Genomic DNA, 56922 nt, shown 5'->3' with positions numbered 1-56922 from the left:
CCGGTGAGCACGCCGACCCCGGCTCCGGCCGGCGAGTCGTCGACGGTGGACAGCAGCGGCCCTTCGGCGTTCACCGACCATCCCGACAGGCCGTGGTCCCGCCAGAACGGCGCCGGATACACCAGGTGCACCTTGACCGCGCAGCCCCGCGCCGTGCGGTCGCTCGCCCGGCGCACCGGCAGCCCGGGCCGGTAGTCCACGGCTTCGGCCGGCAGGGGCGGCAGCGCCATCACCGCGACATCGGCGCGGTACTCCCCGCGCACACTGCGCACCGTGACGCCCTCGTCGTCCTGGTGCACGGCGAGCACCGGCTCACCGAGCCGTACCCTGGAGCCCAGCCGAGCGGCAAGCCGCTCGCACACCTGGTGGGCGCCTCCGTCGATCCGGTCCTGCTGGGCGCCGCCCTCGAAGGCGTTGAGATAGCGCAGGCCACCGCCCGACCGCAGGTAGAAAGCGACGTGCAGCATGGACACCCGCGCCGGGTCGGCCGCCATCATCTCGCCCAGGAAGAGCGGGAAGAAGAGCCGGGCGTCCGGGTGCGCGAGATGCCGCTCGGCCCATTCCCGGGCGGTCAGGACGTCCAGCTCCTCGGCGCCCGGGGTGAGCCACGGCGCGTCGGGCCGCACGGTCGCCGTGAGTTCGTCGAGCCTCTCGAAGAGGTCGCCGAGTGCCACGGCGCTGAGCGGAGGGAACCGGCCGTCCCGCGTGGTCTCCTCGCTCCCAAGCGCGAAGCGGCTGGCTCCGTCCATGGTGGTGGGCGTCGCCTTGAGATCCAGCTCGGCCATGAGGGAACGCAGTCCGGTGTGCCGGTCCCCTAGGTACGCGGCGCCCGCGTCCACCCAGCCCTCGGCTGAGACCTGGAGCCCATGGGCCCGGCCGCCGACCCGGCCGCGCGCCTCCAGGACGGTCACGTCGACCCCGCCGGCGGCCAGCTCGGTCGCGGCCGTCAGCCCGGCGTACCCGGCTCCGACCACCACCGCGCTGGTGACGCCACCGGAGAGCCCCGGGGCGCCCGTGGCGAGAGGCGTGTCGAGGCCCGTCACCGGGCGGCCGCGATCTTCGCCGCGAGCCGCTCAGGGGTGGGCGCGTCGAGGAAGTCCTCGAAGGTCAACTCCACCCCGTAGGAGCGGGCGACGGCGCTGAGCACGCGGGTCGCGACGAGCGAGTCGCCACCGAGGAGGAAGAAATCGGACTCGGCTAAGACCTCGTCGACCTCCAGCACGCGCCGGAACATCGCCGCCACGCCTTCGGTGTCGGCAGGGGCAGGCGATCTCCCGGCGGCTGAGGCAGTGGTGTCAACGCTCATCAACGGTCTCCTTTGACCTGTGCACGGTGGCGTAACGCTGGTGTGAGGCTCTTCTGTCGACCTTGCCGCTCGTGGTCAGCACGAGCTGCGGGACGACGGTGATCCGGCTCGGCACGAGATGGGCGGGCACCCGCTCGCGCAGATAGGACCGCAGGTCGACGTCGAGTTCCCCGGTGCCGACGTGCGGCCGGGGCACCACGTAGGCGACCAGCGCGGTGCGGCCGGCGGCGGTCGCACCGGTGACGGCCACCGTGTTCACCGCGGGGTGGCCGGCGAGGTGTGCCTCCACCTCGGCCGGATCGACACGGATGCCCCGGATCTTGATCTCGTCGTTGAGCCGGCCCTCGTGGGTGAGGAGGCCGTCCGGTGTCCTGCTGACCCGGTCGCCGGTACGGAACCGGCGCTCGCCGTCCACCACCGCGTACGCCTTCTCGGTAACCTGCGGCATCCCGAGGTAGCCGAGGGCCACGGCCGGGCCGCCGATCAGCAGCTCGTCGTCTTCGCCGATGTGCTCGACGACATGGGCCAGGGCCCGGCCGATCGGTGCCCTCGTGCCCCCGTCCCAGTCCCAGCCCGCTACCGGGGCCCGAGGGCCGTGGAGATCGACGGCGTGGGTGATCAGGGTGGTCTCGGTGCACCCGTAGGTGTTGACCAGGCGAACCCGGCCGGTGTCGAGACGGCTCCAGTCGGCCAGCCGGGCAGGGCTGACCGCCTCCCCGCCGATCACCATCAGCCGGACGCAGTTCGGAAGGGCCGTCCCTTCCTCCGCGAGGTGGAGGACGAGCTCGTGCCAGAAGGCCGTGGGCAGGTCGAGGACGCTGACGCGCTCGCGCTCGACCATCCGCAGGAACCGCGGGAAGGACCCCGAGTGTGCCTCGCGGTCGAAGACGAGGGTGGCTCCCGCGGTCAGGGTCGGGAGGATCTCTTCCAGCGAGGTGTCCCAGTTGAGCGAGGCGAACTGGAGCACCCTGTCCTCTTCGGTGAGGCCGAAGAGTCCGCGGAGCGAGCGCACGGACGCCGAGATCGCCCGGCGGGGGGTCACGACCGGCTTCGGCCGGCCGGTGGAGCCCGAGGTGAAGAGGATGTACGCGGCGGCTTCGGGGTCCTGGTCCCTGTCGGGCCCGGAGCCACCGCTGGTCGCCCCTCCCTCTTCCCAGCCGCAGTACGTTGTCGGCAGCCCGAGTTGGAGATCCGGTGCCGCGTCGGTGGCGACGGCCGCGCGACATTCGGCCGCGGACACCATCTCCTGCTGCCGCGCCGGCGGAAAGGCCGGGTCTACGGGACAGTAGGCGCCACCGGCCGCCAGCACGCCGAGCATCGCCACCACGGTTTCCGGGCTGTGCGTCGCCGGCACGGCCACCGCTCCGGGCCGGGGCCCGAGCCGCTCCCCGAGGGCGTACACGAGCTCGTACAGCCGACCGTACGCCAGGACCCGCCCCTCGTGCACGAGCGCCGCACGCTCCGGGGCGCGGAGAGCGGCTTCCGTGAAGGCCTGGACGAGGTCCGGGGTGTTTCCAAGGGTCTCGCACTGCATCGACTTGTTCGCCCCAAATAAGCTTGAAAGCGCCTGTCCGTGCCCGACGAACGGGGACTCTACCTCCGAACATGTGTTGCCACAACGGAAGTTGAGGAGAATCGGGCGATCCTTGTGAACGTGCGGTCACCGCGCACGCTCCAGCAGGTCAGAACCCCTGCGAAGGCTCCGCTTCCACTTCTGCGGAGCCCTCGCTTCCGATCCGTGAGGCGCCCGGAAGGCGGTCGGTGGAGGCATGCCTCCCGGAGGCGGCGCTACCGGGGTCGCGTGCCTCGTGCGGCTGAAAGCGGAGGGCGCGTTCGCAGGATCGTAGGGGGCGTTGTCGCCCGCAAAGTTCTCTGGTTCCCCACGCACCGGATCCGCCTACGGGCCCGCGCCTGTCCAGCCGCACCGGAGGAGTCCTCCGCAACGGCGGAGCTCCTCACCGATGTGCGCGACCGTGTCACCGACTCCCCTCTCGACGACCCGGACTTCGTTCACCACATCCAGCAGCTGATCAGGGCTCCAGTTGACGTCTCAACCGATGCGGTTCACGAGGACGACTTCTGGGCTCTTGGTGGGTGTGGGCGCGGACGACCAGGTCGCGGTAGTCGCTCCAGGCGAAGGTGGCGCGTCCCTTTCCCTTGTGCTTGCGGTGGCGTCGCGGCCGGTAGATCAGCCGGGTCGTCTCGCCCGATTTGTAGCAGCACATCGCCGCGATCGACCAGCGGCGCCAGAGCGGCCCCGCACCCGCACCACCGGCGTGTGTCCACGCCGGCCCCAGGTGCGGGCGCGTGGCGGTGTCATCGAGAACCCGGCCTCGTCCTCGAAGACGATGTACGCCCCCAGCGCCGCCGCAGTCGTTACGCCTGCGGCCACACATCCTCCTTCCACAGACCCACCGCCTGCTCGTCGCCCTCCAGCACCCGGCGGGCCGGTGACTGCCAGGTTTCTTGACAACTCCCCGGATCGGCGGCGGGTGGGGGGCTTTGGCGGAAGGTCACGCGCCGGACGGCAGATTCTGGAGGTTCGCGCGAATCCCCTTGCGTAATGGTCAAGAATCGTTGACCATTACTTGCGTGCCTACCGATGATCTTCCCGAGACGTTTCACGTCACCACGGACGAGCAGCTGCGCGCTGTCTCCAATCTCACGCGCCACCGGATCATGGCCGTGCTCCGCTTCGAGCCGGCGACGATTACGCAGATCGCCGAGCGGGTGGGCCTTGCGAAGGGGAGTTCCAGCTATCACGTGCGGCTGCTGGAGCGGGCCGGCTTGGTGAAGGTGGTGCGGACGCGGAAGGTGCGGGGTGTCACCGAGCGGTACTACGCGATGGCCGCGCGGTCGATCGTGCTGCCGGACCCGGGCGAGGGAGGGCCGGATGTGCTGATGCGGCATGCGGTGGCGGACCTGGAGGCGTCGCCGGCGGACGGCGAGCGGCACGTGCGGATGGCTCATCTGCGCCTCACCGAGGAGCAGTTCGCGCAGCTGGGGGCGCGGCTGCAGGCACTGGCGGACGAGTACCTGGAGCTGTCCGATCCGTCGCTGCCGGACGCGTCACTTGTCTTCGCACTGTTCCACCCGGCACCGCCGGAGCAGGCCGAGGGGGGCGCCAAGTGACCTCAGGTATTAGAAAGTTGCCGACCGGATTCGGACGGCTGTGGGCTGCGCAGACGGTGTCCTCGCTCGGCGACGGGGTGTCGCATGCCGCGCTGCCGCTGCTCGCGTTGACGTTGACGCGGGATCCGATGGCGCTCGCCGTCGTCACGGCCGCCGGAACGCTGCCGTGGCTGCTCTTCGGGGTGCTCGGCGGTGCGCTGGTGGACCGCTGGGACCGTCGGCGCACGATGTGGGTTGCGGACGCGGCGCGTGCGGTGCTGCTCGCGATACCGGCGGCGGCGGCCGCGCTCGATGTGCTGAGCATTCCACTGCTCGCGGCCGTCGCCTTCCTGCTCGGCCTCGGCGGGCTCTTCTTCGATACGGCCGCCACGGCCTTCCTGCCGGATCTGCTCCGCCGCGACCCCGCGCTGCTGGAGCGCGCCAACTCCCGCCTGCGCGGCGCCCAGACCGCCATGTCCGGTTTCGCGGGGCCGCCTGCGGGCAGTGCGCTGCTCGCGCTCGGGCGGGCGGTTCCGCTGCTGGCCGACGCGGTGTCGTTCCTGCTCTCCGCGCTGCTCGTACGGTCGCTGCCCGCCATGCCCCGGCCCGTGCCGGAGGTCCGCGAGTCGCTGCTTCGGCAGGCGCGGGCCGGCGCCTCGTACGTCTTTCGGGACCGGTTGCTGCTCGGGCTCGCGCTCCGCCCGGCGGTCGGGAATGTCGCCTTCCTCGCTGTGGAGACCGTCCTCGCCCTCTTCGCGCACGACCGCCTCGGCATCGACACCTACGGCTTCGGCCTGCTCCTCACGGCGGAGGCCACCGGCGGTCTGCTCGGTGCGGGCATCGCCTCCTACCTTGGCCGACGACTCGGCACCGGCACCGCGCTGACCTGCACGGCCGCCGTCGAAGGGCTTGCCATCCTGGGCCTGGCCGCTGCCCCGAACCCGTACGTGGCGGGGCTGGCGCTCTCCGTCTGCGGGGCGGGCATGGGCGCCACGATGGTGCTCGGGCCCTCCCTCCGGCAGGCGATCGTCCCGGCCCACCTGATGGGCCGGGTCGCCTCCACCTCCCGCATGCTGGCCATGTGCGCCGCCCCCATCGGGGCCTTCCTCGGCGGCTGGCTGGCCACCACCTACGACATCCGCACCCCGCTCTACGCCGCCGCCGTCCTCCTCCTGGCGATGACGGCCGTCACGGCATCCATGACCAGCAACCGCCGGGTCGAAGCGGCGCTGCGTGCCGCCGCCCCGGGCGGCGGTCCAGATCACACGGCATCCAAGGATCCCGCCCAGGAGAGTGCACCCGACTTGTTGTGACGCCTGCCGCGAAGGCGTCACAACAAGTCGGATGCCGGGCCCCCGCGGGGCGCGACGAGTGGCTGGGTCGGTCGGGTGCGCTGGCCGTCAATCCTCGTCGTCCTCGGCGGCATCCGGGTCCCGGAAGGGGCGCAGGCCCTGGCCCGGGCCGCTGGCTTTGATGTTGAACAGGTAGCGGCCCAGGAAGTGGCTGGCGGATCAACGAATGCTGTGTCGGAAAGCGGCTGCACGAGCCGAGCATAGGCGGATGCCTCGGCCAGGTAGCTGGCATCAATGGCCCCACACGCTCAACCCGGCGAAGGTATGCGGTCAGAGCACTAGCCGTATCTCAACCGAACGCAATCCGTTGATTTCTGCTGGTCAGGCAGGGTTTCGTCGCCGGGTGAGGGAGGCATGCGGCGTCTTGTGTCTGCTTCATGACCGAGGGCGCGCGGTGGCGTCGGTGCTGGGAATGCTGGAGGAGCAGGCGGCTGCCCGGGTGCGGGTGGAGGGCCTGCGGGACGAAGCCGCGCGTTGGCTGAGGTGTTGGAGGCCGCAGAGATCGAGCCGAATCGGCGGGTGATCGCGCGGGTGGAGCTGCGATCGACGGCCTGAGGGCGAGGAGTCGCGAGCGGGGACATCATTGAGGTGCGGATCGGCGATGGTGCAGTTCTGTGGGCCGGAGGCGCGGTCCGTCGCGGAACCGCACCTTTCTGCTGATCGTGCGGATATCCCGCCGGTGGCGGCAGCCGGAGCGTGAGTGACGCTGGGTGTGAGCGGCCCTGCTGCACCTGCCAGTAGCGTCAGCCCGGTCCACAGGACAAGGTGTGGCGCGGGGAGCAGACTGAAATGACACGGAGGTGATCGGCCTAGGGGCGGCGATATCCAGGTTCGATGACGACCCACCCTACGGGCTTGCAGTCCGAGCTGGGTTGTTGGTGGTGAGAAGACAGCAGGCGGGTTTGACGCCGCTTCGCGGATGTCGGCCTGCCATTCCCAGCGGAGGGAGAGAAGGCTATGCCCGGGATCTGTGGGGCTTGGACGTGGGCGAGCGGCGCTGTCGGATTCAAGAAGGGCAACCAGGTACACACCACCGACTGGGGACACGGTGTTACCAGGTCGATCAGAGACACCTTCGTGGGACTGCCTGAGGACTGGGATGATGTAGACGCCATCTATACGTGGGCAGACGTCAGCAACAGCTGGGTAGCCATCAAAGGCACCCTCATGCGTGTCGGTTCCTCGCAGAAGACCGAGCCCCTCAGCTTCTGGGATTCACTGCCTGACGAGTGGCTGATGAACGGAGGGATCAGCGGGGCCTGGACATGGGCGAGCGGCGCTGTCGGATTCAAGAAGGGCAACCAGGTACACACCACCGACTGGAATCACGGCACCACCAGGACGGTCAGAGAATGCTTCGTAGGACTTCCTGAAGGCTGGGGTGATGTCGACGCCATCTATACATGGGCGGAGGGGGACAACAGCTGGGTAGCCATTAGAGGCTCGCAGATGTATTTTAGTGCGTCGGAAAAGACCGAACCCCTCAGCTACTGGGATTCACTTCCCTCCCTGTGGAAGTGAGTCGTGGTAGCGACCGTGCGCTGCCGCCCATGAGATCCTGCCACGGAGGGGGTATCAGTGCTCCCTGGTGTCTGTTCGTACCTGCGGGGATGGCTCCCTCGGGTCGCTGTTCCATTCCCTGCTCGGACCCGCTCGCTGCGCCGTTGCGTGGTCGCCGCCTCACGCTCGGGACTTGCGACGCCGTCAGATGCACATGTCCCCTCAGGCACAGGACGCCCTGCTCCATGCGCTGCGGCAGCTCCGGGCAGAGCTGAAGGCCCCTACGGAGTTTCCCGTGCACGTGCTCGAAGCGGCAGAGGCCGCCAAGGACGCGGTCCGGCTGCTGTGGCAGCACGACCTCGATGCCGACGGCAACGTGACCGACTCGACCGTGAGCCGGGCCAAGGTCCGGAGCCGGGCCAAGCTCAACTACCTGGGGGCCCAACAGGACATCGATGTAGGCACGGCGGAAGAGTCCGTCGCTCTGCTGCGCGAGATCGGCAAGCTGCGGGAAGCCGTCGAGGCCGCGCGCGACAAGGCTCGGTGAACCTGCCGGACCAGGAGGTCACCCTGGAGGACGGATCGTTCCGGCTGAGCCATGTGGCGGCACGCGCCATGCTCGGCATCGCACGGATGCACAACCTCGCCCTCGCCGGAAAGGACTGCTCGAATTGCTCGGGCTGGGCACCGCGCGCGGGCACATCGCGCCCGCGGCCGGGGCCTGTCCCGGTTCGTCGGCCAGACCCCTAGCTGCGTTCTTCCAGATTGAATGAGACGACAACGCGGCACAGGCAGTCTGAGGTAACAGCTGTCCCGATTACTGCTGCTTGCCACAGGCGCTGAGCCTTTCCCCGTGCTGGGTTCCAATGAGCACGGGACGTTGTCAGTGGGCAAGGGCACACTGACTGCATGATCACCTCTTCATCCATCGCAGACGTTGCCCCCGGGCCCTCCCCTGTCTGGGTGGAGTCGATGGGCGGCCCTCTGATCGTCGCCCCCGTCTCCGCCCTGGCCTCCTGGGGCGGGTGCACGGAGAGTGGTCTTATGGTGGGAGACGCCATTGCCCCAGACGACTACGACCGGGCCTGCGCGGTGGACGATCTGGCCGGTGTGATCCCCATCGACGAGAACGGTAGGCAGGCACTGGTGCTGGCGGACGAGCCGGCCACCAGCTGCTATCTGCCCGGGCACCGAGCGTTCCTGCGATGGCTCGCCGCCGAAACCGAGGCCGGACTGAGAGCCGCAGCAGACGCTGTCCTCGCAGACCCGGCCACGGTGTGGGATGAGTGCGGCACCTGGGTCTCGGACGGTCCGGCGGTGCTCATGGACTCCGCCGAAGCGGGTTCCGACTTGGGCATCGAGTACCCCGACCGTGGGATGCCCGCCGAGGCACCGGTCTCGCCGCCCGCCGGCCGCTGGAGGGTCCGCGCCACGCAGACCAAGGTGGACGAGGAGAACTGGGTCGGCCTGGTCCAGCTCCTGCCCGCCGAATCCTGAACGGACAGTGCTTCGGGCCGGGTGCGGTCAGTCGTGGCGCGCAAGGTTGTGCGGACGGGCGATGCCAAGCATCGCGTGGTGCACGCCATCGGCCTTGAGACGGCAGTCGCGCAGGATCTTCCAGGTCTTCATCCGGGCGAAGGCATGCTCAACCCGAGCGCGGACCTTGCGGTGAGAGGCGTTGTGCTCTTCCTTCCAGGCAGGCAGTTCGCTCTGTCCAAGGTCGCGGCGGTGTGGAATGACGAGCCCGGTACCTGGATGGCCTCCGTCGGCGATCAGTGCGGTGTTCCCGACGGCGGCCTTCGCCCCGGATACCTCCCATGCCTTGCAGTCGTCGCGGTTGCCCGGCAACGGTCGGCCGACCACGACCACCAGTCGGGTGTCGGCGTCGGCGACGATTCGTCGAGTACCGGTAGTTCTTGGACCGCTCCGCCACCGCGTGGTCGCGGGTGGGAACGTCGTGAACGAGATACCCCCCGCAACCCTGGAACCGTCCCAGGCGTATCGGCGTGCAGATATGGGGGAGCGCGTGGGATGCCGTGCCCCATCGGGACAGGCCTGCACGGGCCGACAAACGGATACGAGTACGGACCACATGGATTCGACCCACGACGATGTAGCGGAGTTCGCGTTACTGCTGACGCGTCTGAAGGAGCGCACCGACCGCAGCTACGCGGCACTGGCCCGCCGACTGGGTCTTCACGCCTCCACCCTGCACCGCTACTGCGCCGGAGAGACAGTCCCGCAGGACTTCGCTGGGATAGAGCGGTTCGCCGCACTCTGCGGCGCCTCCGCCGACGAACGCACAGAGCTGCACCGCCGGTGGATCCTGGCCGCAGCCGCGCGGAAACGACAACGCCCATCCGATACCCGGCAGGCACCAGCGCCCCGCACCACCACGAGCGCAACGGCATCAGCAGCCCCCGCAAGCGATGCCGCATCGGCCGTCTTCGCGAGCGGCAGCAGCCCGGCCGTGGAGGCGCCCGGGCCGATCTCACCGGCCAACCAGCGCCCTGAGCCGGCCTCACCACCCCGGCCGCGGCTCCCCTGCGGGCGCGCCCGACGACGACCCGTGCAATCGATGGCACTGGCGGCCTCGCTCGTCGCCGCGCTCCTCGGCCTCACCGCATCCGCCGCCGGTCCCCCCTCCGCGTCGGCCGCACACAACGGCAGCCCCAAGCCGAACCGGGCAAGCGCTGCCACGGTCCCACCGGTGGCCCCGCTCACCTGGACCGCCAACTCGCACACCCTCGCGCTCAACGGTTGCGGCGAGACCTACGTCGTCGACAAGCCACCGCAGCAGGTCCCGCCGCCCCCACACTCGGAGGACATCGCGGCGTGGGTCGCCTCTCAGCGGGCGGTCCACGGGGACACCACCGACGTGCGGATCACGGTGCAGGGACGCGGCTCCGCCGCCGTCGTCCTGGAGGCCCTGCACGTGCGCGTGACCAACCACGCCGCCCCCGCCGCCGGCCGGGGCATCGCATACTCCTTGAGCGACAGCTGCGGTGCCGGCCTCGTCCCCCGCTTCTTCTCCGTGGACCTCGACGCGCACCAGCCCCTGGCCCGTTCGAGGCCCGGCGACAACGGGGAGGGGACACCGATCCCCGCCATCGACTTCCCCTACCGGGTGTCCCTGCAGGAGCCCGAAGTCCTGGTGGTCTCCGCGCTCACCGAGTCCTGCACCTGCGACTGGTACCTCGACCTCGACTGGTCCTCACAGGGCCGCACCGGTACGGTGCGGATCGACGACCACGGCCGCCCCTTCCACACCACCAGCACCAAAGGACTGCCGGGCTACCGGTACGACCGCATCTATCACCACCCCGGCCGCTGGGTCCCGATCCCGGCCGCCAACATGGCGGCAACCGGCGACTGACGAAGCATCAGGCCACGCGGCCCGTCCGGCAGCACAACCGGCGGGAGCGGGGCCTTGTCCGGGCCGCCGCCGATGGGGTCCGGCCGAGGCCCGGGGAGGGTCCGCGCACCTCGCGCGTCTGTCCGGCTTCGAATCCCCCCAGCGCAGGCACCACCGTTGTTCCGCCGCTCGAGCCGATCCGGCCAGCTGCCAGACGCGCTCCACCGCGGGCCACCTCAGCGCCCCGGGCACCACCGACATGTCACATCGAAGCCGGCCCATACCGCCACCCGGGAGCAGACCACTACGCGCACGACAACCATCCTGCGCCTGCGCGGCCAGCCCAGGTACCCGCCGTGGACGCTGTCGGCGGTGGCCTCGGCGGTATCCGACTGCTGCTCCACTCCGCCTCCCCCTGCCGGGCGACCGCCCTCGGCCCACGGCACCCTGCCGGCGGGCCACACTCCGCAGCCGCCGCCACGTCGCACCCGCCACCACCGGCCCGGCTCCACTCCCAATCAGGGGAGGGGCACAAGGCGGTTGCCGGGGTTTCGGGTTCCTCGACGCCCGGGTCCGGCCCCCGCCGTCTCGGTGCACCGCGGAGTGCTCCGCCGGCGCGGGTCATCAGCGCTGCCGGTCCCACCCCCGGCCGAAGCCGGAAGCGGACCGGGCGTCGCGGCTGCGTCGTCAGCGGGCGCTCGCGGTGCGGATGTCGGTGACGTCGCCGAACACCGGCTCCAGCTCCACCACGAGGTTGGTCCACACCGTCGGTGTCTCCCCGCCGCCGAAGGCGTGAGTGACGGCGATCTCACGGCTGTTGCGACCCTCGCTCACCGTCCAGTCCACCGGAACGCTCTGGGCACGCAGGACACCGTCCGCCTTGTTCTTCTTCTCCCAGGCTGCCAGCCGCTTGGCGAAGGTGGGTGCCAGGTAGTGCGCGCGCAGCGCCTTGACCAGCGCGGTGTCCGGGTCCGCGGCGCCGTCCTTCGCGTCGATGTACGCGCCGTAGAAGTCGGCGACCCGGGTCACCGAGTCACCGGTCCTGCCGCTGATCGACCGCACCGCGGTGGACGCCTTCGCGGATGCCTTCCCGCGGGTGATGCCCTTGGTGCGGATGTCGGTGATGCCGCCGGTCGGCTCCTGCTTCACGACGAGCCTGGTCGTCGTCGTCGGCGACTCCCCACCGCCGAAGGTCAGGGTGACGACGACCTCGAGGCCGCTGCCGCCCTCGCTCACCGTCCAGTCCACCGGAACGCTCTGGGCGCGCAGGAGACCGTCCGCCTTGTTCTTCTTCTCCCAGGCCGCCAGCCGCTTGGCGAAGGTGGGTGCCAGGTAGTGCGCGCGCAGCGCCTTGACCAGCGCGGTGTCCGGGTCCGCGGCGTCGACCTTCGCGTCGATGTACGCGCCGTAGAAGTCGGCGACCTGGGTCACCATGTCACCGTTGAAGCCACTGACCGACCGCAGCGCGGCGGACGCCTTCACGGATGCCTTGGCGGGGGCGGGAACGGCGGCCTGTGCCGCCGCCTGCGTCGACACACCGAGCCCGACGGCCAGGGCGAGCCCGGCGGCAACGGCCGCACGGCGGCCCGGACGACGGCGTGCGGGGGTGTTCCTGTTCATGTCGTGTCTTCCTTCTACTCGTGGTCCGTAGGGGTCGCTCCCGGCCCGCGCCGGCTCTCCCGCCGAAGCGCGCCCACCGACGTCTCACCACCCGTCCGCGTCCGATGCGAGGACATGACGGCCTGGCCGCCCGAGCGGGCAGGCGCCGGCCGGAAGTCCCCGCAGGACGCCGAACGCCGCAGGCACCCGGGCACGCAGATGCCCGGTTAGGCAGAAGGCGGGAGCCGTCACCAGGCTGCTACCGAGGCCCTCATATCCGCCCCGGCCGGTGCGACATCCACAGCTTCGAAGACACGGGGGACCCACCGCAACCACCACCGCCCAACCCGCGACGACGCAACCATCTCACCCACCCTGAGCTGCGCAGACAAGCACTGCCTGAGACGCCGTCCTGGGATGCGGAGACGACCCGCCGTCTCGGCCGGCTCCTGGATACCGCCGACACAGCACAGAACCGCCACCCCATCCCTCGCAGTTATCAGCCCTTCCCGCCGCGGCCAGGGCCACCACCGTCCACCGACCCCGGCGCAGTCACCGCCCGGCCCACCCGACGGCCATCGGCCGCCGCTGCCGCCGCCCATCGCGCGCGCCGACGACGATGCCGACCAGATCTCGGTCGGCATCTCCCAGGGGGTGGCCGCTGGGCGTGTCTGCAGACCTGCGCGTTCGCGAACCCAGCCCGCAGACGGCCGGGAACGACATGCCCGGCAGCCTCAACCGCCATGGAGATCACGGCACATGGAAGCCTGGAGTCGGTCCAGTCGATGCGGCTGAGTGTGCCGGTGATGGTGATGGGCTTGCCCTTGGTCACGGGTGCGGGTGATGCGTTGGTCGTCGGCCGTGAGGCGTGTTGGATGTTGACGGACGCTGCGGAGTCCTTCAGGTGGTAGTCGCCCTCCTGTGCCGTTGCGTCGACGTAGAGTCGCCAGGTTCCGGCATCGGTGGTTCGGAGCAGCGACTGACTCGGGACGAAGTGCCACGTGCATCGTGCCGGCCGCGTCGGCCTTCGCCTGGGCGGCCCGTGTCTTCCGGCCGGTGGCGCGCAGGCATGCGACCAGCAGGCCGCGCGGGGTCTCGATGGCCACCGGTATGGGGTGCTCCGGGGTGTCGCCATGGCTGGCGAGCAGCTCCAGAAGGGCGGGAACCCGGCACTGTCGTCGCTGATGCGCAGCTTGGCCAGCTGGGTGCCGTCCTGGTCCACCAGGGCGATGTCGTGGTGGTTCTCGGCCCAGTCGATGCCGCAGAAGACCCTGCTAACCTCGTTCTCCCGTCCGTGCACTGCGTGAATGTGCTGGTCAGCTCCGTGCGGAGCACGCGGCGCTCTAATAGAAGTGCTCGGGGCACGCCATCTCATGAGCCGTTCGTGTCTCCAGCGAGTGTCAGGGACCTCGGTCTGTTGGAGAGCTCTACGGCTCGCGAACTGCTGAGAGGTCGGCCCCTGACGGCGGGCTGGGGACATGAAACCTGGTGGGTGCCGCCGGGCGGGGCGCGGTCATGCTGAAGGGATCGCGTCCCCGGATCCACCTTGGGCCTTTGCCCGGCGGGGTCGTGAGTGGTGCCGGTCTGACCTCAGGGATCCAGTCCCGGAACGGCGGCAGGCTTCCACTTCACACGGGGCCCTTGCGCTCTCGTGCTCGGGCTCACTGCTGAGCTATTAGATCCACCTGGCTTGCGACGCTCTGGGCCGACCGCTCGCCTTCACCGTCACCGGCGGGAACACCAACGACTGCACCCAGTTCGAGGCCGTGATGGAGGCGATCCGGGTGCCCCGGCTCGGGCCAGGACGGCCGGGCCCTCCTGGGCGTGCCGCACGGCCTTCTTCAGGGCCTGCTCCAGCTCATAGATTGATCCATTGCCAACGAAGTTTGACTGCAAGCGAGGGTTGATGAGCCGCCGTATATCTCGAGGTGTACTGGTCGTCGGTTCGATCGGCGTCCTGATCAACATCGTGGACGCGATCGGGACGGGGCGCCTGGAGCCGCACGATGCCTTCCCCGCGCTGGTCGCGCTCGGTGCGGGTGGTGAACTGCTCAAAGAGCGGCGGCCCAGGGCTGCAAAGGTGCTGCGTGCCGTGGCGTCGGTCCTGCTGGTAGTTGCCGGATCCGTCGCGGGTGCCCGGGCGTGGGTCTCACTCTTCAGGGGCACGACCTATAACTGGCTCGACCTCGGACTCGGGGTTCTGGTCGTGCTTTACGTTGCTGTCGGTGCGGGTCAGCTGCTCGCGCGCCTGTCCTGCAGAACATCGAGGTCTCGCATGAATGCCAGCACGCTCAGCGAGTAGCGCCGGTACCGGTCAAACTTCGTTGGGCAATGGATCAATCTTTGCTGTCACGGGACATCCTTTGACCTGTCAGCAGCGACAGTTGAGCTAATCCAGGCCGCACTCCTACTTCGCGGTCTGGAAGCATTCCTCAACCGCCCAGCGGCTGCCCGCGATGCGGATCAGCTCGTCCAGCGTCGTGTCGGCGGGACAGTAGGCGATGTAGTAGGAGATCTCCTCGGGCCTGCTCACACTGCGGCGGGCAAGGACCCAGTGCCGGCGGTCCTCGCGGTGCCAGGGCCGCACCTCGACGCGGGCCCAGTCGAAGACCCGCCGGCCATGGGCTCCTTCACCGCAGGAACGGCCCTTCCACTTCTGCCGCGGCAGACCGGGAAACAGGTCGTGGACGGGGTGGTCGACGGAGCAGCGGGCGACGACCGTGTCGTGCCGGATGGTAGCCATGACGTGGAAGACATCCGCCTGCTCCAGCTCGAACCGCCAGCCCTTGCCGAAGCCGTAGGCGGCGTCCGCCGTCACCCAGCTCAACGGGACCCGGTCGGCGATGGCCCGGCGGACCACCGCCTTGGTCATGGCCACCTTCGTCTCGAAGCCGACCGTGTCATCGATGCCGGCCCGCCGGCAGCGGTCCCGGTCGTCCGTCCAGGAGATGGGCAGATACAGCCGCCGGTCGATCAGCGTGCGTCCGCGGCCGGTGGCGTAGGCGAGGAACACACCGATCTGGCAGTTCTCGGGGCGGCCGGCGGTTCGGGCAAATCCGATGCTCGTGAACCGGAACAGGTCCCGCGGGGGCGAGGAGGCTGCGTAACGGGCGCGGTTCGGCGATGCTCGAACGGTTACGGCGCCACGGGGGCGCGGACCTCGTTGCGGATGGTCGCTGTCTTGGCCGCGAAGGCCTCAAGGTCGAATTGGGCAGGAGGCTTGCTGAGGTCCACGGTCTGGGTCACGTCGGCAACGGCCGATCCGTCCGCCCAGGAACAGTCCGGCGTCCAGGAGGCCGTCCCGTACTCATCGACATGCCGAAGGATCCGGCAAGAGACGGGCTCCGTGGATCCCTGGGGGGTGATCGTACGGGGGCCGACGATCACGGCGGAGCGCCGGTCCGGGATCCGGCTGTCGAGGATCTTCAGGAATCTCTCGCGGGCCGTGACCGGGCTGAGCACGGTTCCGTACACCCCGGTCACCGCTGTCACGGGCCCGGCGGTCTCCGACTTCCGGTCGGCGGGCTGGTAGGCGGCGAACGCGGAGATGCCGTTCTCGATCTGGCCGGAGAGCATCGACGCGATGTTCTGATCGGGCTCGGAATGATCGGATTCCGTGAAGGTGCCCTCCAGCACCGACTTGGGCATCTTCAAGCGGTAGGGCCCCGATGGGACGTTCTTCTGTCCCGGGCCGTTCACCGACCGGTCTGCGCTCTCCCCACTGCCGCCGCAGCTGGCCAGTGTCACCGTGGCCATGGCCGCAACCACCGCCGACCTGAGATGCCGCTTCACGTGTTTCCCCCACCACAGACAGTTCAACTTGATCACCTTGCCATGGGTGACCACCGAGAGGACAGGCCGCCGAGGCAGTGTCAGTCGAGGGCGGCCCGCGGAACAGGACGACCGCGACTCCCGGAGAACTCCTACCGGCAGGTGCTCGAACTGCTGGCCGGCCTGTCCCCGGTGGTCCAGGCGTTGCCGCCGACCGCGGCGCTGGTGGAACTGAAAGCCGCTGTGCGCTGACACCGACCGGGTCGCCCGGCAGACCAGCCTGGACGGGCTCGCGAGTCCCGGCTCGTCACCGAGCAGGCCATGGATCGCATCCGCAAGAGGCTCGGTCCCGGTTCCATCGGCCCGGCGACCGTCATGTCCTGCCGCCGCGCGTCATGAGCGGTCTCCCGGCGCGGTCCCATCGAGTGAGGACAGCCATGGCCGGGCACCAGAATGCTTCCAACTCCACTCGTCGGGACCGGACGCGGTCGCACGCCGCGCGATAGTGATGCATCCGTCGGGGTGAGTTCCGTCGGGGTGAGTTCCGCGGAATGACAGGTTAAGGGTTCGAGACGACGTGCCCGTTCGAGCGCCTGCCGTCAAGAGGGATACGGGAGGCGGTGCGCTCCCGGGCCCCCAGCGCGGCGGCGTTGGTGGGCCCGGTCCTCAGCCGGGGCAAGAAGCGGGCCGGCTCGCCGCCGCCCACGACCGCGGGATGATTCCCGCCCGTCATCCGCACGACGCACACGAACCAGCCGGTCAAAGGGGATGTGTTTGGCACGACCGGGCCCGGCCGCTCCAGGTGGGACCGCGAAGAGGTGGCTCGGGACAAGTTGCGCCGCTGGGTCGGCGAATAGGGCGTACGCCTGGCGCTCGTGTCAGCCTCACCGACGAGGAGACCGACGACGCGCTGGCCAGCCGGCCCGGCGAGCGGTGGAGGCTCGCGCCGGCCCTCGCGCCGGCGGTCCCGGATGTATCGGCGCCAGGGGAGAGCCGACGCTCCTGACGGTTCGGGTGTTCACACTGGATGGCCGGCAGATCGTTGGCATGGACAGCTTCTACTGCGCTATCGGTGAGGCCGTCAATGGGCCTGGCGGACACTTCGGCTGGAACCGTCTCTTCATGCGCCGGCATCCACGACGGACTCGGGCTCAAGTCGTTCGTACGGGGGAGGGAGCGGCAGCACTGTGGCCGGAGCGTGCAGAGGTTTCCCGCCTTCACCACACCCACCGGGTCCGTCAGGGCTTCCCCGCGTACAGCAGCCGGTTCGGGGTCTGCGGGGGCACGCCGGTGAGGACGTTCCGGGACGCTTCGGCGATGAGCCAGTCATGGAGCTGGGCGGGCCTCGCCTTCGGGTGAACCGAGAGGTAGAGGGCGGCGACGCCCGTGGCGTGCGGGGCGGCCCAGGAGGTGGCGGCGCCCTCGCTGGTGTACGTTCCGCCGCCGGCCACGGCCGAGGTGATCTTCTCGCCGGGAGCGTAGAGGTCGACACAGCGGCCACGACCGGATCCGAACGCCCCCGAGTCGTTCCAGTGGCGGTCGCTCCGGGTGGACGCGGCGACCACGACGGCCCCGGGGACGCCCGCCGGTGAGTGGGGACACGCGTCGTCGGCGAAGTTCCCCGCGGCGACCACGGCCGGAACACCGGAGTCGATCATGCGCTGCACGGCCGCGTCGAGCGCGGGGGAACGCTCGCGCAGGTTGAGGGACATGTTGACGACGGCCGGGCGACGGGCATGCCGGGTCACCCACTCCACGGCCTTGACGATCGGGGCCTCCTGACCGGACGCGGTGTTCTTCGTGACGCCGCTGCTTCCGCCTTCTTCGCATTCGATGCCCTGCACGCGCACCACCTTCGCCCCGGGTGCGACGCCGTACCGCTTGCCGGCGATGATGCCCGCCACGAAGGTCCCGTGGCCGACGCCCATGGCGTCCGGACAGTCTCCGGTGTCCGGTTTCCCGACGAAGTCCGCACCGAGCGAAGCCCGCCCATCGAACTCCGCGTGCTTGAGGTCCAGGCCGGTGTCGATGACGTACACGTGGACCCCCCGGCCGTCGGTGCGAGCGCCGAAGCCGCCGTCGAGCGGGCGGGTGCGTTCGTCGAGCCGGTCGAGGTTCCAGGGCACGGGTCTGCGCGGCGCCACCCCCTTCCCGGGCCGTTCCGAGGTCGGCCGGGTCCTGGTCGGGGCGGTCGTCGGCAGACCCTTGCCCGTGGCGCCGGGCCCTCTGCCGGTCCCTCCGGGCAGGGCACTGGCAGCGGGCTCGGACACGGCACCCGTTCGTGACCCCTGCGGCCCCTTCGACGAGGCGGCGAGCCCCTCCGTGGGCCCGCACCCCGTCGTCACCGCCATCACGGCCACCCCCACCGTCATGGCCAATGCCGTGCTGCGCCCACTTCTCATCGTGCCCCCGTAGTTCCGCCGCTCTCCGCTTTCGACCCGGGAGACGAGTCCCGGCGAGCCTCGGTTGCACCGGTACGGAACCTGATCCGCACAGCGCATGCCGACCCACCGGACCATGACCGCTCAGTGGCGGGGCGGAGATGGCCGGTGCGCCCCGCCCCAGGCTCTCGACGGCCCGCCGGCCAACGTGAACGCTTGGAGGTGCCGGGGCCGGGCAGAAGCGTGCAAGCACTGCTCACAGGACAGTGAGCGCGTCCTGCAGACCGCACCTCATCGACGTCAGCGGTGCTACGCGGTCCGCACACCCGCACCTGGGCGAGGACACCGCCCCCTGCCCGCAGGAATCGAGCACCGGGCACCGCCACCGACGCCCGCACCGGTGCTGAGGGATTGGCGACGTCGCGCCTTCTTGCAACACCTTCAACGGGGTGGGGCGGGGCGGCCCAAGGGGAGGAGGTACTGGACCGGCTCGTCGAGGTCGTCGAGGCCGAGAAGCTCATGGGTGAGGTCGTCGTGGAGGCCGCCGAGGGGGAGGGTCGCCAGGCCGAACGCGGCCGAGGTGAGCAGCAGTGTCTGCGCGAGGTGACCGGCCTCCAGCAGGCCCAGCCTCAGTGCCCGCAGGCCGTAGCGGCGGCGCAGCAGGCCGAGGTCGAGGTGGACCGTGAGCATCGCCGGGGCCTCGTCGATGCCCACTGCGTCCGGGTCGTCCTCCGGCCGGGAGAGGTACGAGGACAGCGCCTTCAGCTCGGCGACGCTCGGCGCCGGGCCGATCGGGAGCAGGGCACGGCGTTCCGGCACGCAGTGGTAGGTGCCCGCGGCCACCCCGGCGACGTCCAGCGCCACGAGGCGCACGCGCACGCTGTAGAGCGCACCGGCACTGGGATACGGCCGGTGGCGCATGGTGCGTACGGTGCCGTCGGCGAGCGGCTGGCGCGTCGCGTGGCTCTCGGCGTACGCGGACCACAGCACCCCGCCCAGGGTGCTCGCGTCCAGTGGCCCGTACAGCGGCCCGCGTACGGAGCTGCGCCGGCCAAGCGCCTCGGCGAGCGACAGGTCCGGCAACGGAGCAGCGGGCAAGGGCAGTTCGGCCGCCAGCTGGGCCGTCGAGGGCACCGGTGGCGGGGGCAGGTCGCGCAGCGCGGTGTCCTCGGACCGCCCGATCAGGAACTTGCTGCGCTCCAGGTACCGGTAGTCGGCCGCACGGTGCCCGGCGGCGAAGAATCCCGGGTCGTCCTCGGTCTCCAGCAGCGTGCGGGCGGCGAGGCGGCAGACGGCGCGCTCCTCGTCGGGGGTCACGCCGAGCCGGTTGAACAGCATGTGCAGTTGGGAGGCCCACACCCAGGGCACGCGGCGGGCGGCCTCCGTCGCGGGCACAGCGTCGCGCAGCCGAGCGTCCGCGGCGGCGATCCGGCGCGACCACTGTGCCAGCCACGGCGCGGCGGTACCCGCATCGAGGGCGGCGCGCAGGGTCCGGGCGCGCCGGACCAGTCCGGGGCGCTGCGAGGCGAACACCGAGTTCACGCGGGAGTGGACGGCGGCCCCGGGCAGCGGCTCCACCTCGGTGATCCAACGCCATGAGGCGGCGTGCCGACGCAGCCAGCCCGAGGCCTGAAGTTCGTCGAGGCCGAGCGCGTGGGCGGTGGCGTGGGCGAGGTCGAGAGCGAGGTGGAGCCGGTCGGCGCGGTCCGGGGTCGAGCGCAGGGCCTCGACGGCCGCGCTCGTGGAGTGGGCGAACACCTCCTCGGCGAGGGGCAGCACGGCGGGGCCGCCGTACCGCTCGGTCTCCGGTACGTATGGCACCTCGCGCACCTCACCGTGCCGGAGCGGCCAGGGGCCGCTGAACTCCGCCGGCCGGACGGCCGCCAAAGCGGTCAAGGCATTGGGCAACTCGGCTGCCGCACCGGCGGGCAGCGGCCCCCGGAAGCGGATCCGCAGGTGGGGTCCGCCCTCGCCGTAGCGGATGTAGAACCAGGCAGCGCCCGGGGCTGCGGTGAGGCCGTCCATCAGCGGGGCGAGGTCGTCGGTGATGAATGCGTCCGTCTGCGCGCCACCGGCGTGCAGGGCGAGGTGCAGGCTGTGCCAGGGGTGTGCGGAGTCGTCCGGCGCTGCCGGGCAGGGGCGGGGGCGGGCGGTCGTCATCGCGTCCTCACGGGAAAGGGTGGGGATGGAGGGGCAGTTCGTCGCGGCCCGGCGGCCGCAAGGTACGGCCCAGCCGGTGGGGCACCTCCAGCAGCCGGTTCAGTCCCGCGGTGCGGCGGTTGACATGCCCGAAGGTCATCGGGAGCGTGCCGGGGACGATCACCTTGGCGCAGTGCAGCCCGAGCCGGTCCCGTAGGCCCGGTTCGTCCTGCGTGACCGCGATGACCTCCAGCCCCTCGGTGGCCAGCCGCTCCACGGTCCGCTCCAGCAGCGCCGTCAGGTCGGTCACCGGCTCGGGCGTCCCCGGCCACCGCTCGTGCCACGGCGCCTCATTGGTGGCGGCGAACAGGAAGTCCAGCCGGGGCTGCGCGTCCGGCAGCGTGTTGAGGCCGACGTGGTCGTCGAGGTCCAGCACCAGCTCGGGGTCGTCCAGCATCGGGCGCAGCCGCTCGGGGTCGCGGGGCCCGCCCGGAACGGAACGGCGGGCGGCCTCCTGGACGTTGGTGACCACCTCCGCCACAGCCGAGCGGATCGCCACCCGGGGGTCGTGGTGGGCGCCGGCGGCCAGGAACGTGCGGGGCGCGTCGGGATGTGTGCCTTCGTAGCGGCAGAGCGAGATCACCGCCGGGACGCCCATGTCGTTGGTGGCGTCCAGCAGGGTCAGGCGGTACCGCAGCAGCGCGGCGCGGTCGGCCAGGGCGGTGACCTCCGGGTCGTCGGCGGGGACGGTGATCCGGGGCAGCGGGGTCCGGGCATACCAGGCCATCAGGAAGGCGTCGCGTTCGGCGACCTCGAACAGCCCGTACAGTGCGGCCTCCTGGGGGCTGTTGCCCAGTCCGCAGCCGTTCGAGGACTCGTACACCACCCGCGGCCGGTCCGGCCCCGGTACATCCCAGTACGCCACGTGCTCGGGCACCGCCAGCGCGCGGCGCTCGCTGAGGGACCAGCCGTACACCCAGTGGAGTGCGAGGTCCGGGGAGTACGGCACGGTACGGCGGGCGGGGTGGCCGTCGAACTCGGGATCCGGCAGGCCGAGCCGGACGGGGTCGAGTACGGCGTGCTCGCCGGCGGCGACGAGGTCGGCGTACGAGGCGCGCAGCACGGTGCGGCGGCCGGTGGGCCGCATCCCGGCGAGGCGCTCAACGCTCTCGAAGAGCGCGACCCGTTCACTGGACTGGAAGTCGCCTGACCGGCCGTAACCGCCGTCGTCGAGGGAGCGGCCGTCCGTCACCCAGGCGGTGGTCAGCGCGAACGCGGAGTCCTCGGTCCGAAAGAGCCGACGCACCGGCCCGAACCGCTCGTCGTGCAGCTCCGCTCGCAGGCGTACGGGGGTGGCACGGGTGTTGGGGCCGCGCAGCACCGATGGGTCGGGCAGCGGCCGTGGCTCGGCCGGCAACCGGGCGCCGCCGGGCGAGTCGTCCGGCAGTGGCCGGCAGATGGGGCAGCCGCCGACCGGCCGGATGCGGTGGGTGGACCAGGTGTACCTGTCACCCTGAAGGATGTGGACGACGGCCCGGTTGCCGACCGTGACCAGGTCGACGGTGGCCGAGATGACCGTGGCAGAGCCGATCGCGGCCGGGTCGGCCGCGATCGGGAGTTCGTGCCGGCCGGCAGCGGGCGGCTTCGATTCGAGCGGGTCTGCCGTGAGCAGGTCTGCCGCGAGCCGGAGTGCCGCCTCGGCCAGCGGCGGGGTCCCGGTGCCGCCGAGCGCCAGCCGCGGGCTCTGCCACGGCACCCGGCCGCCCGCAGTGGCCAGCCGCTGGTACTCCGCGCAGGCGACGCAGGCCCGTGCCCCCGGGTGGAGTACGGGCCCGATCACGGTCAGTGCCCCGTCCTCGCGCACCGGCACGAACCGTACCGGATGGGCCAGGGCGTGCCGGCTGAGCCGTTCGGCCAGTCCGAGGTCCCATGCGGTCAGTCGCACGACGGCGTCGCCCCGGCCGGTCGCGAGCGCAGCCGCCGGATCGAGGACGGGGACGGGGAGGATGTACGGGTCGGTGGTGGTCACGAGGGGCCTCCCGGTCCGGCCAGGACCGTGAATCCGGATGCGCGCAGGGCGTCGGCGAGAGGGTGCTGGCCGGTGCCCCGCCAGGGTGTGGGGCACAGGCCTGTCAGGCGGTGCAGGGCGGCGTGGAGGGCCGGTTCCCGGGTGGCGATCCCGGCCAGCCAGGTGTCGGTCCATCCCTCGTCCGCCCAGCCGGCCGGTTCGGCACCGGCCGCGGCTAGGGGGGCCGCGGCGCCGCTGAGCGCGGTGTGCCGCGTGTGATCCGGCGCGTGCTGCGCCGCCATCACGCGCGTGACCGCGTCGAGGGCGGCGAGAGCCACGGCGTCGGCCGCTGTGGCCTCGACGGCGCTGCTCACCGTGCCGGGGGCGGTGCCGGCACCGGTCGGGCCCGGTCGGATCCGGATGACCGCCACATGGGCGCCGCCGGCGCCGAGTTGCCGGACCGCCAGATGGGCGGACCGGCCCAGGCGCCGGGTCAGGACGGTCCACCAGTGGCGGGCCTGAGGGTGCCTGTGCCAGTCGTCGTTGCCGATGCCGGGAGTGACGGGATCCGCCTCTGCCACGGCGGAGACGGCTGCCGGCTCGATGCGGTCGAGGACGGCGCGGCGCAGCGCCCGGCCGCGGGCGTGGTCGGGGCTCGCTCCGACCACCGGGGCCGACGGGCCGTCGACAAGGGCGAGCTCGGCGGCCCGGCACGCCGCTTCGAGCCGGGCCAGGTCCGCCCGTACCGCGCCGGCGACCAGCAGACCCGCCGGGGTGAGGCAGGAGGCGAGCGAGGCGGGCAGCTGCGGCAGGGCGCCGGGCAGTGGCGCGTCGAGCACGCCGAGCCGTGGGTCGCTCAGGGCGGTGACCCGGCGCAGGGCCTCCGCCACGTCCGGCGCGGGCGGCATGTCCGGTCCAAGGCGGGCGGCGCGCGGGGCCGCGGCCCACGGGCGGTACGTCGCCTCGGGCGGCGCGGCCCGGGCCACCAGCACGGCAGGATGCCCCGCCGTGGCCGCAACGGAGGTCTCCTCGTCCGCGGTGGGGTCGGGCAGGCCGGCGACGGCCGCGAGGAGCCGTCCGGCCGCGGCACCGGCGAGCAACGAGACCTGCGCAGGGGAGGGGGAAACACTGCCGTCGGCGGCCGTCGGCGACGGTCTCCCGTCACCGGTGGGCATCCCGGACGACGTCCTCGGCGCCGCGCCTGGGGCTATGGCTGGGCCCCGGGGGGAGGCGGCGGTCAGCGGCGCACCCCGGGCGGCAGGTCCCGGCCGCCCGACGGCAGGGCCTGCCACCGCCCCCGGCGGCGTGCCGGTGGCGAGGCGGGCGGCGATCGCGGCGGCGTCGGAGCGGATGTGGTGCGGGGACCCGGGCGCGGTGACGAAGCCGCCGTCGACGTCGCACGAGACGGCCAGCGCCAAAGCCCCGGACGGCGCGTCGGCCGTGACAACGGCCCAGCCGGCGGGCAGCCGGGCGTCGGTGACGGCCCGCGGACTCGCCCCCGCGCTGCGCAGCGCCCTTAGGAGGCTCATGGAGAGCGGGCCCTCGGCATCCGGTGCGGCGACGACCGGTCGCGCGTTGCGGATCGCTTCGACCGACTCCGCAGGGTGGGCCGACGACGAGCCCGGCCAGAGCGGGAGTTCCGTGCCCTCCGGGTGTTCGACCAGCAGGCCGTGCTCGCGCAGTCGTGCCGTGAGCGTGGCCAGCGCGGCTTCCAGCCGAGCGCCGGCCTGGTCGCGGTCGGCGCTCGACGCTCGGGCACCGCCCCGTGCCCCGGCCTCGGCTTCCTCGGTGTCGGCCGGAGTCCGGGTGTCGCCCCGGGCTCCGGCCTCTGTAACTGCTTGGACGTTCGTTTGAGGTGTGGTCTCCGCAGGTGCTTGGACGTTCGTCCGGGGTCCGGTCGTTGCCGGTGCTCGGACGTCCGTCTGGGCTTCGGCTTCCGCCATGGCTGCGGCCTCTGCCCGCGCCTCGGCCTCGGCCTGGGTTCCGGCCCCGGCCTGAACCTGGGCGTCGGTCTGGCTCCGGGAACCGGCCTGTGCGTCACCGGCACCGTCACCGTCACTGTCGCGCCGCACCGCGGCGTCCGGAACGAGCCGCGCCTCGAGCAACTGCCACAGGGCCGGCAGAGCGCGGCTGCCCTCCAGCGTGACCGCGGCGCCGCGGCCGCGCAGGTGCAGCCCCGCCAGCAGCGGGGTGACGGCCACACCGGGCCGCAGCCGCAGGCGCAGCGCGGGCGCGACGGGGACTTGGGGTCCCGAAGAGGCGGACGCCCCGGCCGCAGCGGCGTCCGGGCACTCCGGAGCCGTGCCCGATCCGGTGACGGGGACGGTGGTCATGACGCGCCCTCCACCGCCGCGATCACCTCGTCGATGCGGCCCTGCCAGGTGTGCCCGGTCAGCTCCGGCACCGTACGCACGACCAGGTGGGCGGCGAGGTAACGCTCCACCGGCCGTACGTCGCAGATCACGAACAGCCGGTACAGGGCGTTCGTACAGGCCCGGTAGATCAGGTAGTCGGGCCGGCTCCACATCGCCCCCTGCGGGTCCGATCGGCGCAGCCGGCGGTGGAACTCGCTGTAGCGGGTGCGGACGTCCTGGTTCCAGCGCTCGGCCACCGTCGGGTCTCCGAGCGCCGCCGCCCGGTCCCGGTATGCGAGGGGTTCGCCGGCGAAGTCCGCGCCCGCGGCGAACCGCTCCTGCGCGATACGCCACGCCTCGGCGGACCAGTCGGCCCAGGCGCGCTCCCAGCCGGCCGCCCCGCCGTCGACGATCCGCCCGACGAGGGCGGTGACGGCCGGTGCCGTCGCTTCCCAACGGCGTTCGAAAGCCGCCCGCAGCCGCCCGTCCTGATCCTCGTACACCAGGAAGTCCTCCAGATGCGAGACGAACGAATAGTGGCCGCCGATCAGCCCCTCCGGGTGCGCCGTGGCGTGCGCTGCCAGTGCCGCCACCGCGAGCTGCACGCGGGCGGCGGGCGTGTCACCGTGCTCGCCCAGGAACGCGCATCCGGTGTCGATCGCCGGCAGGCCCAGTCCCAGCAGGTCGTCGCGGAGCCGGGCCCCGTCGGGCCCGATCAGGGCCCGCACGGACGACTGGTCCACCGGCTCGACGCGGACGGTGCCGTCCGGTACGAGCGGCCCGTACGGCGGGGCGATGAGCTCGGCGCGGCCGGCCACGGCGGCCCGCGCGAGGACTTCCTCCTCATCGACGAGGACGGCCGAGGGGTGGCCGGCGGCCCAGGTCCGCAGGGCGGCCGCGGTGTGCTCGGCCGCCGCGGCCACCGGGTCGGGTGCGCCGCGCAGCCGGAGCCGAACATGCGGGCCGTACAGCCAATGGCGCTCGACGTGCGCGGTCAGGCCTTCGGCGGCGGCCCGGCGGGCCAGCGGCAGCACCGCCTCGCGCAGCAGCGGGGCCTTGTCCTCACGGTAGTCGTAGAGGACGACGTCGAGGGCAGCGGCGGAGCCAGGCGTGGCCGGGTCGAAGGGGGCGGCCGCGGGGGCGGGGCGGACGTTCATCGGGTGCCTCCTCGGCGGGGTGCGGGCGGGGCGGTGGGCCGGGGAGCTGCCCCGTCGGCCGTACGGCGGCGCGCGGGGCGGTATGTCTCGACAACGGCCTCGACGGCACGGGCGGGCCGGTTTCGGCCGCCGAACGCGGGCAGGGCCTCCTCCAGCACGACGCCCTGGGGATGGCGTGCCAGCCAGTTGCCCAGGCAGCGCAGGTGCAGGGCGTTGCCCAGGTCGAGCGCCTGCGGCTTGGGCGCCCGCAGCCGGGCGACGAAGTCGTCGACCGCGCGGCCGGCCGGGGGCCGCGCAACCGGATGCAGGAAGAGTTGCTCCGGCAGACGGAGCAGGGCCCGCCAGCGAGCCACCGCGGCGGCCGGCACCTCCCGCTCGTCCGCGGCGAGGTCGGCGCGCAGCGCGTCGAGCGCGCCCGCATCGAGGTGCCAGCGGCTCCGGGCCAGCACCAGGTGGCGGTAACGCAGCCGCGGCGTATGGATCACCTGACCGCCCGGCGCCGCCATGGGGCGCCGGGGCAGCAGCGGGCGGAAGTCCACCACACCCGCGGGATGGTCGGAGAGGAACGGTCCGAGCCGTTGCGGCAGCATGATCGGGGCGAGGAAGCCCAGGTAGAGCACGTCCAGCGGCTCGCCGGTCGCCCGTACGTGCAACCGCAGGCGGTCGGTGGCCGGGTCGTGGACGAGATCGAGGTCGGCTTCGGCGAGAGCGGTCCGGCCGCGGTCGGGCCCGATCTCCTCGGTGAGCAGCAGCGGGTGGAGGTTGGCGTTGAAGCCGCCCACCGGCCGGATCTGGGCCGCCCGTGCGCCCGCGCCGAGGCCCCGCCGGATGCGTTCGCCGACCGCGGCCGCGGCGCTTGCCGGCAGGGCGTCGAGAAAGCGGCTGGTGAACCGGCCCCAGCCGCCGTAGACGTGGTTGACGCACAACAGCCCGCTGTCGTGCGTGCGTTGCGCGAAGTAGGAGTAGCTGAGCGGCCGGGCGGCCGTCCAGTCGGGCAAGCGGGCGGCGAGAGCGCGGACGGAGCGGGCCGGCAGGACGATCTGCGCGGCCATCTCCCCGGCCGGTCTCGCCGCCTCCCGTGCCAGTGCGATGAACTCCTCTCGGAGACGTGCGAGTTCGACCAGACCGTCCGGCAGTTCGGGGTCGTCGGACGACCGGCCCACGAGGCGGCCGGATTCCTCCCAGGCGGCGGCGGTTTCGGCACCGAAGTCCCACGGGTCGCGGCAGATGCCGCCCTCGCCGTAGCGGGCGACGAAGCGGTCCCGGGCGATGCGGCTCATCACGTGCCCCAGGTCGAACAGCTCGGCCAACGATGTGAGTTCGGTGAGCGCGGCGTGGTCGGCGCGGGTGAACGGGGCGTAGCCGGCCCACGGGTCGTCGTACGGCCGTTGCGCGCTCCGCCCGCCCGCATCCGCCGAGGACGCAGCGCGGCGCGGGGCCAGGGGAGCGGGGGCGACGGCGTCCTCGGTGAGGGGCGTCAGCGGGGCCGTGTCCGGCGGGACGGGCCGGCCGGTGTCGGCGAGCAACTCGTGCCAGCAGCCGGCCAGGGCGGCGAGCAGGGCGGGGCGCTCGGCGGCGGGGGCGGCGGCGAACCTCCGTGTGTCGTCGGCGAGTCGGGTGACCCGGTCCGCCAGGGCGGCGTCCGCGGGCCACTGGCGCAGCCAGTCGGCGAGTGCGAGGAGGGGGGCGGGGTGCTGCGGGTCGACGGGCTCCGTGGGCACGAGCAGCCCCGAATCGGCGAGCCGGTCCACGAAGCCCGCGACGGCTGGGTCGTCCGCCGCGCGGCCCAGGTCGGCCGCGAGCCGGGCGTTGAGCGTGCCGAGGAGGAGCGGGCCGCCGGAGAGAGCGGCGGCCAGTGCCTGCAGTGCCGGGCGGGCGGCCACCTCGACCTCATCCTCGCGGCTCACCAGGTACCGGCCGCCGGCGAACCGCGCCTCGGTACGGGCGAAGCGGGCCCGCCCGTCGGCCGCCCGCGCGGTGCTCGTCATGCGGTGGGGCAGGGCACCACGGCGGCGCGGCTCGTCGAGCAGGGCCGCGGTGAGAGCGGCGACGAGGGTGCGGTTCTCCTTGACCACAGAGGTCAGCGGGACGGACCCGGGCTCGGGCTCCGGCGCGCAGACGGCCGTGGCATTCGCGTCGACGGCCGGCTCGGCCGCCCACCCGACGGCGGTGAACCACGACAGCGGACTGGTCTTCGTGCTGGCCCGCAGGGCGTGCCGCAGGACCGAGGCCTCCTCTTTGCGCACTCGCCGCCCTGTCTCGCCCCGGCCGGCCCTGCTGACCGCCCGCAGCAGGTCGCCGCTGGTCAGTGCGATGGCCCGGGCGAAGGCGGGGGAGCGGCAGAGGTCGGCGAGCGCGGCGCGCTCGGCGGTCAGGGCGAGCGGGGTGGCGGCGCGGAGCTCGTCGAGCAACCGGGCGCGCGACTCGCGCAGGGCGAGCCAGTCGGCGAGCCGGGGCACCCGGTCAGGGAGGGTGCCGAGCCGGCCGAGGAGCGCCGGGCGGGGCTCGCGGCCGTTGTGCAGGGCGCGTCGCAGCGGAAGGACCACCTGGCGGTGGAACGCCTCGTCATGGTCGGCTCGCGCGGCGAAGAGGTCGCCGGACAGGGCGGCACGCAGGGCTGCGTCCTGTGCGGTGAGGGAGGTGAGCCGGGCGAGCAGAGCCCGCACCTCAGTGGCGGGCGCGGTTTCGGCGGGGTACGGGAGCACGGTCGTACGGACCAGGGCGTACGGCGCCATCCGGTCGTCGGGGTCCGCCGGGTCGTAAGGGTTCGCCGGGTCATGGGGGACTGCCGGGTCCGCGTGTCCGGCCTGCTCATACGGGTCCGCCGGGTCACGTGTCGCGGTCGGGCCGGCCACGGCGGCCCGGTCGGGCGAGGGCACGCGCGCCGAAGCTGTCGGTGGGGCGATATGCGGCATGACTTGGCTCCCGGCGTACGGCTCGCAGGACGGGCGGGGTTGACGGAGCGGGCGGGGCGGGAGGGAGGTGCGGAACACTCCAACGGACCCAGGGATAAGGCGGACCGGGCGTGGATCGGCGGACCGCTCGAGATCGGCGCGATGGGCGCGGGGCTGTACGGCCGGCCGGGCAGAACGGACGAGCCGGCCGGCCGCACGGGAGCCGTAGCCCACCGGGCCTCATGGCACGCGAGGCCGGGAGCGGACTAGTAGGGCAGGTCGGGCAACCTGGGCTGGGCACACGAGGAGGAGCCGCACGAGCAGGAGCTCGCTCCGCCGGAGGCGCCCGTCTCGGGCAGGGCGACGGTGTCCCGCAGGGCGGTGACGGTCAGTTCGCCGAGGTCGAGGTCATCGAGGTCGAGGACGTCTTCGTGATGGTCTGGCATGCGGACCTCTCAGGTTTGCAGGGTGGTGTTCCAGGCGGGCGCGGGGTCACAGGACCCCGGGCATGTCCACCTGCGGCTGCGCACACGACGACGAGCCCTGGCACGAGCAGGAGCCCCAAGAGGCGCCGTTCTCGGGCAGCGCGGCGGTGTCGCGCAGCGACGTCACGGTCAGGTCGGTGAGGTCCAGGTCCGTGTCCAGGACGAGGTCCTGGAGCTCCAGGGCGTCCTGCTGGTTAGGGGTACGGGACATGACGAACTCCCATCAGAGGAAGGGGAGACCGGAACGCGCCGTCGGAATGGCGGCGCGGACGAGCCGAAAACGGGCCTACAGGGTTCTCCGCTCGAAGCCGGACAAGGGCCCGAACGGTCGTTCACTGTGCAGCAGCGAGTCTCTGTCGCGCGGCAGACCGGCAGCAAGGCCAATTTGTAATCTGGCCTGTTGTGTTCATCCCGGTTCGGTGTGTCTTGGTACCTCTCGGAGCGGCGGTGCAGGCGCGGTTGGACTGGTACAGGCTGAAGAGAACGTGAAGTCATGTGTCCCTTGTGAGGGTGATCTGCCCTGCGTGCGCACGAGGCTGGTCGCGACTGTGACAAGGGGACGCCAAGCCTCCGCCGACTGGGTGTCAAGGACTCAGGGCATCCTGCGCGGGGCCGGCCGCGCGCAGGTGATGCAGATTGCATCCCTGATGGGTGAACTTTCGGTCAAATCCGCTCTGAGGAGAAGAGGAAGAAGGGGCTGGGAACCTTCCGGGGCGCCCGGGCTGTTGCCCGTTGGCCGTCGCTCGCGGACTGGTTCGCCCTGGATGGACCTGCCCGCCGAGTTCGCAGGCGTGCGAGTCGTCTGTAGGGGTCCCGGCCGCCTGGATCGGCGAGGACTGGTCTCCGACGCCATGACGGGCTCCGGCGTCCTGTGCGGGAACCAGCTTTCTCCATCGCAGTTCGGGGTTCCCATCGGCTGGAGTCTGCGAGCGTGTGAGCCGACCGGGACGGGACAGGTGCCGCAGGTGTCGTCCGGATCGGCTGTGCACACCGCGCGTGCCCGCTGCGCTGCGCCGAGCGCTTCCCCCCCAGAAAGCGCCGGTCCGTGGGCGTGCCCGACCGTGCACATCAACGCCACTGTCCGCACCCCGTAGCAGCGTCCGGCACTGCCCTGCTCAGGACACCCGTCGACACTGCAACTCGGCTAATGATCAGCGAAACGGTCATTGCGCAGGTTGTGGGAGGTGGACCCGTGGTTGAGCGGCCGAAGCGGCCTGCTGTGGACTGAGCCGATCCCGGTCGAGTGGTCCGCAGATCCAATCAGGGTCCAACCTGGCCCTGGCGCCTCGTCCTCGTGCTCGCTGACGGCGCGTCGGCATCGGCACCCGGGCCGGCAGGCGCTGGATGACCGCAAGGTGTTCTGCGGCATCCTCTTCGTCCTCTCCACCGGCATCCGATGGGAGTGGCTGCCCGCCGAGTCGGGCTTCGGCTCAGGCATGACTCGTCGTCGGCCGGCCACGGTTGGGGATCACGCTTCCTCACACCCAAGCAAGCGAGGCACCCAGCAGGGGGATTCGCCGTGCTGTGACCGCGTAGGAGCGCCACTGGGCCGGTACCTGCGCCGTCTGGGGCTGCCAGCTACGCAGAAGCACCCCCAGAACCTGACGGAGCACTACTCCATTAGGGCCTGTCCGACGGGCTGGACGAGCGGCACGCCGTGACCAGCCACGATGTGCTGCGCAGCCGGACTGTGCCATCCGCCGTTTCATGGGCGCGCAGATGGTCCGTCAGGGCCCGGCGGGCGCGGGTCCGCGCGGCCGCGCCGGCCTGTTCCATCAGGTGCCGGCCGGGGCCCGTGCCCAGCAGGAACGCCGCCGCGTCCTCGGCCCCCTGTCCCCATGTCCCGTACACCTGCACCTGGTCGACACTGATGCTGGTGAACCCGGCCGCGGTGAGGATGCCGCGGATGCGGTCCGGGGCAGCCAGGGAGAACATGCCGGGCAGCCCAGGCCGGCCGTAGTCGCCGACGGGCAGGAAATCACGCAGCGACGTCATCGCCGTCACCCAGCCGTTGAGCGCGGCGTCGGCCGGGCAGACGAAGGCCAGGAGCCCGCCGGGGCGCAGTGCCCGGCCGACGTTGCCGAAGGCCGCTACCGGGTCGGCGAAGAACATCACCCCGTAGCGGCTGACTGCCGCGTCGAACGCGCCTTCCTCGAAGGGGTGCACCTGCGCGTCCCCCTGCACAAAGGAGGCGTTGGCAATACCGTCCCTCTCCACGCGGGCCCGCGCCTCGGCCAGCATCGGGCCGGACAGATCGAGGCCAAGCGCGTGCCCTCGGGGCGCCCTGAGTGCGGCGAGGCGCGTGGTCTGCCCGGAGCCGCAACCCACATCGAGGACCCGGTGGTCCCCGGCGATCCCGGCGGCATCGAGGAGAGGCTCGTTGAAGCCCTCGTTCACCGCGTTCCAGCGGTCCTGGTTGCGGGCCCAGTGAGAACCTTCGGAGCCGTTCCATGCCTGTGCCTGCTCGGTGTTGACGACGTCCGGCACGGTACCTCCTGCGACTGGAAGAGTGGAGAATGGGCGTGTGCCCAAAATGGTATGGGCGTACGCCCAAACTGGCTAGTGCCGCTACCGTCAGCAGTGCTGTTCCCCTGATGGCGGCAGAACGAAGAGAGGCCTATGTCACCGCGCGGAGTGGCGACGCCGAACGTACGCGAACGGCTGTTCGCGGCCGCAGAGCGCGTCGTGGAGAGGGGCGGGCCCGGCGCACTCACCAGCCGGGCCGTCACCACCGAGGCGGGCTGCGCCAAGGGGCTGCTGCACGCGCACTTCGCGGGGCTCGACGAGTTCGTGGCCGAGCTCTGTCTCGACCGGTTCGCACGGACGGCGGCGCAGGCACAGGCGCTGTCGCAGCTCGCCGGACAGGGCACGGTGGTAGGGAACCTCAACGCCGTCGCGCTCGCGCTGTTCGACTCCGCCGGCCCGGCCCTCGCGGGCCTCGCCATGACCCGGCCCGCCGCCACACTCCGCATCCGCGAGGCCCTTGAAGGCGGAGCGCCCGGCCTCACCGCGATCCAGGAGGCCATAGCCGCCTATCTGAAGGCGGAGAAGAGGCTCGGCCGGGTGGCGGACACAGTCGACCCGTGCACCGTGGCGCTCGCCGTCGTCGGCACCGCCCACCACCTCCTGATGACCAGTTGGCCGGGCGCACCTGACCCCCGGCCCCCCATGACCCGACTGATCGCCACCCTGGTGGACGGCTAAGGCGTGTCCGGCGGATCATGCTGCGGCCGGAACGGTGAAGCGGGTCATCTCACTACGATCGTGGGATGTTTGAGTACCACGGGTGGATCACGGTCAGGGAGACCGCGGCCGATGACGACGATGAGCCCCGGTTGCGACAGATCGTCGATGAGCTTCGCCTTCACATTGCACAGATGGACAGTCCGTACTTGCTTGACCTCAGGTGGATGAACGGCGAGCCGTTCATCCACCTCGGCGGCTATTCCAATCACCGCTCGTCGCCTGACATGGTTGAACTGTTCGAGCATGTGGCCGCGGCCGCCCCTGGTTCCTACGGACTCCTCCACATTCACGATGACGAGGAACCGGGTCACGAGAACGATGTGCGCGTGCTGAAGCTGGTTCGAGGCATGGTCACGCAGCACACGGAGGCGCTGCTGTCCCCGTACATCCCGACGGTGGAAGATCCCTTCACGGGCTGAGGGGTCGTCGGCGCATCACGCTCGCAGCCGAAGCCGGATCGCGGCCACCGTGACAGTGCCATGGAAGACGTAGGCCCGTTTGTCGAAGCGGGTGGCGACGGCGCGGTAGCTCTTCAGGCGGTTGATCATCCGTTCGACCTCGTTGCGGCGCCTGTTCTGCTCCATGTCGAAGCCGAGGGGCGGCCGCCTCTGCTGCCACGGCGCCGACGGTTGGCTCTCTGGTCCTTCGGCACGGGAATGGCGTGCTTGATCTGGCGTCTGCGCAGCTAGCGGCGGGTATTGCGGGACGAGTACGCCTTGTCTGCGCTGAGTCGGTCGGGGTCGTGCGCGGCCGTCCCTCTCCAGTGCGGGGCACGTGGATCCGTTCGAGTACCGGGATCATCCGTGGTGCTTCGCCCACTGGCCGGGAGTGACCAGCAGGGCGAGTAGTCTGCAGCCGTCGTCGCTCGCGAGATGGATCTTGCTCGTCAGCCCGCCCCGAGACCTTCCGAGTTCCTCGCCGGGGCGGTGTTGCCGAGGGGCTGATCTTTTTTCGGTGCCCGCGGAGTCTTCCTGCGGGCGCCGGCGGCGTGCTGGTGGGCACGGCAGGAGGTCGAGTCGACGCCCACCATGCCCCAGTCGATCCGGTCCTCGGCATCGGCGTGGGCCTGGACGGCCTGGAGTAACCGCTCTCAGGTGCCGTCGACGGACCAGCGTCGGTGCCGCCCGTAGACCGTCTTCCACGTGCCGAACCTCCCCGACAGGTCTCGCCAACGGATTCCCGTCCGCTCACGGAACAAGATCCCCTTTGATCACCCTCCGGTGGCCAGCCCACCGCCCACCGCGCCGCCCGCCGACAGGCAGATGAGGCTCCAGACGGCGCCACTCCTCGTTCGTCAGATCACCACGCTCACGACCGCCTACACGGCCGCGGAAGAGGAAACACTCCCCTGCCGGGCCGGTCACGTCGGCCTGGCGGCAACCTCGGCGAAGGTGGCGGTATCGGGGGCAGAGAGGACGTACCTGCCGTCGGCACGTGCAGCCGGTCGCCGGCACCGGTGCCCGCCCCATCCGCGACCGCCCCGCCGCCCGTCCCGGCGTGCTCAGTCTCCGGTGGCCCGACGGCCCTTCCGGGCGGACCGTGCCGCGGCCAGCTGTGCGGCGGCGTCCGCGAGCAGGGTGTCCAGGACGACAGGGTAGGCGCTGTGCGGCATACGGGCGGCCAGGAGACGGGCGGTGGCGGCGATGTTGGGGTAGGACTCGGCGGGGAGCCGGGCGTACGTGGATGTCCACACCTCCTCGTCCCTGGCGCGGGCCTCTTCGGTCAGGACGAGCGCTCCGGCGTCGAGGGCGGCGAAGGCCAGGCTCAGGTCGACGAAGGCGTGGTACAGGCGGACGGCGGCAGCGTCCTGGAAGCCTGCCGAACGGATGATGCCGAGGATCGTCTCGTCGACCGCGATCTCCCGCGGCCGGCCGGTGACCCGGCTCGCGGTCAGCGCGGCGGCCTGTGGGTGGGCGAGGTACGAGGCGTGGATGGCCAGCCCGAGAGCCCGCAGGTCGGCCCGCCACTCACCGGTGGCGGACCAGCTGTCCCGTGCCCGTCCCATCAGCTCCTCGCCGATGGCCCGGGTCAGGTCGTCCATGCCCGCGAAGTACCGGTAGAGGCTGCTGGGGTCTGCGCCGAGGGCGGTCCCCAGCCGGCGTGCGGTGAGGCCGGCGGTGCCGTGCTCGCGCAGCACCCGCAGCGCGGTGTCCACGATCAGCTTCTCCGACAGCACGGTGCCCTGCCGGGTCGGCCTGTGCCTGCGCCGCGCCGACTCCGGTACCACCCGCTTGGCCATGCGGGACCACCCTCTCCGCCGCCGTGACGGCGGCCCTTACGTCAACATGGTTGACCTTACATCGCAACATCCCGTTGCATCAGGGCATCTCCAGGGCACATGCCCTCAGCGGAAAGGTGTCTGACATGCGAGTACTCCTGGTGGGCGCGGGCGGTGTCGGTACGGCCGTCACCCGCATCGCGGCCCGTCGCGGGTTCCTGACCCACATGGTCGTGGCCGACCTACGACCTGACCCGGGCCGAGGCTGCCGTCGCCGGGCTGAAGGAACCCGGTGACCGGTTCAACGCCCGGCGCCTGGACGCCTCCGACGAGGAGGGGGTGCGCCGACTGCTCTCCGAGGAAGGTTGCGACGTTCTCCTCAACGCGACCGACCCCCGGTTCGTGATGCCCCTGTTCCGCGCGGCGCTCGCGGCGGGCGCGCACTACCTGGACATGGCGATGTCCCTGTCCGCCCCGCATGCCGAGCGTCCGTACGAGGAGTGCGGCGTCAAGCTCGGCGACGGCCAGTTCGAGCTGACCGAGCGGTGGGCGGACGCCGGCCGTCTCGCCCTGGTCGGGATGGGGGTGGAACCCGGCCTGTCCGATGTCTTCGCCCGGTACGCCGCGGACGAACTCTTCGACGAGATCGAGGAGATCGGTGTGCGTGACGGAGCAGACCTGACCGTGGAGGGTTACGATTTCGCACCCTCCTTCAGCATCTGGACCACCATCGAGGAGTGCCTGAACCCTCCGGTGGTCTACGAGAAGGACCGCGGCTGGTTCACCACGGAGCCGTTCAGCGAGCCCGAGGTCTTCGACTTCCCGGAGGGCATCGGCCCGGTCGAGTGCGTGAACGTGGAACACGAGGAGGTGCTGCTGATCCCCCGCTGGGTGGACGCCCGCCGGGTGACGTTCAAGTACGGCCTGGGCGACGACTTCATCGCCAAACTGAAGACCCTGCACCAACTGGGTCTCGACTCCACGGCCAAGGTCACCGTCCCGGGCGACGACGGGCCCGTCAGGGTGGCCCCGCGCGACGTCGTAGCCGCCTGCCTGCCCGACCCGGCCGGCCTCGGCGACCGGATGACGGGGAAGACCTGTGCGGGCACCTGGGTGAAGGGAACGAAGGACGGCGCGCCGCGCGAGGTATACCTCTACCACGTGGTCGACAACCAGTGGTCCATGCGCGAGTACGGCTCGCAGGCCGTGGTCTGGCAAACGGCCGTCAACCCCGTCGTCGCCCTGGAACTGCTCGCCACGGGCGTCTGGACGGGGAGCGGCGTCCTCGGCCCCGAGGCCTTCCCGCCCCGCCCCTTCCTGGACCTGCTCACCGAGTACGGCTCTCCCTGGGGTCTGCGGGAGCAGGGGTGACACCGGCGGGCGGCGCGGCCCCGGTGACCGCGCCGGGGAACTACCGGGGTGACCTGGCCGGGCCGGCCGCCGGTTCCCGCTCCGGTGTTCCTCTCCGCGTCGACCTTGGGCGCCACAACCGGCCGAGGGCCCCGAGGTCCTGCTCGTCGTCGAGCAGGTCGGTGAAGACCGGCGCCAGGACCTCTCGGCGAGGGCGAGGGGCAGCCCGAGGAACCGTAGAGGAGGCCCGGTGGCGTCGCCCCCGCCCGCCAACCTCGACGGCCGCGGGGCGAGGTTGCTCCCGCGCCTGAACGACGCCCACGCCCACACCGGTCGGGACGCGCTGGCGCTGGCGCCGGAGAGGTGCGGGGGACCAACACCCGGGAAGCTCCTGTTCACCCGCCGCGCCCGCCGCACCCGCCGCGCATGGCGGCGCGGCGGACGGGCGCACAACCACCTGCCACGGATCATCGCTCCCCTCCTTCCCCGGACTTGGGTGCTGCTCGGCCCGGGGGCGGGGTACATGGAACCGGTGGAGGCGACGGACCCGGCTGCTCTGGGCGGATATCCGCTCCTGGCCCGCCTGGGAGCCGAGGGCATGGGCCAGGTCTATCTGTCCCGGACACCGGCGGGCTGGCCACTGGCACTGAAGGTCGTCCGGACGGACCTGACGTCCAAACCCGACTTCGAGGCGCGGTTCGCCCGGGAGATACGCAACCGTGCCCTGGTCCGCTCGCCGTTCACCGTCTGCGTCGCCGATGACAGCCCGCCCGGCTCCCGTCTCCAGTGGCTTGCGATCGAGTACGTCGGCGCTCCGTCGCTGGCGGAATGGGTCGCGGCGCACGGTCCACTGCCGCCGGCCGGGGTGCGTGCGCTGGCCGGTGAACTGGCCGCCGCGCTCGCGGCCGTGCACGCCTGTTCGCTGGCGCACCGGGATGCCAAGCCGAACGGCCTGTGCTCATCGACTTCGGTATCGCCCGGGCGGCCGACGACTCGCGGCACACCCGCAGCGGCGGCGTCATCGGTTCTCGGGTCACGGCACCCCCACCGCCGCCTGCCGGCCCCACCACCCCACCGCCCGTGGCGGCGACCACCGCTCCGCCCCTGGCGTATCGCTGCGTTGCCGGTGTGTTCGGGCGGCCCCGCCGCCCGGCCCGAGCGTGCCCGGTCCCGGGAACGTGCCGCCCGGGGCCACGGGTACCGGGCGGTCCAGGTCACGCGCGTCGCGCCCCCGATGGATCGCCGCGGCTGTCGCCGGTGCCATCGCCGCGGCCCTGGTCGCGTACCTGCACCCGTTCGACGGTGGTGACCACCGGGCGGGAACCAAGGCCAGGGACGGCGGGACCTTCTCACCCTCGCCCTCGGCGACAGTACAGACGCCCCCGCGGAAGTGGACGGGCGTCTGGACCGGGAGCGGGCCCGGCGACCCCCGGGCGGACGGGTAACTCGCGCCTCGTACCACCTCGTTCAGGGGCACCCTGACCCTGCACACCGCCGCTGTCGGCGAGCTCGCCGGCAAGCGGGTCAGCAACGTCACGGAGGCTGTCACCCGCCGAGAGGTGGGCTGCACCGAAGTCCTCGAACTGCGGGGCGTGCGCGGAACCACCGTCACTCTGGAGGCGGTCACCAGTCACCCCACCGACCGCTCCGCCACACTGCTGAACTGCGAGAAGGGCGCCCAGTCGGCGGGCGCGCCCGACCGGCTGCACCGCGCCCAGGGCACCCGCTGACGCCCTCCACGGGCAGGTGGTCCACTGGTGTCCGTCCCGGGCGCGCTGTGCCCGGCCCTGTCGTGGCGTTACTCGGCCCCCGCCCGGGACTGCTCTCCAGTGGTCAGGCCGATCGGGCGGCGCCCCGGTGGCTGTTGCGGCTCCGGGCGGGCGGGTGCCGCAGGCGTCGGGCGGTCCACCGGTTCGCCGGGGACGAGCGTCATGGGTTCCTTGTGGTGCAGCACGACCATCGGCTCGCCTTCCACCAGCTGGTATCGCGTGCGGGACTCGCCGATGTCCACCTTCACCCTGCGCCCGCGTACCAGCACGGTGAACGCCACCCGGGACAGCGCTTCCGGCAGGAGCGGCGCGAAGCCCAGCCGGTCCGGCTTCCCCTCCTCGCCGACGTACCGGCGCATGCCCCCGAACCCGGCGACCAGGGCGATCCAGGTCCCGGCGAGGGAGGCGATGTGCAGCCCGTCACGGGTGTTGTGCTCCAGGTCGTCCAGGTCCATCAGCGCGGCCTCGCCGAGGTAGGCGTAGGCCAGCCGCAGGTGCCCGGTCTCGGCGGCGAGCACCGCCTGGCAGGATGCCGACAGGGAGGAGTCGCGGACGGTCAGCGCCTCGTAGTAGGCGAAGTTGCGCGCCTTCTGCTCCTCGGTGAAGGCGTCTGGGCACTCCATCATCGCCAGCACCAGGTCGGCCTGCTTCACCACCTGCTTGCGGTACAGGTCGAAGTAGGGGTGGTGCAGCAGCAGCGGGTAGTTCTCGGGCGGGGTCGCCTCGAAGTCCCAGCGTTGGAGGGTTGTGAAGCCGGCCGCCTGTTCGTGCACGCCGAGGGACTCGTTGTACGGCAGCGCCATGCGGACCGCGGCATCCCGCCACACCGCGGCCTCCTCCTCGTCGACGCCGAACTCCGCGGCCCGGTCCGGATGCCGTGTGGCCGCGTCCGCGGCGGCGAGCAGGTTCTGCCGGGCCATCAGATTGGTGTACAGGTTGTCCCGGGCGAAGGCGCTGTACTCGTCCGGGCCGGTGGCCCCGTCGATGTGGAAGACGCCTTCGGCATCGTGATGCCCGAGGGAACGCCACAGCCGGGCGGTGTGCACGAGGAGATCGAGCCCTTCGACGCGTTCGAACTCCGCGTCTCCGGTCACCGTCACGTATCGTACGACGGCCGTGGCGATGTCGGCGTTGACGTGGAAGGCGGCCGTCCCGGCGGGCCAGTAGGCCGAGCACTCCGCGCCGTCGATGGTCCGCCAGGGGAACGTGGCCCCTGACAGCCCTAGTTGGCGCGCGCGTTCCCGCGCCGCCGGCAGGGTCCGGTGCCGCCATCTCAGTGCCGACGCCACGGCCTCCGGCGCGGTGAACGTCAGGACCGGCAGCACGTAGGACTCGGTGTCCCAGAAGGAGTGCCCGTCGTACCCCGTTCCGGTCAGGCCCTTCGCGGGAATCGCCCGGTTCTCGCCGCGGGCAGCCGCCTGCAGCACATGGAAGAGAGCGAACCGCACCGCCTGCTGGATCTGCGCGTCGCCCTCCACCTCGACGTCCGCCCCGGCCCAGAAGCGGTCCAGGTACGACCGCTGAGCGGCGACCAGCCCGTCCCAGCCGGTGCTGACGGCGGCCGCCACCGCTCCGTCGACCTGGTCGTGCACGGCCGGCAGCGAACGCTCCCCCGACCAACCGTAGGCCACGAACTTGACCAGCCGCAGCGGCTGACCGGGCTCCAGGTCCGCGGTCACCGTCAGACGGCTGACGTCCGGCTCGCTCTGCGCCGTCCAGCGTGTGCTCCCGGGCCCCTCGACGAGATGGTCGGCCGCGGCCGCCACCCGCAGCCCGCTGCGGGCGGTGCGGTGCACGAGCCGCAGCCGGGTGTCCTGCGCGAAGTGCTCCTCGGGCACCAACGGTGACTCGGTCGCAGCGGCGACGCGCGGGTCCCCCTCGAACCGGGGCAGCTGCTCGTTGGCGACCAGCTCGGACTGGACGGCCACCGAGGTCGGCCCGTCGACCGGCTCCACCTCGTACACGATCGCGGCCACCGCTCGCTGGGTGAAGGACACCAGCCGGCGCGAGGAGATCCGGACCGTGCGACCGCCGGGCGTCGTCCACTCGGCCTTACGGCCGAGCACCCCGGAGCGGAAGTCCAGGACCCGCTCGTGCGACAGCAGCCGGCCGTAGCGCAGATCGCACGGGTGGTCGTCGACGAGCAGGCGGATGATCTTGCCGTCGGTGATGTTGATCATCGTCTGGCCGGACTCGGGATATCCGTACCCCGCTTCCGCGTAAGGCAGCGGATGACGCTCGTAGACGCCGTTGAGATACGCGCCGGGCAGTCCGTGCGGCTCCCCCTCGTCGAGGTTCCCGCGCCACCCGACGTGCCCGTTGGACAGCGCGAACACCGATTCGCTCTGGGCCAGCACGTCGAGATTCAGCTCGGTCTCCCGCAGGCACCACGGTTCGACCGTGAAGCTGGGATGAGTGATCACCGGGACTCCAGGAGTTCGGCCAGGTCCCGGACCACCACATCCGCCCCGTGCGCCCGCAGCTGCTCCGCCTGGCCCACTCGGTCGACCCCCACGACCATGCCGAACCGGCCCGCCCGGCCCGCCTCGACACCGGCCAGGGCGTCCTCGAACACCGCGCCCTCGTCCGGCTCCGCGCCCAGGGCGCGGGCCGCCTCGAGGTAGGTGTCCGGGGCGGGCTTGCCGCGCAGACGGCGCTCGCGCGCCACCACCCCGTCGATCCGCTCGTCGAACAGGTCCTCGATCCCGGCCGCCACCAAGACGTCCCGGCAGTTCGCGCTGGACGACACCACCGCGCACCGCAGACCGGCTTCCCGCGCCGCGTGCACGAAGCGGACCGAGCCCTCGTACGGTTCGACGCCGTCCTCGCGGATGCGCCGCAGCACCAGCAGGTTCTTCCGGTGACCCAGCCCGTTCACGGTCTCCGCCTCCGGCGGGTCGTCCGGCGACCCCTCCGCCAGGTGCACCCCGCGTGCGGCGAGGAACGTACGGACCCCGTCCTCGCGGGGGCGTCCGTCCACATACTCGTCGTAGTCGTCGACCGCGTCGAAGGGCACGAACGCGGTCCCCTCACGCGTGGCACGCTCACGGAGATAGCCGTCGAACATCTCCTTCCAGGCGGCCGCGTGCACTTTCGCGGTCTGAGTGAGCACCCCGTCGAGGTCGAACAGACAGGCGCGGACGTGAGCAGGAAGCCCCAGCATGCCGCCGAGGCTAGAAGGCCCGCGCGCCGGGCGGCGGCAGGCAACCGCCCGGCACGCCGGAAGGCACCCGCTCGGTGGAGGCACGCCGCTGCCCGCGGCACCGGGTGCACTGCTGCACCGGCGACCTGATGCCGACGGCGACCGGCACCGACGCACAACTGACCGGAGACGCTTAGCACCCTGCTCTTCAGCGGGTCCCGGCCGACCGGACCGGGCCGAGGAATTGAGCGACGAGGACCGGCGCGGCTTCACCGCGCTGTCTGGTCCAACGCAACCCGTACGGCACCGTCCGCCTGAACACGGACAAGCGCATCGAACTGGACCCGGCAGCCGCCGTGCCCCGCCCAACGCCCCCGGCGGATGCCGCCCCCGATCGCACGGACAAGCAATGAAGGGCTCGCAGGACCTCACCGCCCTCGGATGAGCGTGGCCGCGTGGCGGGCCCTCGACCTGATGCGCGCCTATGCAGCGCGGGACCGCGCGGCGATCGTCGGGCATCTCCCGCACCTCGTGTCCAAGCGTGGGTCGGCCGCGTCAGTGGGTGGGTGTCAGTGACGGCATGTCAGGCCAGGGTGGTCTCGCTGCTGGTGGGGTGTTGAGCGTGGGGAGTCACTGACGTAGGGCGGGGTCTGGTGCCGCCGCTGCTGTCATGGGGCCGGTACACCTTGCCGTGTTCCGCTGTCATGGGAACGGCGCTTTTGACCGCAAGATCCACCCCGACCGGTACGGCCACCCAGCACCTCGAGTACACGGCTTACCTCGGCGCGGGCCCGATACTCGTTCGCGCGGTCCGGTCCGATGTCGACAAGCGCCCTCAGTAGCGCGGCCGGCGTGTCCTCCAGGTCGGCCTGACGGCGCAGCAGTCTGACCTGGACAGGTGAGGGGTTCAGCCGGTTGATCCCGGCGGTCAGGAACGCGGGGCGGGCGGGGACCGTCTTGGACTGCGGCGAAGCCCGCCCCGAACCACGAAGGGACCCATCAAGTGGCTCTCTCCTCCCGCATCCGTCGCCGGTCGACAGCGTCTGCGCTCGTCGCCGCTGTGATCCTGCTTGGCCTCGCGAGCTGGTACGTGTTCTCGGGCCGTGGCACAGGGCTGCTGCCGCAGAGCAGCTGGGGGCCGTGGCGGGAGAAGTCGCAAGTGAACCACTGGGGAGTGCAGGTGCGAGTCAACTCCTGGAGCGACGCCGCTGAAGCGTACGTGCACATGGGCAAAGCGGAGGACTTCACCATGAAGGCGTACGGCACGCGAGCCAGTGCCACGACGGTGATGGACGGAACCCGGTTCACCCTGACACCCGACGGTAAGATCACCGGCCAGTGGCCACAGGAGCACGGCACGAGATGACGCACGCACCCGCCCGCTCGTAGCACAGCAACCCATCGATCACTCGTACGGCGCGCTCGCGGCGACGGCGAGGCGGCCGGGAGAGTCAGGCAGGCGGAAGGCCGGCCCTTTCCGCCCAGTACGTCACCTCGCAGGACTAGGTTCGCTGTCAAACGACTCGCTTGGTTGGCAGCGGACACCAGTGCAAGGAGGGGGCCAGGGAGGTGTCCTGTCTCACCGAAGCTTGATCAGGTGCGATTTCTCGGTTTCGTGACAGTGGGTGAGAGACAGTGAGGGTTTCCGCGTGCGTGCTGGTCAGCGGCTGCTTCGGAGGTGTGGGCTCACTCACGGACCCCAGGCGACAGAGCATTCGGTGATGAGGCACCAACACCCGTCCTTCTGGTCCGGCGCCGGGCACTCGCAACGTTCGCGCAGCGATCTCAGGGACGCCATAGGCCCAGCGCCTGCGCGGTAGGAGCTCTGCCAAGTGCGGCCCGTGAGGCGAGCGAGAGCGTAAGCCCGCCGCCCGACCTCCGTACGGAATATGTACGGTTACCGCACGATGCGGCGGTCGGGGCTATCGGCTAACGGGGGCTGTCCCCTACCTACATCTCCATCGCATGTCGATGGCGGAGAGCTCATGCCACCCGTCCGCCTCGGCGCGGTTGCGGGTCATCGGCGCCATCGCACGATCCTGGCCAAGCGGGAGAACTTCCGCGCCGCCTTCGCGGGATTCGAGATCCCCGCTGTCGCCCGGTTCGACCAGCGCAACGTCGAGCGCCTGTTGGGCGACGCGGGCATCGTTCGGCATCGCGGCAAGATCGAGGCGGTGATCAGCAACGCCCGCCGGGCCGAGGAACTGGTCGAGCGGGAGGGGTCGCTGGCGGCGTTCGTGTGGCGCTACGAACCCCACGCAGGCGACCTGGCCGAGCCCCAGACCATGTCGACCTCCCCGGCCTCGGTCGCACTGTCGAAGGACCTGAGGAAGCAGGGCTGGAAGTTCGTCGGGCCGACCACGGTGTTCGCGTTCATGCAAGCCATGGGGTTGATCAAGGACCACGCCCTGGGATGCACGACCAGGCCCGAGGCGCAGCGGATCCGTGACGAGTTCCACCGCCCAGCACGAGTCGCCTCCGGGCCTGGTCGGCCCGGATTTCGGCGGTAGCGGTCAACCCGGCCGCCGGCCCGGCCGCGGGCAGTGTCCAGGCCCTTGCGGGAGCCGGAGACGATCAGCTCCCGAATGATCGCGGCGAAGACGTGGAAGGCGAGCCGGCCGCCGGGCGTGGTGGTGTCCAAGCGCTCGTGCAGCGAGCAGAAGCCGATCTCGCGCCGCCGCAGCTCAGGGAACGGCCCTGGCGGTCGAGCGCGCGAGCGCGGGGACGACCAGGATGTCGCCGGCGGCAAGGAAGGCGTGGCACGCCTTCAGTTCGCAGCGGAGGTCGTCCTTGCCTGACTTCTTGTCGGCGAAAGATCCGTCGGCACCCGGCCACGGTGAGGGCGTCCAGATGTCGGTTCGGTGCGCGGGTTCAGCGACCAGGAGGGTCTAACGGGTCGGGCGCGAAGGGGGTGCTCACGCCCGGGCACTGCCCGCCGATGCCGACGGACAACACGATGGGGAGATAGCCGTGTACAGCACGGGTCTTGGGTCCGGGCGAGGCTCACTCGTCGGCTCCGGCCAGTTCCCCGTCCGGCTCCTGGGCCCTGACCCGTAGCTTCCCTCGGGCTGCTCGGCGAGCGAGCCTGCGCTGTTCCGCCGTCGCCCAGCGGTCCGCCCGGGACCAGTCGAGGGGCGTGCCGTGGCCAACGTGGAGCCGGGTGGGCTTGAGGTCGAGCATGGCGCGGAGGCTGGCGAGGTTGGCGAGCGGGTCGTCGTGGAAGGGCGGGTTGGCGGGGCGGCCCTCGATCAGGCCCATGAAGGAGTTGGCGATGAGGTCGCCCGCCACCAGGTCACCGTTGTCGGTGAGGACGGCGATGGAGCCGGCGGTGTGGCCGGGGGTGGGGATGATGCGGGCGTCGACACCGAAGTCCGCGAGGCCGGTCGCGCCCCGGACGACGAGGTCGGGTTCGAAGGGCTCGGCCTGTTCGTGGAGTTTCGGGTTGCGGGCCATGAGCCGTCCCATCGGGCCGGTGGGCAGGTACGGTTCGCGGACCCGGCCGGTGCGGTAGGGGCCCAGGTCGGCGGCGTGCGCGGCGATCGGCGCGCCGGTGAGGCGGCGCAGCTCGGCGGCGGAGCCGAAGTGGTCGATGTGGCCGTGGGTGACGACGACGAGGCGGACGTCCTGCGGGTCGACGCCGTGGGCGGTGACCTGTTCGGTGATGCGTCGGCCGCTGCCGGGGGTTCCGGCGTCGACGATGACCGGGTGGCGGCCGAGCAGAAGGTAGGCGTTGACGGCTCGCCGGCCCAGGACGGGGATCCGGACGACCTTGGTACGGGACAACGGGGGCGCTCCTTCATGAATTGGGTTGCGCGGACGGGCAACCGCAGCTGCGGTCAGCGGGCGGTTGCGTGGGGCCGAAACCGGCGTCGGTACTCGGCCGGGGTGGCGCCCAGGCGGCGGCGGAAGGCCCGGTGCAGGGTCTCGACCGACCCGAGTCCGCTGGCGGCCGCGACGTCGGGCAGGCTGCGTGCGGACTCCTCCAGGAGGCGGCGGGCCGCCTCCACCCGGACCGCCTCCAGGTAGTCGGCCGGGGTACGGCCGGTGCAGTCGCGGAAGACCCGGGCGAAGTGGCGCACGCTCAGGTTCAGGCGGACGGCCATGGCCTCGACCGAGATCCGCTCGGCGAGATTGTCGTCGATCCAGCGGCAAAGTTCGTCGATGCGGTCATCGGCGCTCGCCTGGAGAGAGAGCGGCACGCTGAACTGGGCCTGCCCGCCGGGCCGTTTGACGTACATGACCATGGCGCGGGCGGCGTCGAGGGCGATCGCCGGTCCGTGGTCCTCGGCCACCATGGCGAGGGCGAGGTCCAGGGCGGCGGTCACGCCCGCGCAGGTCCAGATCCGCCCTGCGCGGATGAAGATCGGCTCCGGGTCGACCGCGATATCCGGGTGCTGGGCGGCCAGTTGGTCGGCGGTGAGCCAGTGGGTGGTGGCGGGCAGGCCGGTGAGGAGTCCGGCCTCGGCAAGCAGGTGGACGCCGGCGCACACGCCGCCGACGCGCCGTGCGGCCGGAGCCGCCGTGGTCAGCCATCCGACGACCTCAGGGTCGACGACGGCCTGATACCGGCCGCCAGCGCTGTCCATGGCGCCGGCCACCAGCAGGGTGTCGACGCCCGGGCTCACCTCCGCCAGCGACCGCTCGGCGACCAGGCTGATCCCGGCGGCGGTCGGCAGCGGGCCGGCCTGCGCGGCGGCGACCTCGATCCGGTAGGCGGGGGCGTCGCTTACCAGGCGGGAGGCGACGGAGAAGACCTCCGCGGGGCCGGTCACCTCCAGCAACTCGACCCCGGGGAACGCGGCGATGACGACGGTGCGCGGTTCGGGCATACCGCGATCCTTCCGCCGACCGGCCGTGTCCGCAATGACTAGGTTCTGTCAGATCCGGTCATTGGTCACGGCCGAGGCGACCGGGTGCCCAGGTCCTTCCGGCGGTCTGGGCAGCGCGGCTCACGGGGCGAAACGCGCGGCGGTTCGGGCCCGTCACCGCCCGCGTGCCACGGCGGTGACCGCCGCCGTGACTGTCTGGCTCGGCATCCGTGTCCCCCTGGGACGCCAAGTACGGCCTCACCCTCGGAGACAAGATCGCGGAACCATGTCTTTACGACGAACCTCCCTGACGCTGGCCCGGGGCGGTAAGCCTTTCGTCATCAGCATGGTCTTCTGTCCCGGCGCCAGGCCGCGTTGGATGACGGTCAGACGGTGACGACGAGAAGGAAAAGGGGAGTGCCGGTGGAACGGGGCCGGAAGAGGCGTGTGGGCGGGCCTCGCGGCCGCCGCCGTGGCGATCGTGGCGGCCGGGTTGGTGTGGTTCAAGCCGTGGGCCTGTGGGGACGAGACGGTCCATGAGGCGCTGCCCTCCGCTAGCGTCCCGGCCACGGCACCGCCTGCGGGGACTGCGACGACGGACCCGAGCCCGGCAGCCTCGGCTGCCGCCCCGCCCGCCGGCCCGGCCACGGTCGCGCAGGGCACCTTCTCAGCCACGAGCACACGACCACCGGCACCGTGAAGGTCATCCGCCTCGCGGACGGCACCCACATCCTGCGCCTGGAAGGGCTCGACGCGAGCAACGGCCCCGACCTGCGCGTCTGGCTGAGCGACGCACGGGTCAAGGAAGGAAAGGCCGGCTGGGGGGTCTTCGACGACGGCAAGTACGTCAACCTCGCCAAGCTCAAGGGCAACAAGGGCGACCAGAACTACTCGCTGCCCGCGGACGTCGACTGGTCGAAGTACCCCAGCGTCAGCATCTGGTGCGACCGGTTCGACGTGTCCTTCGGTGCCGCCGCCCTCGCCCGCGCCTGACCGGCCAGAACCCCTCATGGTGCCCCGCAGCGCAATGCGCGCCCGGGGCACCGCCGCACTCAGGGCGCGGTGAGCGTGCCGAGGGCGCACTGTCGCGAGCAACTGCTCCTGATCGGTGCCGGCGCGGGAACGCAGATTCACACCGAGCGCGAGAAGGGCCAGGACCTCAGCGGCCGACTCCGGATCCGCCCCCGACCCGAGCTGCCCCTGAGCCTTCGCCGTGGACAGGGCATCGTGCAGGGCGTCACGCAGGCGGTGGTGCTGGCGGTCCAGAACGGCGCGTACCTCCGCCTCGCGGTTCTCGGCACCTGCATGGGCGTTGCAGACCATGCAGCCCCAGCCCGCGTACTCGCCGGTGCAGCACATCGCGATCAGGCTCTCGAAGAACTCCTCCACGGCGGCCAATCCACGCTCGTCCGACATCAGACGTCCGAGAACGGGACGCGACCTGTCCTCGACGTATCGCTCCAGGGCAGCCACGTACAGCTCCTGCTTGCCGCCGTAGGTCGCGTACAGGCTCGAGCGGTTGAGCCCGGTGGCGTTGACGATGTCCTGGATCCCGGTGGCGGCCACCCCCTGCCGCCAGAACAGGCGCACCACCGTGTCCAGGGTCGCGTCCGGGTCGAAGTGCTTGACGTCCGGCATGCCGCCTCATCCCGTCATCTTGAACCGCCGCGCGCAGTTGCCTGCGGACGTCGCACCCCAAGCCGGGCGGCGGCCTGCTCGGGTTCGAGCGGGGTGTCGGCGGCGACCAGGTCCGCCAGGTCCTCGCGACGGCAGACCTCCGCGGCCTGGTTGGGGTGGTGCAGCGTCCCGTCCGGGTTCGCACTGAGGTCGGCCAGGAGGCCGCGGTCGACGAAGCGCCGCACGACGAACGCCGTCACGTTCGCTCGCTCGCCGTACGCGGTCGGGTTCGGGGTGCCGAGCGCGTACGGCGATCCGGTCCGCCGGCGCGCCGCCGGAGATCGGCGGGGAGGGCATCGCGGCCCGGATGGCGTCGGCGTCCATCGCCTCCACCGCGGCCCGGGACCACCGGGACGACGACACGTCGGGGGCGGGGATGAGGCCGGTGTGGCGGGCCCACCGGAAGGCGGCTGCGGGCACCTTCAGGCGCTTGGCGGCCTGGCCGGCGTTTCGTACTCGGTTCGTCGCATGAGATCAACTCTCGCTCGTTGGCCGGAAGCGGGGGGACAGACAATGACAGATCATGCAAATATAAGTCAATACCCCCCGGAGATAGAGAAGTTGGACGCGCACCGCTAGAACTGCGCCCGCACGCGCGAAGGAAAATCACCCACCCGCGTGCCGCCCCCGGTCGGGCCGCACCACCATGGTGGGGGCCACCACAGGCGCGACCATGCCCAGCGCGACCCCGACCACGGCGGCCGGCCGGGGCGTATCTGAAGTGACACTGAATTCGAACAAGCGATCTAATGTCGGTATGGACGTGACCGACTTCCCTGACGACCTGCTGCAGACGCAAGCCGCCTGGCACGCCACCTACGACGCGCTCGCCGCACCCCGCCCCCGCGACACCACCGCCCTGCGCCGCCGCCTGCTGCTCCTGTCCGTACGGCTGTGGTGGCACCCCTACTGGGAGACCGTCCCCTCGGTGCCGGCGGCGCGCTCCGAGCTCCGGCAGACCACCCGAGCCCGGCGAGCCGTCCGGGCCGCGTGACCGGGACGCCCCGGACGACCAGGAGCACGAGGTTGCGACGGGGGTTGCGCATATCGGTTGCGCCGGATGTTGCGCCTACTGTTGCGCACCCCGCAGGAGCGCCCTCGCGTCCGTGCAGCTCACCACGTGGTTTCGCCGTGGTCGGCCCGCTGGCATCCCCGTTGTGGCCGCTCTGCCCATGTCCCTTGGCTGGAGTCAAGGAGTAAGGGACGGGAGGGAGGGGCGGCGCGGCCGCGGCCGGGGACCTGGGCGCGCTCAGCCGATTGGGCCTCGGCCGGGCCGCCGCGCCGCGGCGCCGTCAGCGCGGCGGCGCCAGGCGGGGAACATCGGCGGGGGAGAGGTCCGGCTGCGGGCGATGCCAGCGTGCGGGGAGGACGGTCCCAGCGTCCCGGCCGCGTGGGGGCGCGGTGCGGGGGTGAGCCGTGCGGCGCATGGTCAGTCTTCGGCGCTCAGGCCGCTGGCGCGGGCGATGCCGTCCAGCTCGTTGTAGAGGGCCTGCTGCTCGGTGACGAAGCGACGGTGCTTTTCGCGCAGCTCCTGCGGTTTCGCCGGGTCGTCGGCGGCGGAGGCTTCCACGATGGCGAAGCCGAGGCTGCCGTCGGGGCCGGGCATCTCCACGAGTCGGTGGTCCATGCGGCCGGTCAGGACCGTCGCGTACTCCCGCTGCACCTCATCGGTGAACTGTGATGCGTCACCGACAGGGCCGGCCTGATGGCCCTCGGCTATCAGCTGCGCTGCCTCGTGCACGGCCTTGGCCAGGACGTCGTACTGCTCGGGGTCCATGCGGGCCTTGAGCGTCTCCATGTAGAGGGAGACGTTGTCGATCCTGCGGTCGTCCGAGCCGGAGTCGTTCGCGTCGTTCATCTCGACAGCCTGGCCCGGGAGGCGGCAGGCGTCCAGGCCCGTACGCGGGGCGGCGCAGAAGGGTACAAGTACAAGTATCGGTATGGCGTCCAATCGGATCCGGTAGCTGGCCGTGATGGACCGGGCCCGTTGAAGCGCTGTACAGGCTCAGGCGGGCGCCGGTGCCGGACGCAGCGACGCGAGAGAGCGCCGGAGTCACCTCACGCTGCCCGATTCGGCCTCGTCGGCCAGGTCGGTCAGGATGTCGCTGATGCCCTCGATCAGCCGTGAGAAGTCCTTGTCGCCCAGTCCTGCCCGCACGCACTCCACGACACGGGCGGCCCTTCCACCCGCGGGGGAAGGCCCAGGTCGACTTCCAACTGCTTGTTGGGAGCGAGCTCCTGGAAGATGAAGTGCAGGAAGCCAGCGGTCATCAGGGCGCCTGGTGCGGTGTACTGCCGGTGGGCCTCCGCCGCCGCCCGGACCAGCCCTTTGGTGTTGGTTGGGTCATACGTCTTCATCGCGGTGTCGAGCAGAGCCCACGCGCCTGCCTGGTGAGCATCCATTTGCGGGCGCCGCCCGGGGGCGGGCGGATTGCCGTACCGGCGCGCCACTTCCCTATACAACTCTGCGCGATCGATGACGTCATTGCAGCAGCGCACCTTCGGCCGGCGAAGTGTCGGGGCGGGCGCGATGCCAGCGCGCGGGATGGCGCCACCGGCCGGAGGCATCACGGGCGACATCGACGCCGACTTCCACCACCAGCTCGGGCTCCACCAACGTGACATCCAGCTGCTCCCGGCTGCCCCACTCGGCGCTGAACGACCAGCCCGTCCACGGATGCCCGCGCTGTCCCGCAGCGAGCAGGCCGGCGACCGCAGCGCCTGCCGCTCGGGCGAGGGTTGTGGTGCGGCCGACGTAGGGAAAGCGGTCTTCGGTGTCGTACCTGCCGAGCAGCAGCGTCCGCGGATGGGTCAGGGAGCCGGTGACCGCGCCGACGATCGCCTCACTCGTCTCGCGGGCCTTGTACTTCTGCCAGCCTCTCACCGACGGTTTGTAGGCATCGGTGAGCCGCTTGAAGACCACCCCCTCCATCCCGACCCGGTCGTCACGGTCCCGGACAAGCTGAGCAGATCGAATGCCATGAAGTGAGCCGGCCACTCCTGCGCCGCCCGGTCCGCCCCGGCACCGCGCCGGGCAAGCCGGTTTTGCAGTCACTCGAACGCGAGCCGGCCCGCGGCGTCCCATACGACCAACTCGCCGTCGAGAGCGGTTGCGTCCGGAAGTTGCGCGGCCCCGGCTCCGATCTCCGGGAACGCCTGCAGCATCTCGGTGCCGCGCCTGGAGCGCAGCACCACCCCGCCCCCGTCGACGGAGACCAGGGCCCGGAACCCGTCCCACTTCGGCTCGGCCGCCCAGCCCGGCTGCAGATCGGGCGTGAGTCCGGGCGTGCTCAGCATCGGCTCCGGTAGCGTCCACGTCACACCGGATCCCTTCCACCGTGCGATGACGAACCACGCGTCGTGCCGCTGGAGGCCGTGGTGCCGCGTATGGCCCGGCGCGTCGCGTGGTCTGCCGCGCGTGGTCGGCTACTGTCCGACTTAACAGGCCAGGGACGGTCTGGAGGCGAGCGATCCGCCCGGGCGGAGTCGCAGATGTCTCAAGGGTGGGATGCCCGGTCCCGCAATATGCGTTTCTCGGTGTCCGTGCGTGCCTTCCTCCACGGCTGCCGCCCGGGGGCAGCTGGAGCAGGAATCTCATGCCGCACACGACCGACAAGCGGATCAGCAAGGAACTCGCGCGCCTTCTGTACCTGGGACGACTCCAGGAGAAGGGCGTCCGTCCCACCTTGGACCCTACCGATCGCGGGCAACTGGCCTTCCAGGCCCTCCTCTTCGAGTGCCTGATGAGCAACCATGAGCACCCGCACCCCCTGGAACAGCCGCGGAAGAGCGCGATGGCCAGCATCAGCGGCTACCTGAACGCCATCTGCCACCAGCCCGATCATCTGGAGATCCACACCAACACCGCCTGCCGCGTCGCCAGCCGCATCCTGCCCTTCCTCCACGAAGACCACGGCGTGTGCGGCATCCCCGGCCTCCGACTGATCGACATCACCTGCCGGCGGGTGCGCCTGATGCACCTCCCCACAGGGGGGCGCGTCGACCTCGTGGACGCGCAGCGCTGGCACGGCATGGATATCGCCCGCATGGTCTTCCGGCAGGAAACCGGCTGGCATCAGAAAGACGGGCGCTCACCGCTGTGGCGGCACAACGGTCTCACCGACGACGAAGCCGCGCACCATGCGTGCTGGGCGTACACCGCCAGCACACCGCTGCGCAGCGCACTCCTGATGCGCTCCATGCCACTGTGGTACCGCTTCGACCTCAGTCCTGCCTGGGTCACCGGCCACCCCACACGCCCCGACAGGCTCATCTGGGACGCCCGCTCCGACACTGACCACGATCAGGTGGTCGAGCTGCTGACGCGCTCCGCGGCCCGCATCCAAGGAGCCGCCTATCGCGAGAAAACGCCCTGCTCCGGGACTCTTCAGCTCGGCTCCGGCCGTGCGCAGCTGATCAGCAACTGCTAGGGCCCCCGTCATCGGCTTTGTGTCCGGAGTGCTGTCCTGTCGCAGGTCCAGGTAGCAGCGCAGCCGGACACCGGGCTGGCCGGGATCATGCGTGGTGCGGTCGGCGGTAGCGGTGACCCACCGAGAGGCAAGCGCCTGCTGGAAGGCGAAGGCGATTCACCCTCCCAGGCACCTCAGCGGCCGGCCTGCTCACGCAGGAAGCGGCGCTCCTTGATCCGCCGCCGTATCTGCCACCAGCGGGCGGTGCAGGCGAGGTCTTCCCGGCAGACGTCCAGGAACGCATTCCGGGCGGCCACCACAGCATCGGCCTGCTGTTGGAAACGGTCGGCGCTCTTCTCGTTCAAGTCCAGGTCGCCGGTCGCGGCCACGAGGGTCTCCGCGGTGGCGATGACGTGCACGCTGCCGCACAGCCGCACGCCCTGCAGCGCGCCGATGAGCTCGCTGCCGAGTTCCCACGCCTGGGGCAACTGGCCCAGCAACACCTTGTTCGCCGCCCGCCCGACCTCACGCCGGAGATGGGCGGCGGGAACTCTTCACCCGGCACGACGGTGAGGTCTGACACGCTGGCGCTCGTCTGCAGTCGAGCTACAGCGCCCTGGCGCACTTCCGTGCCCAAGCCGTCGCACCCGGCCGCCGTAGCAACTCGGTCCGCGCCACGCCCGGCAGCGGCGCCCGAACACGGCGGGGGTCAGGCGGTGCGAGGGCCGGTGCCGCCTCGTAGGCTGCGAGCCATGACCGAAATTCACACCCCGACGCCCCGCGACGCCTTCGAGCTGCTCATGGCCGGCAACGAGCGCTTCGTCTCAGGCGCCACCGAGCACCCGAATCAGGACGCCACCCGCCGCGCCGAGATCGCTCCGTCCCAGCAGCCCTTCGCCGTGCTGTTCGGGTGCTCCGACTCCCGGCTGGCCGCCGAGATCATCTTCGACCGCGGCCTGGGCGACCTGTTCGTGGTGCGCACCGCCGGGCATGTCGCCGGTACGGAAGTGCTCGGATCCATCGAGTTCGGCGTGAGCGTTCTCAACGCGCCCCTGGTCGTCGTCCTCGGCCACGACTCGTGCGGCGCCGTCGCCGCGGCCTGCTCCGCCCTGGAGAACGGGCAGACGCCGGGCGGCTTCGTCCGTGACGTGGTCGAACGGGTGACCCCGAGCGTGCTGGCAGCCCGCGCCGCCGGACGGGAGACGGCCGAGGAGATCCTGGCCGAGCACATCGAGCACACCGTGGACCTGCTGCTCGAACGCTCCCGCGTCCTGGCCGAGCGGGTGGCCGCCGGCCGTCTCGGCGTGGTGGGGCTGTCCTACCGACTGGCTGACGGCAGCGCCCAGCTCGTCGCCGCTCGCGGCCTTGATACGGCGGTCCCCACCTCGTCCTGACCGCCCCGGCCGCAGCCGTCCCGGCGTGCTTGCCCCGGCCGGAAGGGCCCCATATAAGTGGATGAAGGCCCGACCGGTCTTCCCAGCCGATCCTCCACGGAGGGGGCCCCGATGGCTCATGGAGCCGACCACACGCCCAGCACTGTCCCCCGCGCCGACCCAGCGCGGGCCGCGGACTGCGAGCTGTGCCGGGGATGGGGCACGATCATCACCGACGACGGGCGGCACGAGCTGTGCCCGGCCTGCCAGGCCGAAGAGCACCCAGCTGAATCCGTCCGGCACCCGCGTCCGTGAGCAGTGAGGCGCGGGTGCTGGTCACGCTGTCGGTCGGGGCCCGGCGGCGCGGCGGAGCCGGTTGACGATCGCCAGTCCAAGCCCCTCCTCCACCGGCAGGGACGCGATGATGAGGTCGCAGCCTCGCTGGTCGAGATCGCGCAGGAACCCGTACAGGCGGCGCGCGTAGGTAGCCGTCGAAGCGGGGACTGCCACCACGGCGTGCGCCTTCACCGGGGGATCGGCGAAGGAAGGGGGGAGGAAGACGCCGACCTGGTGCCCCAGCTCCTGTGCGAGCTCTGCTTCGTCGACGACCTTCTCGGGCTCAACGAGGACGACCCGCGCCCGGGGGGCGTAGTGCGACGGATGCTGTCCCGGCACCCGCACGTGGCTCGTCGAAGGGACCGCGATCGGGCACCCCAGCACCGCTTCGATGTCCTCGCGGGTCACCCCGCCGGGCCGGAGGATGCTCGGGATGTCGCCCGTGGCGTCGACGATGGCCGACTCAACGCCGACCTCGCACGGGCCGCCGTCCAGGACGAAGTCGACGGCCCCACCAAGCTCGGCACGTACGTGGTCCGCGGTGGTTGGGCTGACCGAGCCGAACCGGTTGGCGGACGGGGCGGTGACACCGCGACCGAAGGCCGACAGCAGCGCGAGGGCCACGGGGCGGTCGGGCACGCGCACGGCCACCGTCTCCAGGCCACCGGTCGCTTCGAGAGGCACCCGGCGACCGCGCTCGAGGACCAGCGTCAGCGGCCCGGGCCAAAAGTCTTGGGCCAGCAGTCGCGCGGTCGCGGGCACGTCCTGGACCCAGTCATCCAGGTGCTCCGCGCCGCCGATGTGGACGATCAGCGGGTGGGAGGGCGGGCGCCCCTTTAGCTGGAAGATGCGGGAGACGGCGGCGGGGTTTTCGGCGTTGGCGCCCAGACCGTAGACGGTTTCGGTGGGCAGGGCCACCAGGCCTCCGGCGCGCAGCACCTGATCCGCCCTGGGACCCGTCCGCAAGGGTTCCGTCAAGTACGCAGCCACGGTCAAGAAGAAGAAGGCGTTGAGCACCCCGGCCTCCTACCGCTTCACCTTCACCAAGCCCGGCTACTCAGCCGGGGAGATCAGCTACAAGTCCGCCAAGTTCCGCTGCGACGACACCTTCTGGTCGCGGGGCAACCGCAGGCGCGTGAAGAATCCGGGCTGCGTCTTCCCCGGCTTCGCCCCCACCTTCAGCCTCTCCCACACCGACCCCGAGGTGAAGGAGTCCGCCGCGCACATCGCTGACGCCCAGCGGGCCATTACGGGGCACCCCGGCGCCTCCACGCCGCTGCACCGCATCACCAACGAGCGGACCATCAACAAGCACCGCAACGCTATGTGCGGCCGGATTCACGCACCCCGGGGCAAGGACTGCGACGAGTACCCGTTCGCAGCCACCAAGGAAGGCGGAAACCCCCGTCGCGGGAGCACACGCATCATCTCCGACGTCTTAGCCCGCACGTGAGCGGAGTCGAGGACCATCCCCTGGAGTTCGGCGCCACCGCCTTCGTTACTGAACGCGGCGACGAAGGCGTGGCCCGCATCAAGGACATGACCGACGGCATCGACGCCGACCGGGTTCTGGAATGCGTCGGCACCCAGCAGGGCACCCATCAGGCCCTGAACTGCACCCGCCCCGGCGGCGGCGTCGGCATCACCGGCGTCCCCCACGGTGCCCAGATCGAGGGCGCGGCACTGTTCTACTCCCACGTCGCCGTGCAAGGAGGCCCCGCGCCACTGCGCCGCTTCCTGCCCGACCTCATCGACCGCGTCATGACCGGCACATCAACCCCGGCCGCGTCTTCGACCTCACCCTCCCTCTCGACCAAGCAGCGCAGGGCTACAAGGCCATGGACGAACGGCGTGCCATCAAGACACTGCTGCGCCCCTGACAACGACACCTCGCCGTGTCCAGGCAGACGGCCCGTTGGCGAATCACCGACTACGCCGTGGCGGCGGCCACGGACTCCAGCACGGCACGCTGGACCGTGCCGATGGCGTCGAGGCCGCGGGTGAGGTGCGGCGGCCCCGGGGCTCAGGCTGCTGCCAGGACGTCGACCACGTAGATCAGGGTCGACCGGGCCGGAACGCCCCTGCGGTCACTCGATCCGTAGCCCAGGCCGGGCGGGACGACCAGCAGGACCCTGCTGCCCACTCGTGTGCCGACGAGCGCGCGGTCCCAGCCTTCGATGACATTGCCACGGCCGAGGACCACCGTCGTCGGGCTGTGGGCCGCCCAGGACGAGTCGAAGAGCGTCGCCTGGTCCTTGCCCCGGTTCGTTTCCCAGACGGCGCCGGAGTACTGGATCACGATTGACTGCCCGGCCTTCACGGTCGCCCCGGAGCCGCGGACGAGCGTCTCGTCGACCAGATGCTTTGGTGCCGCGGTGTCGGGCACGGTGATGGGCGCGGGCCCGGGCCTGGCCCCGACGCGGGGAAGGCCGTCCGGGACCTGCGTTTGGTGTCCCTCGGCGGACGATCGGGCGGGGACGATCTTCACGATGTCGACGGCGAACACCACTGTGTCGGTGGCCGAGACGCCGAGCCGGGCGTTGCCGGTCGCCCCGTAGGCGGCCTCCGGCGGTGCCACCACCACGACGCGAGATCCCGCCCGCTGCCCGAGAACGGACCGTTCGAGTGCGGGTATCACCGCGTTGCGGCCGACGGGGAAGACCTTGGGTCCTGCGGCCTTGGCGTATGTACTGGGTAGCGAAGTCCCGTTCTTCCAGGTCTTCGCTGTGTAATTGACGATCACGACATCGCCGTTCTCCGTCTTTCGCCCCTTTCCTTCATGCGCGGGGGTGACGACGAATCTGCCGGTCGGCTTCTTCTTCGGGATGGTGATCTCGGCTTTGTGGCCGAACTGCCCCGAAACGCGGGGCAGCACTGTGTCCGAACCGACGGGGTCCGGGGCCGGGGGCCTGTGCTGTACGGGAACCGCCGGAACTGGCAGGGGCTGGTGAGTGGGCGGTGCGGCCGGGGCGGATTCGTGTCCGCTGCATCCGGCCAGCAGCAGGACGGTGAGAGCGAGAAATGAGGAGTATGAGGAGATGCGACGCATGAGTTTCTTGTTCGAAGTGGTGGGCGGCCGCTGTGTGGAGGCGGCTGGTTCTGTTGAAAATTCCCCGATTGGGGGGTGGCATCCTCTGCCGTACGACACCTACCGTGAGGCCATCGCGCGCGAGACGCTGCGC

44 protein-coding genes and 13 pseudogenes (1 of these 57 only partly in view) are annotated in these 56922 nt (G+C 71.4%); 24 read left to right on the top strand and 33 right to left on the bottom strand.

Translation table 11 applies throughout. The features are described 5' to 3' along the window. From ABZ079_RS29390 to ABZ079_RS29375, 4 genes and pseudogenes are all read right to left on the bottom strand, one after another. Positions 1-1043 carry the 5' portion of an FAD-dependent oxidoreductase gene (locus tag ABZ079_RS29390; RefSeq protein WP_356942454.1) on the bottom strand. 334 nt of this gene lie to the left of the window's left edge, so only the first 1043 of its 1377 coding nucleotides appear in the window; it begins with the start codon at positions 1041-1043; its stop codon lies off the left edge, out of view. Beyond that, the gene (locus ABZ079_RS29385) at positions 1040-1306 is read right to left on the bottom strand and encodes a phosphopantetheine-binding protein (RefSeq protein WP_356942453.1); all 267 of its coding nucleotides are present in this window, start codon (positions 1304-1306) and stop codon (positions 1040-1042) included. Before ABZ079_RS29385 ends, ABZ079_RS29390 begins: the two co-directional genes overlap by 4 nt. Beyond that, positions 1296-2840, bottom strand: coding sequence for an amino acid adenylation domain-containing protein (locus ABZ079_RS29380; protein ID WP_356942452.1), 1545 nt, complete (start codon positions 2838-2840; stop codon positions 1296-1298). Before ABZ079_RS29380 ends, ABZ079_RS29385 begins: the two co-directional genes overlap by 11 nt. A gap of 562 nt (positions 2841-3402) precedes the next feature. Then, positions 3403-3626: pseudogene (locus tag ABZ079_RS29375) on the bottom strand (IS630 family transposase); the annotation flags it as partial. Positions 3627-3898: 272 nt separating this feature from the next. On the opposite strand from ABZ079_RS29375, the gene ABZ079_RS29370 reads away from it, so the two are divergent. The 5 genes from ABZ079_RS29370 to ABZ079_RS29350 all read left to right on the top strand — a co-directional run bounded on the left by ABZ079_RS29370 (position 3899) and on the right by ABZ079_RS29350 (position 8766). Then, complete coding sequence (locus tag ABZ079_RS29370; protein WP_356942451.1) at positions 3899-4438, top strand: winged helix-turn-helix domain-containing protein; 540 nt, start codon at positions 3899-3901, stop codon at positions 4436-4438. A 17-nt stretch (positions 4439-4455) separates the two neighbouring features. Then, positions 4456-5730, top strand: coding sequence for an MFS transporter (locus ABZ079_RS29365; protein WP_356942450.1), 1275 nt, complete (start codon positions 4456-4458; stop codon positions 5728-5730). A 996-nt stretch (positions 5731-6726) separates the two neighbouring features. Then, entirely contained in the window at positions 6727-7290 is a 564-nt protein-coding gene (locus ABZ079_RS29360; protein WP_356942449.1) for a hypothetical protein, read from the top strand. Positions 7291-7462: 172 nt separating this feature from the next. Continuing rightward, positions 7463-7816 carry a hypothetical protein gene (locus tag ABZ079_RS29355; RefSeq protein ID WP_356942448.1) on the top strand — a complete coding sequence of 118 codons (354 nt, stop codon included), beginning with the start codon at positions 7463-7465 and terminating at the stop codon, positions 7814-7816. A 362-nt stretch (positions 7817-8178) separates the two neighbouring features. Continuing rightward, complete coding sequence (locus ABZ079_RS29350; RefSeq protein WP_356942447.1) at positions 8179-8766, top strand: Imm21 family immunity protein; 588 nt, start codon at positions 8179-8181, stop codon at positions 8764-8766. 27 nt (positions 8767-8793) lie between these two features. On the opposite strand, the pseudogene ABZ079_RS29345 reads toward ABZ079_RS29350, so the two are convergent. Further along, positions 8794-9223, bottom strand: a pseudogene (locus tag ABZ079_RS29345) (transposase); the annotation flags it as partial. 60 nt (positions 9224-9283) lie between these two features. Between ABZ079_RS29345 and ABZ079_RS29340 the strand changes: the two are divergent. Together ABZ079_RS29340 and ABZ079_RS29335 are read left to right on the top strand one after the other, a co-directional pair. Continuing rightward, a pseudogene (locus ABZ079_RS29340) lies at positions 9284-9568 on the top strand (helix-turn-helix transcriptional regulator); the annotation flags it as partial. A gap of 279 nt (positions 9569-9847) precedes the next feature. Further along, a complete protein-coding gene (locus ABZ079_RS29335) occupies positions 9848-10645 on the top strand; it encodes a hypothetical protein (protein WP_356942536.1) in 798 nt (265 codons plus the stop codon). Positions 10646-11311: 666 nt separating this feature from the next. Here ABZ079_RS29335 and ABZ079_RS29330 read toward each other — a convergent pair. Together ABZ079_RS29330 and ABZ079_RS29325 are read right to left on the bottom strand one after the other, a co-directional pair. Further along, positions 11312-12244, bottom strand: a complete 933-nt coding sequence (locus tag ABZ079_RS29330; protein WP_356942446.1) for a hypothetical protein — start codon at positions 12242-12244, stop codon at positions 11312-11314. A 1040-nt stretch (positions 12245-13284) separates the two neighbouring features. After that, positions 13285-13523, bottom strand: a pseudogene (locus ABZ079_RS29325) (transposase); the annotation flags it as partial. Between the two features lie 367 nt (positions 13524-13890). Here ABZ079_RS29325 and ABZ079_RS29320 point away from each other — a divergent pair. Further along, positions 13891-14034: pseudogene (locus ABZ079_RS29320) on the top strand (transposase); the annotation flags it as partial. 95 nt (positions 14035-14129) lie between these two features. Continuing rightward, entirely contained in the window at positions 14130-14525 is a 396-nt protein-coding gene (locus ABZ079_RS29315) for a hypothetical protein (RefSeq protein WP_356942445.1), read from the top strand. A 108-nt stretch (positions 14526-14633) separates the two neighbouring features. Here the strand turns inward: ABZ079_RS29315 and ABZ079_RS29310 are convergent. From ABZ079_RS29310 to ABZ079_RS29265, 10 genes and pseudogenes are all read right to left on the bottom strand, one after another. After that, positions 14634-15278: pseudogene (locus tag ABZ079_RS29310) on the bottom strand (IS701 family transposase); the annotation flags it as partial. A gap of 80 nt (positions 15279-15358) precedes the next feature. Further along, positions 15359-15871, bottom strand: coding sequence for a hypothetical protein (locus ABZ079_RS29305; protein ID WP_356942444.1), 513 nt, complete (start codon positions 15869-15871; stop codon positions 15359-15361). A gap of 1361 nt (positions 15872-17232) precedes the next feature. Next, positions 17233-18138: a S8 family peptidase gene (locus ABZ079_RS29300; protein WP_356942443.1), complete on the bottom strand. Its 906-nt coding sequence runs from the start codon at positions 18136-18138 to the stop codon at positions 17233-17235. A gap of 678 nt (positions 18139-18816) precedes the next feature. Continuing rightward, complete coding sequence (locus ABZ079_RS29295) at positions 18817-20535, bottom strand: thiopeptide-type bacteriocin biosynthesis protein (protein ID WP_356942442.1); 1719 nt, start codon at positions 20533-20535, stop codon at positions 18817-18819. A gap of 7 nt (positions 20536-20542) precedes the next feature. Beyond that, the gene (locus ABZ079_RS29290) at positions 20543-22543 is read right to left on the bottom strand and encodes a YcaO-like family protein (RefSeq protein ID WP_356942441.1); all 2001 of its coding nucleotides are present in this window, start codon (positions 22541-22543) and stop codon (positions 20543-20545) included. Continuing rightward, positions 22540-24855, bottom strand: a complete 2316-nt coding sequence (locus ABZ079_RS29285) for a hypothetical protein (protein ID WP_356942440.1) — start codon at positions 24853-24855, stop codon at positions 22540-22542. The genes ABZ079_RS29290 and ABZ079_RS29285 overlap by 4 nt, the downstream gene beginning before the upstream one ends. Continuing rightward, complete coding sequence (locus tag ABZ079_RS29280; protein WP_356942439.1) at positions 24852-26033, bottom strand: hypothetical protein; 1182 nt, start codon at positions 26031-26033, stop codon at positions 24852-24854. The genes ABZ079_RS29285 and ABZ079_RS29280 overlap by 4 nt, the downstream gene beginning before the upstream one ends. Next, entirely contained in the window at positions 26030-28912 is a 2883-nt protein-coding gene (locus ABZ079_RS29275; RefSeq protein ID WP_356942438.1) for a lantibiotic dehydratase, read from the bottom strand. Before ABZ079_RS29275 ends, ABZ079_RS29280 begins: the two co-directional genes overlap by 4 nt. 281 nt (positions 28913-29193) lie before the next feature. Then, on the bottom strand, positions 29194-29373 hold the full coding sequence (locus ABZ079_RS29270; protein ID WP_356942437.1) for a thiazolylpeptide-type bacteriocin: 180 nt from the start codon (positions 29371-29373) through the stop codon (positions 29194-29196). A gap of 46 nt (positions 29374-29419) precedes the next feature. Then, on the bottom strand, positions 29420-29623 hold the full coding sequence (locus ABZ079_RS29265) for a thiazolylpeptide-type bacteriocin (protein ID WP_356942436.1): 204 nt from the start codon (positions 29621-29623) through the stop codon (positions 29420-29422). A gap of 1099 nt (positions 29624-30722) precedes the next feature. Between ABZ079_RS29265 and ABZ079_RS29260 the strand changes: the two are divergent. Further along, positions 30723-30854, top strand: a pseudogene (locus ABZ079_RS29260) (transposase); the annotation flags it as partial. 178 nt (positions 30855-31032) lie between these two features. On the opposite strand, the gene ABZ079_RS29255 reads toward ABZ079_RS29260, so the two are convergent. Beyond that, positions 31033-31899, bottom strand: a complete 867-nt coding sequence (locus ABZ079_RS29255; protein WP_356942435.1) for a class I SAM-dependent methyltransferase — start codon at positions 31897-31899, stop codon at positions 31033-31035. A 132-nt stretch (positions 31900-32031) separates the two neighbouring features. Here ABZ079_RS29255 and ABZ079_RS29250 point away from each other — a divergent pair, with 132 nt between their 5' ends. Together ABZ079_RS29250 and ABZ079_RS29245 are read left to right on the top strand one after the other, a co-directional pair. Continuing rightward, the gene (locus tag ABZ079_RS29250) at positions 32032-32616 is read left to right on the top strand and encodes a TetR/AcrR family transcriptional regulator (protein WP_356942434.1); all 585 of its coding nucleotides are present in this window, start codon (positions 32032-32034) and stop codon (positions 32614-32616) included. Between the two features lie 65 nt (positions 32617-32681). After that, complete coding sequence (locus ABZ079_RS29245; RefSeq protein WP_356942433.1) at positions 32682-33077, top strand: Imm7 family immunity protein; 396 nt, start codon at positions 32682-32684, stop codon at positions 33075-33077. Between the two features lie 15 nt (positions 33078-33092). Here the strand turns inward: ABZ079_RS29245 and ABZ079_RS29240 are convergent. Continuing rightward, a pseudogene (locus ABZ079_RS29240) lies at positions 33093-33956 on the bottom strand (IS5 family transposase). A 203-nt stretch (positions 33957-34159) separates the two neighbouring features. Beyond that, a complete protein-coding gene (locus tag ABZ079_RS29235; protein ID WP_356942432.1) occupies positions 34160-34897 on the bottom strand; it encodes a TetR/AcrR family transcriptional regulator in 738 nt (245 codons plus the stop codon). A gap of 125 nt (positions 34898-35022) precedes the next feature. On the opposite strand from ABZ079_RS29235, the pseudogene ABZ079_RS29230 reads away from it, so the two are divergent. The 3 genes and pseudogenes from ABZ079_RS29230 to ABZ079_RS29220 all read left to right on the top strand — a co-directional run bounded on the left by ABZ079_RS29230 (position 35023) and on the right by ABZ079_RS29220 (position 37956). Continuing rightward, positions 35023-36247, top strand: a pseudogene (locus ABZ079_RS29230) (saccharopine dehydrogenase C-terminal domain-containing protein). A 502-nt stretch (positions 36248-36749) separates the two neighbouring features. Beyond that, on the top strand, positions 36750-37535 hold the full coding sequence (locus tag ABZ079_RS29225; RefSeq protein WP_356942530.1) for a hypothetical protein: 786 nt from the start codon (positions 36750-36752) through the stop codon (positions 37533-37535). A gap of 250 nt (positions 37536-37785) precedes the next feature. Further along, on the top strand, positions 37786-37956 hold the full coding sequence (locus ABZ079_RS29220) for a hypothetical protein (protein WP_356942431.1): 171 nt from the start codon (positions 37786-37788) through the stop codon (positions 37954-37956). A gap of 68 nt (positions 37957-38024) precedes the next feature. Here ABZ079_RS29220 and ABZ079_RS29215 read toward each other — a convergent pair whose 3' ends face one another. Both ABZ079_RS29215 and ABZ079_RS29210 read right to left on the bottom strand, forming a co-directional pair. Next, complete coding sequence (locus ABZ079_RS29215) at positions 38025-40418, bottom strand: glycosyl hydrolase family 65 protein (RefSeq protein ID WP_356942430.1); 2394 nt, start codon at positions 40416-40418, stop codon at positions 38025-38027. Continuing rightward, positions 40415-41158: a beta-phosphoglucomutase family hydrolase gene (locus ABZ079_RS29210; RefSeq protein ID WP_356942429.1), complete on the bottom strand. Its 744-nt coding sequence runs from the start codon at positions 41156-41158 to the stop codon at positions 40415-40417. Before ABZ079_RS29210 ends, ABZ079_RS29215 begins: the two co-directional genes overlap by 4 nt. A 982-nt stretch (positions 41159-42140) precedes the next feature. Here ABZ079_RS29210 and ABZ079_RS29205 point away from each other — a divergent pair. The 3 genes from ABZ079_RS29205 (at position 42141) to ABZ079_RS29195 (ending at position 43935) form a co-directional block, all read left to right on the top strand. Further along, the gene (locus ABZ079_RS29205; protein WP_356942428.1) at positions 42141-42503 is read left to right on the top strand and encodes a hypothetical protein; all 363 of its coding nucleotides are present in this window, start codon (positions 42141-42143) and stop codon (positions 42501-42503) included. Between the two features lie 619 nt (positions 42504-43122). Beyond that, positions 43123-43647: a DNA-3-methyladenine glycosylase I gene (locus ABZ079_RS29200; protein WP_356942427.1), complete on the top strand. Its 525-nt coding sequence runs from the start codon at positions 43123-43125 to the stop codon at positions 43645-43647. 75 nt (positions 43648-43722) lie between these two features. Then, the gene (locus ABZ079_RS29195) at positions 43723-43935 is read left to right on the top strand and encodes a hypothetical protein (RefSeq protein WP_356942426.1); all 213 of its coding nucleotides are present in this window, start codon (positions 43723-43725) and stop codon (positions 43933-43935) included. A gap of 205 nt (positions 43936-44140) precedes the next feature. Here the strand turns inward: ABZ079_RS29195 and ABZ079_RS29190 are convergent, their stop codons facing one another. Then, on the bottom strand, positions 44141-44920 hold the full coding sequence (locus ABZ079_RS29190) for an MBL fold metallo-hydrolase (protein ID WP_356942425.1): 780 nt from the start codon (positions 44918-44920) through the stop codon (positions 44141-44143). A gap of 53 nt (positions 44921-44973) precedes the next feature. Further along, the gene (locus tag ABZ079_RS29185) at positions 44974-45966 is read right to left on the bottom strand and encodes a helix-turn-helix domain-containing protein (protein WP_356942424.1); all 993 of its coding nucleotides are present in this window, start codon (positions 45964-45966) and stop codon (positions 44974-44976) included. 424 nt (positions 45967-46390) lie between these two features. On the opposite strand from ABZ079_RS29185, the pseudogene ABZ079_RS29180 reads away from it, so the two are divergent. Continuing rightward, positions 46391-46938, top strand: a pseudogene (locus ABZ079_RS29180) (DM13 domain-containing protein). 486 nt (positions 46939-47424) lie between these two features. Here the strand turns inward: ABZ079_RS29180 and ABZ079_RS29175 are convergent. Both ABZ079_RS29175 and ABZ079_RS29170 read right to left on the bottom strand, forming a co-directional pair. Further along, positions 47425-47583 (bottom strand): annotated as a pseudogene (locus ABZ079_RS29175) (helix-turn-helix domain-containing protein); the annotation flags it as partial. 14 nt (positions 47584-47597) lie between these two features. Then, positions 47598-47822, bottom strand: a complete 225-nt coding sequence (locus ABZ079_RS29170; RefSeq protein ID WP_356942423.1) for a hypothetical protein — start codon at positions 47820-47822, stop codon at positions 47598-47600. Between the two features lie 557 nt (positions 47823-48379). Here ABZ079_RS29170 and ABZ079_RS29165 point away from each other — a divergent pair. Then, on the top strand, positions 48380-48616 hold the full coding sequence (locus ABZ079_RS29165) for a hypothetical protein (RefSeq protein ID WP_356942422.1): 237 nt from the start codon (positions 48380-48382) through the stop codon (positions 48614-48616). A 435-nt stretch (positions 48617-49051) separates the two neighbouring features. Here the strand turns inward: ABZ079_RS29165 and ABZ079_RS29160 are convergent, their stop codons facing one another. From ABZ079_RS29160 to ABZ079_RS29150, 3 genes are all read right to left on the bottom strand, one after another. Next, positions 49052-49480 carry a hypothetical protein gene (locus ABZ079_RS29160; RefSeq protein ID WP_356942421.1) on the bottom strand — a complete coding sequence of 143 codons (429 nt, stop codon included), beginning with the start codon at positions 49478-49480 and terminating at the stop codon, positions 49052-49054. Between the two features lie 624 nt (positions 49481-50104). Then, positions 50105-50545 carry a hypothetical protein gene (locus tag ABZ079_RS29155; protein WP_356942420.1) on the bottom strand — a complete coding sequence of 147 codons (441 nt, stop codon included), beginning with the start codon at positions 50543-50545 and terminating at the stop codon, positions 50105-50107. A 128-nt stretch (positions 50546-50673) separates the two neighbouring features. Continuing rightward, a complete protein-coding gene (locus ABZ079_RS29150; RefSeq protein ID WP_356942419.1) occupies positions 50674-50943 on the bottom strand; it encodes a hypothetical protein in 270 nt (89 codons plus the stop codon). A 275-nt stretch (positions 50944-51218) separates the two neighbouring features. Here ABZ079_RS29150 and ABZ079_RS29145 point away from each other — a divergent pair, with 275 nt between their 5' ends. Next, complete coding sequence (locus tag ABZ079_RS29145) at positions 51219-52052, top strand: hypothetical protein (protein WP_356942418.1); 834 nt, start codon at positions 51219-51221, stop codon at positions 52050-52052. Positions 52053-52097: 45 nt separating this feature from the next. Here ABZ079_RS29145 and ABZ079_RS29140 read toward each other — a convergent pair. Next, a pseudogene (locus ABZ079_RS29140) lies at positions 52098-52208 on the bottom strand (DUF6207 family protein); the annotation flags it as partial. A gap of 17 nt (positions 52209-52225) precedes the next feature. Next, on the bottom strand, positions 52226-52519 hold the full coding sequence (locus ABZ079_RS29135) for a hypothetical protein (RefSeq protein WP_356942417.1): 294 nt from the start codon (positions 52517-52519) through the stop codon (positions 52226-52228). Positions 52520-52783: 264 nt separating this feature from the next. Here ABZ079_RS29135 and ABZ079_RS29130 point away from each other — a divergent pair, with 264 nt between their 5' ends. Beyond that, entirely contained in the window at positions 52784-53425 is a 642-nt protein-coding gene (locus tag ABZ079_RS29130) for a carbonic anhydrase (RefSeq protein WP_356942416.1), read from the top strand. A gap of 315 nt (positions 53426-53740) precedes the next feature. Here the strand turns inward: ABZ079_RS29130 and ABZ079_RS29125 are convergent, their stop codons facing one another. Continuing rightward, on the bottom strand, positions 53741-54679 hold the full coding sequence (locus tag ABZ079_RS29125) for an L-threonylcarbamoyladenylate synthase (protein WP_356942529.1): 939 nt from the start codon (positions 54677-54679) through the stop codon (positions 53741-53743). 70 nt (positions 54680-54749) lie between these two features. Here ABZ079_RS29125 and ABZ079_RS29120 point away from each other — a divergent pair, with 70 nt between their 5' ends. Both ABZ079_RS29120 and ABZ079_RS29115 read left to right on the top strand, forming a co-directional pair. Beyond that, positions 54750-55193, top strand: coding sequence for a hypothetical protein (locus ABZ079_RS29120; protein ID WP_356942415.1), 444 nt, complete (start codon positions 54750-54752; stop codon positions 55191-55193). 20 nt (positions 55194-55213) lie between these two features. Then, positions 55214-55620 (top strand): annotated as a pseudogene (locus tag ABZ079_RS29115) (zinc-binding dehydrogenase); the annotation flags it as partial. A 143-nt stretch (positions 55621-55763) separates the two neighbouring features. Here the strand turns inward: ABZ079_RS29115 and ABZ079_RS29110 are convergent. After that, a complete protein-coding gene (locus tag ABZ079_RS29110) occupies positions 55764-56615 on the bottom strand; it encodes an FKBP-type peptidyl-prolyl cis-trans isomerase (protein WP_356942414.1) in 852 nt (283 codons plus the stop codon). Between the last annotated feature and the right edge of the window lie 307 nt (positions 56616-56922).

It is taken from the genome of Streptomyces sp. NPDC006314 (genome assembly GCF_040613075.1).
Lineage (GTDB): Bacteria > Actinomycetota > Actinomycetes > Streptomycetales > Streptomycetaceae > Streptomyces.
This window is presented reverse-complemented; position numbering and strand designations above follow the sequence as displayed.

Coding starts and splice junctions, on each gene's coding strand:
- ABZ079_RS29380 (WP_356942452.1), bottom strand. CDS start 2,840: ATGCAGTGCGAGACCCTTGGAAACACCCCGGACCTCGTCCAGGCCTTC.
- ABZ079_RS29385 (WP_356942453.1), bottom strand. CDS start 1,306: ATGAGCGTTGACACCACTGCCTCAGCCGCCGGGAGATCGCCTGCCCCT.
- ABZ079_RS29335 (WP_356942536.1), top strand. CDS start 9,848: ATGGCACTGGCGGCCTCGCTCGTCGCCGCGCTCCTCGGCCTCACCGCA.
- ABZ079_RS29250 (WP_356942434.1), top strand. CDS start 32,032: ATGTCACCGCGCGGAGTGGCGACGCCGAACGTACGCGAACGGCTGTTC.
- ABZ079_RS29195 (WP_356942426.1), top strand. CDS start 43,723: ATGATCGCGGCGAAGACGTGGAAGGCGAGCCGGCCGCCGGGCGTGGTG.
- ABZ079_RS29145 (WP_356942418.1), top strand. CDS start 51,219: ATGCCGCACACGACCGACAAGCGGATCAGCAAGGAACTCGCGCGCCTT.
- ABZ079_RS29350 (WP_356942447.1), top strand. CDS start 8,179: ATGATCACCTCTTCATCCATCGCAGACGTTGCCCCCGGGCCCTCCCCT.
- ABZ079_RS29165 (WP_356942422.1), top strand. CDS start 48,380: ATGGACGTGACCGACTTCCCTGACGACCTGCTGCAGACGCAAGCCGCC.
- ABZ079_RS29245 (WP_356942433.1), top strand. CDS start 32,682: ATGTTTGAGTACCACGGGTGGATCACGGTCAGGGAGACCGCGGCCGAT.
- ABZ079_RS29315 (WP_356942445.1), top strand. CDS start 14,130: ATGAGCCGCCGTATATCTCGAGGTGTACTGGTCGTCGGTTCGATCGGC.
- ABZ079_RS29285 (WP_356942440.1), bottom strand. CDS start 24,855: ATGACCACCGTCCCCGTCACCGGATCGGGCACGGCTCCGGAGTGCCCG.
- ABZ079_RS29330 (WP_356942446.1), bottom strand. CDS start 12,244: ATGAACAGGAACACCCCCGCACGCCGTCGTCCGGGCCGCCGTGCGGCC.
- ABZ079_RS29270 (WP_356942437.1), bottom strand. CDS start 29,373: ATGCCAGACCATCACGAAGACGTCCTCGACCTCGATGACCTCGACCTC.
- ABZ079_RS29360 (WP_356942449.1), top strand. CDS start 6,727: ATGCCCGGGATCTGTGGGGCTTGGACGTGGGCGAGCGGCGCTGTCGGA.
- ABZ079_RS29225 (WP_356942530.1), top strand. CDS start 36,750: ATGGAACCGGTGGAGGCGACGGACCCGGCTGCTCTGGGCGGATATCCG.
- ABZ079_RS29200 (WP_356942427.1), top strand. CDS start 43,123: ATGCCACCCGTCCGCCTCGGCGCGGTTGCGGGTCATCGGCGCCATCGC.
- ABZ079_RS29305 (WP_356942444.1), bottom strand. CDS start 15,871: ATGCCCAAGTCGGTGCTGGAGGGCACCTTCACGGAATCCGATCATTCC.
- ABZ079_RS29265 (WP_356942436.1), bottom strand. CDS start 29,623: ATGTCCCGTACCCCTAACCAGCAGGACGCCCTGGAGCTCCAGGACCTC.
- ABZ079_RS29295 (WP_356942442.1), bottom strand. CDS start 20,535: ATGACGACCGCCCGCCCCCGCCCCTGCCCGGCAGCGCCGGACGACTCC.
- ABZ079_RS29185 (WP_356942424.1), bottom strand. CDS start 45,966: ATGCCCGAACCGCGCACCGTCGTCATCGCCGCGTTCCCCGGGGTCGAG.
- ABZ079_RS29130 (WP_356942416.1), top strand. CDS start 52,784: ATGACCGAAATTCACACCCCGACGCCCCGCGACGCCTTCGAGCTGCTC.
- ABZ079_RS29160 (WP_356942421.1), bottom strand. CDS start 49,480: ATGAACGACGCGAACGACTCCGGCTCGGACGACCGCAGGATCGACAAC.
- ABZ079_RS29235 (WP_356942432.1), bottom strand. CDS start 34,897: ATGGCCAAGCGGGTGGTACCGGAGTCGGCGCGGCGCAGGCACAGGCCG.
- ABZ079_RS29210 (WP_356942429.1), bottom strand. CDS start 41,158: ATGCTGGGGCTTCCTGCTCACGTCCGCGCCTGTCTGTTCGACCTCGAC.
- ABZ079_RS29280 (WP_356942439.1), bottom strand. CDS start 26,033: ATGAACGTCCGCCCCGCCCCCGCGGCCGCCCCCTTCGACCCGGCCACG.